The organism is Pseudomonas salmasensis, assembly GCF_014268375.2.
Classification (GTDB): Bacteria; Pseudomonadota; Gammaproteobacteria; order Pseudomonadales; family Pseudomonadaceae; genus Aquipseudomonas; species Aquipseudomonas salmasensis.
Genome location: NZ_CP077083.1, coordinates 6,195,214 through 6,252,884 on the forward strand (window position 1 = coordinate 6,195,214; position 57,671 = coordinate 6,252,884).

A 57,671-nucleotide genomic window follows, 5' to 3' on the forward strand; every position below is an offset into this window, starting at 1 on the left:
CCTGGGCCTGGGGGAGTTGTTTGCCGAGGGCGTGCAGGAGAGTTTCGGCCAACCGGCCTGGATCATTTCCCAGGGCCCCCAAGTGTGGCTCGACGCCCAAGTCACCGAGCTGGACGGCGGCATCCTGGTCAATCTTGATGCCCGTGAAGGGCTGTTCGCCGAGGGCGTCCTGGATGGACTGTTCGACGCCTATACCGGCCTGTTGCAAGGTTTGTGTCATGACGCAGCCGCCTGGGGCCAAGCGACTCCGGCGCTGATCCCCAGCCGCCAGTTGGCCGAGCGCAGCGCCGCCCAGGGCCACGTCGCGACGCTGCCAAGCCAACGCCTGCACGAAGGCTTTTTCACCCAGGCCCGGCTGACGCCTGCCCTTCCAGCCCTGTTGTACGGCGACCACGCCCTCAGCTATGGCGAGTTGGCCGAGCGCGCCCTGCGCGTCGCGGCGTACCTGGAGGGTCAGGGCCTGCAACGCGGTGACGTGGTCGCCCTGCAACTGCCCAAAGGCCCCGAGCAGGTGATCGCCGTACTGGGCATCCTCGCATGCAGCGCCACCTACCTGCCTATCGGCATCGACCAGCCCGCTGCGCGCTGCCGCACGATCTGCGACAGCGCCGGCGCCCGCCTGCTACTTACCCAACTGCCGCAGGCTGGCGACGCACTGGCGGCGCCACGGGCCGGTGCGGTCAGCGACCTGGCCTACGTCCTCTACACCTCCGGTTCCACCGGTGAACCCAAGGGGGTAGAGATCAGCCACCTGGCCGCCGCCAACACCCTGGAGGACCTGCAACGACGCTTGCAGCTTAACCGCGATGACCGAATCCTGGCGCTCTCGGCGCTGGAATTCGACCTGTCGGTATTCGACCTGTTTGCCCCACTGGCCTGCGGCGCGGCGTTGGTGTTGATCGAACCCCACGCGCAGCGCGATGCCCTACGCTGGCGCGAACTGGCCACTCAACACCGCGCCACTGTGCTCAATTGCGTGCCGGCGCTGCTCGACATGCTGCTCGGCTGTGGCGACGCCCCGTTGCCCCTGCGTGCCGTCTTGCTGGGCGGGGACAAGGTCGCGCCGCAGCTGGCGCCCCGCCTGTGGGCCCAAGCCTCCGGTTGCCGCTTTATGGCCCTGGGCGGTGCGACGGAAGCGGCGATTCACTCGACGCTGTTCGAAGTCGTGCCCGGCCAGAAGTTGCACTGGCATTGCCTGCCGTATGGCAAACCCTTGGATAACGTCAGCCTGCGCATCGTCGACCCGCAGGGTCATGACTGCCCGGACTGGGTGGCCGGCGAACTGTGGATTGGCGGGGCCGGAGTAGCAGAGGGTTATCGTGGCGACCCAGTGCGCAGTGCCGAACGCTTTGTGGTTTATAACGGCCTGCGCTGGTACCGCACCGGCGACAGTGCGCGCTACCACCCCGACGGTACGGTCGAGTTCCTGGGGCGCAGCGACTTCCAGCTCAAGCTGCACGGCTACCGTATCGAGGCCGGTGAAGTGGAACACGCGCTACTGGCCTGCCCCGGCGTCGACCAGGCGGTGGCGCTGCTCGCCGGCCAGCAGCTGGCGGCGGTGGTGCGCCTGGCTAAGGGCCCGATGCAACCTACCGCGCTGGCGTTTCCAGGCCTGGCCGAGCGCCTGCCGGCCTACATGATTCCCAGCCTGATCCTCGGCTGCGCGCAATGGCCGTTGACCACCAATGGCAAGGTGGACCGCAAGGTACTCCACGGCTGGCTGGCGGACCATCGCGGCACTCACCAAGCCTTGCTGTCGCCGCCCTGCGGCGCCATTGAACAACAGGTGGCCCGCGCCTGGCAGCAGTTGCTCGGCTGCGGCGAGGTGTGCCGCGAGCATAACTTCTTCGCCCTGGGCGGCGACTCCCTGAGCGCCACGCGCCTGGTGCGCCTGCTGGCCGAACAAGGGCTGGGCGGCGCACGAATCGCCCAGGTATTTACCAAACCAGTGCTGGCGCAGTTTTGCGCCGACCTGCATCAACAGGCCCAGGCCGAACCGCAACGTACCGTTGTCCCAGACCAGGCCCAACGTCACGCGCCCTTCCCCATGACCGAGGTGCAGCAAGCCTACTGGCTGGGTCGTGACCCGAGCCTGGTATTGGGCGGGGTGAGCTGCCACTTCTACCGCGAATACGACGTCGAAGACCTCGACCTGCCGCGCCTGCAAAACGCCCTTGGGCGCCTGATCGAACGCCACGAAATGCTGCGTGCGGTGTTCGATCAAACAGGCCAGGCCCGCATCCTTGCCCAAGTACCCACCTTCGTGATCGGCCAAAGCCACGCTTGCCTCGAAGACCTGCGTGAGCACTGTGCCCACCGCGTGTTCGATCCCGCCCAATGGCCGCTGTTCGATGTGCAGGCGGTGACCCAGGGCCGGCATACCCGCCTGGCCATCAGCCTGGACAACCTGATCCTCGACGCCCTCAGCATCCTGCGGTTCTATACCGAACTCGACGCGTTGTACCGCGAGCCGACGCTGGCCATGCCACCGCTGCAATTGTCCTTTCGCGACTACCAGATTCAGGCCGGCGTGGAACCCGCCGAACTGCACGCCGCGCAGCAGTTCTGGCAAGCACGCCTGCCCACCTTACCGCCGCACCCGCAACTGCCCCTGGCTGCCGACCCCGCCAGCCTGGGCCGACCGCGCTTCGAGCGCCTGCAAGGGCAGGTCAAGGCTCGGGCCTGGCAAGCGATCCTGGCCAAGGCGCAACAGCACAGCCTGACTGCCTCGGCGGTGCTGCTCTGTGCGTTTGCCGAAACCCTCGGGCGCTGGAGTACGCGCCCGGACCTGAGCCTGAACCTCACGCTGTTCGACCGCCGGCCTGTGCATCCGCAGATCGATCAGGTGATGGGCGACTTCACCTCCCTCACCCTGCTCGGCTACGTGCCCGTGGCCGGCGAACGCTGGCTCGACCGCGCCAGGCGCACCCAGCACACGCTCGGCGAGGCCCTGGAACATCGCTGCGTGGGGTCGGTGAGCCTGTTGCGCCAACTGGCGCGCAGCAATGACGAGCACCAGGTGAGCATGCCGGTGGTGTTCACCAGCGCCCTGGGCGTACCGGATGGCACCGCCGCGCCGGTGGACGGGCCCTTCGCCAGGCAGGTCTTCGGCCTTACCCAAACCCCGCAGGTGTGGCTCGACCATCAGGTGGTGGAAGCTGACGGCGGCATCGCCCTGAACTGGGACCGCGTGATCGGGCTGTTCCCCGACGGGCTGGTCGAGGCGATGTTCGACGCCTACCTGCACAGCCTTGAGTGGTTGGCCGAACACCCCTGGGACAGCGCCCCGCCAGACCTGCTGCCCCTGGCACAGGCGCAGGTACGCGCACGGTTGAATGCCCCTGGCACCAGCGTTGCGGGGGACCCGAGCCTGCATCAGGGCTTCTTCCAACAGGCGCACCAATCGCCGCAACGCCCTGCGCTGTTGTGGGGCGAGCATGGGAGCCTGAGCTACGGCGAACTGGCCGACCGCGCCCTGCGCATCGCCCGCAGCCTGATGGACGCAGGCGTGGCGGCCGGTGACCTGGTGGCAGTCTCCCTGGGCAAAGGCCCGCAACAGATCGCCAGTGTGCTGGGCGTGCTGGCAGCGGGCGCGGCCTACCTGCCGGTGGGGGTCGACCAACCGTTGCAACGCTGCCAGCGCATCCTGCAACAGGCCGGCGTTGGCCTGATCCTCGCCGAGCACGACCCACACTTGCCTGGGGTCAAGCACCTCACGCCTTCACAGGCACAATGCGCCGAACCGTTGTTGGCCCCCCTGGCCGTGTGCGCCAACGAACTGGCCTACGTGATCTACACCTCCGGCTCCACCGGCCAGCCCAAGGGCGTGGAAATCACCCACCGCGCCGCGATGAATACCGTGGCCGAGATCAACCGTTGCTACAACATCGACGCCTCGGACCGGGGCCTGGCGCTGTCAGCACTGGACTTCGACCTGTCGGTGTATGACCTGTTCGGCCTGCTCTCGGTGGGCGGCGCCCTGGTGTTGATCGAAGAAGACCAGCGCCGCGATGCCCGCGCCTGGCTCAAGGCCCTGCAACACCATCATGTAAGCCTGTGGAACAGCGTGCCGGCGCTGCTCGATATGTTGCTGGAAGCCAACGCGCTTGAGCGCCACCCTCTGGCGTTGAAAGTGGCCCTGCTGTCGGGCGACTGGATTGGCCTGGACCTGCCGCAACGCCTGCGCCAACAGGCGCCGCACTGCCGCTTTGTCGCCCTCGGCGGCGCCACCGAAGCCGCGATCTGGTCCAACCACTTTGAAGTCCAGCAGCCGTTGCCGGGCTGGCGTTCAATCCCCTACGGCGTGCCACTGGCGAACCAGGCGTACCGGGTAGTGGACGCCCTGGGCCGCGACTGCCCGGACTGGGTCACCGGCGAGTTGTGGATCGGCGGCGCCGGCGTCGCACGCGGCTATCGCCATGCACCGCAGTTGAATGCCGAGCGCTTTATCGACGGTTGGTACCGCACCGGTGACCTGGGCCGCTACCGGCCAGGCGGTTTGCTGGAGTTCCTTGGCCGCGCCGATACCCAGGTCAAGGTCCGTGGTCACCGTATCGAACTGGGGGAAATCGAAGCCGCCCTGGCCCGTCATCCCTGTGTAAACCAGGCCGTGGCGCTGGTCGCGGACACACGCTTGCTGGCTGCAGTTGCCGCCAGCACCCACGCCGACGTACTCGCCCAGCACTTGGAACACTGCCTGCCCGCGTATATGCGCCCGGAACAGATTCTGGTGCTGGAACGTCTGCCCCTGAGTAGCAACGGCAAGGTGGATCGTCGCGCCTTGCTCGCCCCCTTGGCGGCTGCGGCCCAGGCACGCCCCGCGCCGGATGAGGCCCCGTTGAGCGTCGCTGAACAGCAGGTCGCCGAGTTGTGGCAGCAGTTGCTCAACGTGCCCAGCGTGTCACGCCACGACAACTTTTTCCGCCTGGGCGGCGACAGCCTGCTGGCCACGCGGTTTCTCGAAATGCTGCGCAGCCGCCTTGGCCTGGAGCTGCCCATGGGCCAGCTGTTCGGCGCCGCCAGCCTGCTGGAAGTGGCGCACGCCCTTGAGCGCCAGCCCACCCCCGACACCGTTGAAGAAGGCCTCATCTGATGCCTGCGCAAACTCCCCCTTCTCCAGGAGCTGTCCCCATGCCCGCCGCCAAACTGTTAAGCGAACTCAAATCCCTGGGCGTCGAGCTCTGGCCCCAGGATGGCCAACTCAAGTTCCGCGCGCCCCAGGGCCTGCTCAACGCCGAACGCCTGGCGCAACTGCGTGAGCACAAGCAACAGATCCTGCACCTGCTGCAAACCCAGGAGCGGCCCGAGGTGGTGGCCGACCCGGCCCAGCGCCACGCGCCGTTCCCGCTCACTGACGTACAGAACGCCTACCTGCTCGGGCGCCAGTCTTCGTTCGGCTACGGCAATGTCGCCTGCCACGGTTACCTGGAACTGAGCTGGCCGAACCTCGACCCGCAGCAGGTGGAACAGGCATGGAACCGCCTGATTGCCCGGCATGACATGCTGCGCGCGGTGATCGCCAGCGAAGGCTCCCAGCGCGTACTCGCAGAGGTCGACCATTACCCACTGGCGGTTACCGACCTGCGCGGGGCCACCCGCCAACAGCACCAACACGGCGTGCAACAGATTCGCCAGGCCATGGAGCAGAAGCTCTACCCGACCGAGGCCTGGCCGCTGTTCGAGTTGCGCCTGAGTCGCAGCGACAGTGGCGACACCCTGCACTTTTCCATGGACTCGCTGATCGCCGACTGGGCCAGCGCGCAATTGCTGTTCAATGAGCTGGAGCAGTTGCTGCACGATCCAGAAGCCCGCTTGCCCACCCTGGACATCAGCTTTCGCGACTACCTGCTGGCCGAACGCGGCCTGCTCGAAGGCAGCCGCCACCAGCGCGACCGCGACTACTGGCTGGCGCGCATCGACGAACTGCCCGCCGCACCGCAACTACCGGCGCCCCTGAGCGGCGAAGACACCCGCGTGCCGCGCTTTCAACGCCACTCGGCGCAACTCGACGCCTCGCAATGGGCCGCCCTGAAAAGAGCCGCCAGCGCCCTCGGCCTCACCCCCTCCATCGTGGTGCTCAGCGCCTACGCCGGCACCTTGCAGCGCTGGAGCCAACAACCCGCCTTCAGCCTCAACCTGACCCTTCTCAACCGCTTGCCCCTGCATCCGCAAGTGGGCCAGTTGGTGGGGGATTTCACCTCGGTCAGCCTGTTGCAGGTCAACGATCCCCAAGGCCAGGACTTCACCAGCCAGGCGCGCCTACTGGGCAACCAATTGTTTGCCGACCTGGAGCATCGGCTGTTTCCCGGCATTCAAGTGATGCGTGAAATCGGCCGGCGTCGCGGCCGGGAAGCCGCCGCCATGCCGGTGGTGTTCACCAGTGCCATCGGCCTGGGGATCGAACCGCCGGCCAGCAGCCAGCGCCGGGTCGGCCACGGCATCACCCAGACGCCCCAGGTGACCCTCGACTGCCAGGTGATGGACGACGCCCAGGGCCTGCACATTCACTGGGATGTGCGCCAAGGCGTGTTCTCAGACGGCCTCATCGAGGACATGCAACAAGCCTTCGTTTGCGAACTGCGATTGTTAGCCCTCGACCCGGCTGCCTGGGACCACCCCATGCACGTGCCGCTGCCGGCCTGGCAACAGCGTGAGCGCCTCGCCGCCAATGCCAGCGCCGCCCCGCTGCCCACCGGCCGCCTGCATGACGGCCTGCTGGCCATGGCGTGGGAACGCCCACAGGCGCTGGCGGTGGTCGATGCCCACGGCAGCTTGACCTACGCCGCCTTGATGGAGCGCGCCCTGGCGGTGGCCGCGGCCTTGCACGCTGCCGGTTGCCGGGCCCAGGAACCGGTCGCAATCCTCATGCCCAAGGGTCGCGACCAAGTGGTGGCGGCCTACGGTGTGCTACTGGCTGGCGCTGCCTACCTGCCCCTGGACAGCCACGCCCCGGCCGCCCGCCGCGACCGCGTGCTGCACAGCGCCCAGGTGCGGCATGTGCTCGGCTGTTCCCAGGCGCTGCCCCAAGTGCCGTTGCCCGACGGTCTGGCCTGGCATGCCGTCGACCAATTGGCCCCAGCCATGCCGGACTTCCCGGCAGCCGACGGCAGCCCCGACGACCTCTCCTACGTGATCTACACCTCAGGCTCCACCGGCGAGCCCAAAGGTGTGATGATCAGCCACCGCGCCGCCCTCAATACCGTGCAGGACATCAACCGGCGCTTTGAGGTCAGCGCAACTGACCGCGTGCTGGGCCTGGCGCAACTGAGTTTCGACCTGTCGGTGTATGACCTGTTCGGCCCGCTCGCGGTCGGCGGCACCCTGGTGCTGCCCGACCCGGCACGCGGCGCCGACCCGTCGCACTGGGCCGAGCTGGTGCAGCGTCATCAGGTGACGCTGTGGAATTCGGTACCGGCGCAACTGCAGATGCTGGCCCACTACCTGCAGGCCGAGCCACGGCCTTTGGACAGCCTGCGCCTGGCGCTGCTGTCGGGGGACTGGATCCCACTGAACCTGCCGCCCCAACTGCAAGCGTTGTTGCCAAGCCTGGCCCTGGTGGCCTTGGGCGGCGCCACCGAAGCCTCGATCTGGTCGAACCTGCACCCCATCGGCGCGATTGACCCGGCGTGGCGCAGCATTCCCTACGGCCTGCCGCTGGCCAACCAGGGTTTTCGCGTGCTGGACAGCCAATGGCGCGATGCGCCCACCTGGGTGCCGGGTGACCTGTACATCACCGGCGTCGGCCTGGCCCAGGGTTACCTGGGCGATCCAGCATTGACCAACGCGCGGTTTTTCGCCCACCCGCTCGACGGCCAGCGCCTGTATCGCACCGGTGACCGGGGCCGCTACTTGCCGGGGGGTGAACTGGAGTTTCTCGGCCGTGAAGACGGCCAGGTCAAGATCCGTGGCCATCGTGTGGAGCTGGGCGAAATCGACGCCGCGTTGCTCGCCACGCCAGGCGTAGACAGCGCGGTCAGCCTGCTCAACGGCGAGCTGCTGGCCTTCGTCACCGCCGCGCGCGTCGAACCCGAACCGCTGCCGGGCGCGCCGTTGCTCAGCGCAGTGCAGCGTTACGCCGACAGCCAGGTCGGCAGCTTCGATGCGCAGCAGGTACGCGACTATCAGGCCGACCTCAACGCCGCGGCATTGAGTTCCATGCTGGAGGTGATGCGCAAGGCCCAGCTATTTAGTGGTGCGTTGGCCGAGCCGGATGCGGCCGCCATCCTGCAAGCCCTGCAAGCGCAACCCCGCCATCATTGGCTGGTACGCCGCTGGTTAACGGCCTTGTGTGACGCCGGCCTGTTGCAACGCGAACAATCCCGCTATCGCCTGCTGCACAGCGGGCCGAACCCGGCGCTGGCCTGGGGCCGGGTGGAACAGGCGCTCGCGTGTGGGTTATGCAGCCAGGCGCTGCTCGACTACCAGCTCGATCATGTGCGGCAACTGCCGCAACTGCTGCGCGGCGAGGTCAACCCGTTCGACCTGTTGTTCCCCCAGGGCCAGCAAGACCTGGCGTTGCAGCTGTATGGCGGGGATGCCGTATCGCGCTACAACAACCACAGCATCGCCGCGCTGATCAACCGCCTGGCCACCCACCATGAGGGCGACGGCCCGCTGCGCGTCCTGGAGATCGGCGCGGGCACCGGGGCCACCAGCGCCTCGGTGATCAGCCTGCTGGATGGCCTGGAAGTGGATTACCTGTTCACCGACATGACCGCATTTTTCCTGCCGGCGGCCAAGCAACGCTTTGCCGACCACCCCTGGGTACGTTACGGCGTGTTGGACATTGACCAGGCCATTCGCCCCCAGGGTTTGGCCAGCAACAGCGTGGACATCGTGCTGTGTGCGGGCATGCTCAACAGCGTCAAGGACATCGACACCGCCCTCGGCCAGATCAGCGAATTGCTCAGCCCGGGTGGCTGGCTGGTGTTCAGCGAACCGACCGGTGAGTGGCCCGCCATCTTGCTGACCCAGGGCTTCATGATGACCCCGGCGGGCGGTGACCACGAGCAGGGCCGCAGCGGCTTGCGCAGCGCCGAGACCTGGCAGGCGCGGGTGCAGGCACTGGGCGGCGAAATGCTGCCCGCCCTGCCCCACGCCGACCACCCGCTGGCCGCTCTCGGCATGCAGGTGTTCGCCGCACGCTTGAAGGCCGGCTTCCAGCGCTTGAGCGTCGATAACCTGCGCAGCGCGTTGGCGCAGCGCCTGCCGGACTACATGTTGCCGGCACACCTGCAAGTGCTCGACCGCCTGCCCCTGACCGCCAACGGCAAGATCGACCGCCAGGCCCTGGCCCACTGGCGCCCCGCCGTGGATGCCCAGGCCGAAAGCAGTCAGGATGCACCCAGCGACCCGCTCACCGCCGAGCTGTGCCGGGTGTGGGCCGAGGCCCTGGGCTTGGCGCAGATCGGTGCGGACGACAGCTTCTACGAGAAAGGCGCCGATTCGCTGATCCTCGCCCGCGTCGCCGGCCAGTTGCGCGAACAACTGCCCCAGGCCCACAGCCTGAGCTACGACACCTTGCTGCGCCAGATGCTCAACGAGCCAAATGTGCGCGCCCTGGCGCGCCTGCTCAACCACGGCGAAAACGCACCTGCCGCCGCGGCGCCCGACCAAGCGCAGCGCGCCAACCACAGTAACGCCCTGGTGGTGCCGTTCGGCGGTGGCGAGAGCGGCCCGGTGCGGGTGATGTTCCATGCCGCCCTGGGCACGTTGGATTATTTCCAGCACCTGGGCCGTGCACTGGCGGCTCAACAGGCCGGCCCGGTGATTGGCTTCGCGGTGGCCGACACCGCGCAATACCTGGCGCTGGACCCCAAGCGCCTGATCGAAAGCGTGGCCCAGGACTACGCCGACCGCTTGATCGCCGACGGCCATCAACGCTTCCAGTTGATCGGCTACTGCCTGGGCGGCCTGCTCGCCACCGAAGTTGCCCGGCGCCTGCTGGAACGTGGCATGGAGGTGGTAGACCTGAGCCTGATTGACAGCATCCCGATGTTTATCGACACCGACGAAGAGCTGGCCTATGAGGCGATCTTCGTGCCCAACCTCAACCTGGACCCGGTGAAAACCGTGTTCGGCGCGCATATCGAAGACTACGACGTGTACCGCGCCATCGACCTGCTGATGGCCCGCGACAACCGCCGCGTACCCGCTGGTGCCATGGCCGCCCTGAGCGGCGATCCCGGCCTCGACGCCTTGGCGCTGGCGGTGCAGCAACAGTCGGCACGCAGCCAGGAGGAGCGCCTGGCCGAGTACGCACGCCTGGCGTCTGGCCAGGCCGGCGTGCCCATCGGCCCCGAGCTGGTACCGACGCTGTTTCGCGTATGCCGCCACAGCATGCGGGCGGCGCGGTTCGACCCGCCGCCGTTCCTGGGCAACATGACCTACCTGCGCTGCCTGGAGCAGCAATCGTTCGGTATCACCGGCGGCGTCGGGCACCTGGCGGCGCCGTTCTGGGAAAACGCGTGCCTGGGTCAATTCACCCTGATCGACGTGCCCGGCAACCATTTCAGCGTGATCGAACCGCCCCACGTGCACACCGTCACTGCCCACCTGCTTGAGGCCCTTGGAAAACACTCATGACCACCGCCTTGGATACCCTCAAACGCCCGGTCAACCGCCTGATTCGCCTCGGCGTGGTGTTCGCCGCGATCGGCGCGCTGGCCAACCTGGTGCCCTTTATCGGCCTTACCGAACTGGGCCGCTTGCTGCTCGCCGGCAACGCCGACAGCCCCACGCTGTGGCGGTGGGCGGCCCTGGTAGTCATCGCCCTGAGCCTGGGCTGGATGGCCAGCGGCGTGGCGCTGTGGCTGACCCACCTGGCCGACCATCGCCTGCAATCGAGCTTGCGCGAAGCCATGGTGCGCAAGCTCGGCCGCGTGCCATTGGGGTGGTACACCGACACCACCTCGGGCGCGGTGCGCAAGGTGGTGCAGGACGACCTTGAAGACCTGCACCACCTGGTCGCCCATCACGCGGTAGAACTCACCGCCGCCCTTGTCACGCCACTGGCGGGGCTGGTATGGCTGGCCACGTTGAACTGGCGCCTGGCGCTGCTGGCGGTGCTGACCCTGCCGATCTACGCGGTGGCCTACAGCCTGATGATGCGCGGCTTCGGCGCCAAGATGCAGTTGCTCGACAAGAGCATGACCCGGGTCAGCGCAGCGATTGTCGAGTTTGTCCACGGCATTGCCGTGGTCAAGGCGTTCGGCCAGGTGGGCCAGGCCCATCGCAGTTATCAACAGGCGGTCAATCAGTTCAGCACCCAGTACGCCGGTTGGGTCAAGCCGCTGCTGCGCCTGGAGGCGTTTTCGTCGATGGCCCTGAGCGTGCCAGTGATTCTACTGGTCAGCCTGGGGGTGGGCAGCGTGTTGTTGGCCCAGGGCTGGATCACCCCGTTGCAACTGTTCGCCGAAACCCTGGTGGCGGTGGTGATTCCGCAGTCGCTGCTGGTGATCAACCAAAGCCTCACTGCACAACGTACCGCCCTGGCCGCAGCCGACCGCATCGAAGCACTGCTGGAGGTCGACGAACTGCCCACGCCCAAGGTGTGCAGCCCGCCCCAGGGCAGCGACATCCGCTTTGAACAGGTGCAGTTCGGCTATGACCCTGCGCACCTGATCCTCAATGGCGCCGACCTGCACTGCCCGGCCGGCAGCGTGACGGCGCTGGTGGGGGCTTCCGGTGCGGGCAAGTCAACCCTGGCCAAGCTGGTGCCGCGTTTTCACGACGTGAACGCCGGGCGAGTCTGCGTGGGCGGTGTGGACGTGCGTGAGATCGACCCGCGCCAGCTCTATCAGCACGTGGGATTTGTGTTGCAGGACGCGCAACTGGTGCACGGTACCGTCGCCGACAACCTGCGCCTGGGCCGCCCCGAGGCCAGCGATGCCGAGGTCGAGGCGGCGGCACGGTCGGCGCAGATTCATTCGCGCATCCAGGCCCTGCCCCGGGGTTACCAGTCGGTGATCGGCGAGGACGCGATTTTTTCCGGCGGCGAGGCCCAGCGCCTATCCATCGCCCGCACGTTATTGGCCGACACGCCGGTGCTGATCCTCGATGAAGCCACCTCCCACGCCGACCCCGAGTCCGAAGCCTTGATCCAGGATGCCCTGTCCGCCCTGGCTCGGGGCCGCACGGTGCTGGTGATCGCACACCGCCTGGCCAGTATCTGCGGCGTCGACCAGATAGTGGTGCTCGACCAGGGCCGAGTCATCGAAAGCGGGCGCCATGAACAGCTGCTGCAGGCCAACGGTGCCTACGCCCGGCTGTGGCGCGCCAGTGCCGAAACCACCGCCCCTGACCTGGAGATGTCCTTGTGATCCGCAGCCTCGTGACTTTATTGGGCCCGGCCCATGCCGCACGCCTGTACCGCTACCTCGCCTGGCTGGTGACCAGTGCCGTGCTGCAAGGGCTAGCCGTCGCGTTTCTGGTGCCGATTCTGCACGCGCTGTTTGCCGGTGACCTGCGCAGTGCCTGCCTGTGGCTCGCCGGCCTGGCGGCGATGGCAGTGCTGACCTGCATTACCCATTACCAGCAAGCCATGAAAGGCTTTGCCCTGGCCCTGGTGGTGTTGACCACCTTGCATGACCGTCTTGGCCAGCACCTGGTGACCTTGCCCCTGGGCTGGTTCAACTCGGAAAAGGTCGGGCGCCTGTCGCGCAGCGCCACCAGCGGCACGCTGATGGTCACCGGCTTGTTTGCTCACTACCTGGGGCCGGTGGTATCGGGTGTGGTGGTGCCGGCTACGGTGGCGTTGACCCTGTTCGTGTTTGACTGGCGCCTGGGCCTGACCGCAGTGCTGTGCGCGCCGCTGATCTACGTTGCCCATCACTGGTCGGCGGCCGCCATCGGCAGCAACGATGCGCGGGTGGAGGCCGCGGCGACGCTGGCGGGTAACCGTGTGGTGGAGTTTGCTCGCTACCAGCAAGTGCTGCGCGCCTTCGGTCGCACCCAGGACGGCTACGCACCTTTGCAGGCGGCCAACCTGGCGCAGAAACACGCCGGCGGCTCGATGCTGTCCCAGACCTTCCCGAAACTGCTGGCCGGTGGCTTGACGGTGCAACTGGCGTTTGCGCTGCTGGTGGGTGTGGGCATCGCCCTGGCCAGCCACGGCGCAATCGACGCCATCCAGTTGGTCGCCCTGCTCGCGCTGGCCGCGCGGTTTGTCGGGCCATTGGCCGAAGCGGCGGCGCGCAGCGGCTTGTTGCGCATGGCGGGCAACGACCTGGAACAACTGGTGAGTATCCTGCGTGAGCCGCCGTTGCCAGAGCCCGCCGTCAGCCAGCCGTTGACGGCGCCTGGCAGCCTGGCCTTCGACCGGGTCAGCTTTGCTTACCCCAGCGGGCCCAAGGTACTGCACCGTCTGTCGTTCAACGCCCCGGCCCACACGATGACTGCAATCGTCGGTGCCTCGGGCTCCGGCAAGACCACCGTCACGCGTTTGCTGATGCGTTTTTTCGATGCCAGCGAGGGCAGCGTCAAGGTGGGTGGCGTCGACGTGCGTGAGCTGTCCAACGCCGCGCTGATGGCCCAGCTTTCCCTGGTGATGCAAGACGTCTACCTGTTCGACGACAGCCTTGAGGCCAACATCCGCGTCGGCAGCCCCGACGCCAGCGCCGAGCAAGTCGCCGAAGCGGCACGGCTGGCCGGCGTCGATGAAATCGTCGCGCGCTTGCCCCAGGGTTGGAACACCCCTGTAGGGGAAGGCGGTGCGGGGCTATCCGGCGGCGAACGCCAGCGGGTGTCCCTGGCCCGCGCCTTGCTCAAGCGCGCACCCATCGTGCTGCTGGATGAAGCCACGGCGGCCCTCGACCCGCACAACGAAGCCTTCGTGCAAGCGGCCATTGGCAGCCTGATGCAAAGTGCCACGGTGCTGGTGATCGCCCATCGCCTGCCGACCATCATGGCCGCCGACCAGATCCTGGTGCTGGATGAAGGCTGCCTGGTGGAGTCTGGCACCCATGCCCAATTACTGGCCCGGGGCGGTCGCTACGCCGGGTTCTGGCATGACCGCCAGCGTACCGGCGGCTGGCGCTTGAACGCCGAGGCCCAGCCATGCTGATCGGGGTGTTGGGCGCCAGTGGCGACGTGGGCCTGGCCAGTGCCCAGGCATTGTTGACCCTGGGGGTGAGCGACCTGCGCCTGGGCGGGCGCGATGCCGTCAAGGGCGCAGGCTGCATGCAGCTGCTCCAGCAGCAATGGCCACGCGCGCGCCTGCAGTGGGCCTCGGTGGACTTCAACGACGCAAAAGCTATGGCTGCCTTCGCCCGTGGCTGCGACGTGCTGCTCAACTGCGCGGGCCCATCCTGGCAGCTGCAAGGCCGTGCCGCCCACGCAGCGCTGCGGGCCGATGCCCATTACGTCGATGCCGCCGACCCCGTGCAACTCGACCCGGCCCAGTGGCGTGGCCGTTGCGCAGTGCTGGGCGCCGGCTTGCAACCGGGGCTTACCGGCCTGCTGCCGCGCTGGCTGGCCGAGCAAGGGTTTAGCCAAGTACACCGCCTCACCAGCTATTTCGGTTTGCGCGATCACTTCACCCCTGTGGCCGCCGATGACTTTTTGCAAGGCGCAGTGGATGGCAGCAGCGAACCGCTGGCAGCCTGGGAGCACGGCCGGCGTCCTCGCGCCTTGCGCCGGCAACGCGACGTGTCCGTGCCCTGCTTTCCCGGCCGAGTTCACCTGCTGCCCTACCTCAACCTTGAGGGCGAGCGCCTGGCCATGGACCTCAACCTGGACGTCGGCCAGTGGTTCAACGTGATCACCGACGGCCACGTCCTCAAGGCTCTGGACCAGGCCCATGGTTTGCCACGGGCCGACGCCGTGCAGCGCTTGTGCGAAGCCAGCCGGCTCGACCTCAGCGGCCGGGCGCCCTTCGTCACCCTACTGCTGCAACTCGATGGCCTGCACCACGACCAGGCCCTGACCCGCAGCCTGGTGCTCAGCGGCGCGGGCAATGCAGCGCTGACCGCCGCCATGGCAGCGGCCACGGTCATCAGCGTGGTGGAAGGTGAAATCCGCGCCGGCTGCCATGCCGCCGCCCAGGTGCTGCCGCCCGCCGCCAGCCTTGAACGCCTGCTGCGCACCTCGGCGATTCAGGCCCTGAACCTGCTGTACAGCCCGCTCGATCAACTGCATATCGCCGACGAAGGTTGCCTATGAACACGGCTTTGAACGAGCTGGAACAGCTGAGCCTGGGCGTGATGGCCCAGGTGTTGCTGCACACCCAAGCATTGCCGCTACAGGCATGGCGCGACGCCGAACAGGTCAACCAGGCCCTGGGCACAGCGGCGCGGCATGCCTGGGTGGTACGGCGTTGGCTGGTCGCGTTGCGCCGTGCGGGCCTGCTGCGCGAAGCCGGCGAACGGGTGGCCTGGCGCACGCCGCCACCTCACCCGCAGCTCGGTGAGTTGCCACGCCTGTATGACGCGTTGGGCTTTCCCACCAGCATGGCGCGCCTGCACACCCAAGTCATCGAGTGCCTGCCCGACCTGCTGCGCGATCAGTTCACCCTCACCCACTTACTGATGCTCGGCGGCGACCCGGTAAAGGTATTGAGCGCCTACCAGCACAACCACTTCACCGCCACGATCAATCAAGCCCTGGCTGACCGCGCGCGGCAAATCAGCGCCGCTGACGGGCGACTAAGAGTGCTGGAACTGGGCGGCGGCGCCGGCTGCACCACCGCCGCAGTGCTGGCGGCGTTGCAAGCGTGCGAAAAGGACTATCGCTTCACCGACATCAGCTCGCTGTTTACCGGCGCCGCGCACCGCCAGTTTCGCCTCGAACCGGGCATGCAGGTCGGCCTGCTCGACCTCAATCACAGCTTCAGCGGCCAGGGCATAGTGCCCGGCACCCAGGACTTGGTGGTCGCTGGCAACGTGCTGCACAACGCCCGCGACCTGCCCTACAGCCTTGGTCAGATCCGCAGCGGCCTGCGCGACGGCGGTGCCTTGCTCTTCAGCGAATCCATCGCCGACAACCCGGCGATGCTGACCTTCATGCACCTGTTGCTGTCGCCCGCTGCCGATGCGCCGTTGCGCCCACACGATGAAGCCTTCCTGGCCGCCGATGCCTGGGACCTGGCCTTGCAGGCCGCAGGTTTTGAGTTGCTTGAGGTATGGCCCAGCGCGTGCGACCCGCTCGCCGCGGCGGGGCAACGCTTGTTTCATGCCATAGGAGTTTGAGGATGAATGTCGATACCTTGCTGATCGATCTGCCCGCCGGAGCGCATCCGTGGCGTCTGCCAACCTTGACCGACCTGGGCGCGCATCAACAGGCACCGGCACGTTTGCTGGCGGTGCTTGAACGCCAGCGCCCGACGGTGGTGGTGATGAGCGCCGAGCAGTTGGAGCGCCTGCTGGACTTTCCCGCCCTGGCCTTGAGTGATCTGAGCCATCTTGAGCAGTTGGTGTTCGTCAGCGAACGTCCCGGCGACTGGCAACTGGCCGAACGCGCCGCAGCCCAACTGGATTGCCACGTACAGGGTTTCACCGAAGATGGACGCGACCTGGCCGACCTCAAGCGTGAGCAACAGCGCTGGTGTGAGCGGGCCCTGGGGCATCCTCAGGTGAGTGCAGTTGCGCTGCACGGCCAGACCTTGTTCGCCGTGCCCCAGCGTTGTGAAGCGACTGCGGTGGACGATCATCTCGACGCAACCGAGGCAGCTGTCAATCAGCAGTTCAGCATCACTCAATTGAACCAGGCCGTGCAGTTGAACCAACGTTTGAGCCACGCGGCCTTGCTGTCGATGCTTAATGGCCTGGAACAATGCGGCTTGCTGCCGGCACCGCTCAACAATGTGGCCCAAAGCCTGGCCAATGCCGGCATCGCGCCCGGTCACCGGCCCTTGATCGCACGCTGGCTGGACGTGTTGCAAGCCCAGCAACTGCTGCAGCGCAGAGGCGACCACCTCTACCCCAGCCTCGACGCCAACGCCTGGAGCACCGCCACGTTGGAAGACCTTTGGGCACAGTTGAGCCTGGACTGGGCGGGCAACACCGGCGGCAGCGCCACCCTCGACTATGCACGGGACAATGCCCGCCAGTTGCCAGCGCTGATGCGCGGCGAGTGCGCCGCCGTGCACCTGCTGTTTCCCCAAGGTCGCACTGATCGCGCAGCGGCGCTGTACCGCGAAAGCCTGGCGGCGCAATACCAGCATCGCAGCGTGGCGCATTGGGTGGGTGCCTGGGCAGCGCGCCAACCCACCGATGCGCCGTTGCGGGTGCTGGAGGTCGGTGCCGGCACCGGTTCCACCACCCAGGCGGTGTTGCCGGCCCTGGCCAATGTGGCGGTGGACTACCTGTGCACCGACGTGTCGCGCTACTTCAGCGAACAGGCCGCCGAGCGCCTGCACGCTTGGCCATGGGTGCGCCACGACGTGTTCGATATTGACCGCCCTGCCCTGGCCCAGGGTTATCACACCCAGGACTGGGACTTGATTGTTGCGGGCGGCGTACTCAATGCCGCCCGCGACACCGAGCGCTCCCTGGCCATCCTACTGACCTTGCTCAAGCCAGGCGGCTGGCTGGTGTTCAGCGAGCCGACCCAGGAGGAATTCTGGGTGATGGCGTCCCAGGCCTTCATGCTCAACCAGGCCAGCGATGAACGCGCACTCAGCAGCAGCACCTTCCTGGACCTCAACCAGTGGCAAAGCGCCCTGGCCCGTGCCGGCTTCCAGGGCAATCGCAGCCTGCCCGCCGCCCACCACCCATTGGCGCGCCTGGGCCATCGCGTCTTCGTCGCCCAAGTGCCCGAGCAACGCCTGAGCCGTGCCGCGCTGGCGGCCCACCTGGAACACCCTGACCTGCAGCTTGAACTGCTCGACCGTTTGCCCGACCTGCCTACTGCCAAGGACCTGCCATGACCCCGCTGGCCTACCCCTTCAACGCCTTCACCGACCTGGCGCTGGCTGAGCCTTATCGCCATGCCCAGCAAGCGCCCGGCCTGCTGCGTATCCAGATGCCCATTGGCGCGCCCGCCTGGCTCGCCACCCGCTATGACGATGTGCGCCTGGTACTGGGCGACCGGCGTTTCAGCCGTAGCGAGGCGTTTCGCCGTGACGATGCGCCGCGGGCGTTCCCACGTATTGCCGGTGGCATTGTGATGATGGACCCGCCGCAGCTGACCCGCATTCGCTCCCGGGCTGCCCAGGCGTTTACCCGTCGCCGCGTCGAAGCCTTGCGACCCCATGCGCGGGCCTATGCCCACCAGTTGATCGACCGCATGCTCGCCGCCGGCCCGCCCGCCGACCTGGTCAATGACTTTGCCTTGCCGCTGCCCCTGGCGTTGATTTGCCAATTGCTTGGCGTACCGCTGCAGGATCGCGAACGTTTCAAACAGTGGAACGACTCGTTGCTGTCGACCCGCCCCGAAGACGCGGCCCTGACGCAACAGCACTTGAGCGAACTCGCGGCGTATATCAAGGGCCTGGTCGCCGAGCGCCGCCGCCACCCCCAGGACGATTTCATGACCGCCCTGGCCCAGGCCGACGAACAAGGCGAGTGCCTGAGCGAAGAACAACTGCTGCTGTTGTGCATCGCCATCCTGGTCGCCGGCTACGAAGGCAGCGCGTCACAGATTCCCAACTTCATCCTGGTGCTGCTGGACAACCCGCAGCAATGGCAACAACTCAAGGCGCACCCCGAGCACATCCCCCAGGCGGTGGAAGAGCTTTTGCGCTATATCCCGCTGGCCTCGGCGGCGATGTTTGTGCATTACGCCCTGCAAGACATTCAGGTGGGTGAAACCCTGGTGCGCCAAGGCGAGGCGGTATTCGCTTCAATCGGCGCGGCCAACCATGACCCGGCGCGCTTTGCCAACCCACAGGCCCTGGACCTGCAACGCGACGCCCAGGGCCATTTCGGCTTCGGCCACGGCCTGCATCATTGCATCGGCGCGGCGCTGGCGCGGGTGGAGTTGCAGGAGGCGTTGCAGACGCTGGTGCAACGCCTGCCCAGCTTGAAACGCTGCGGGGCGGTACAGTGGAAAACCGCGACCTTTTTTCGCGGTGCCCACTGCCTGCCGGTGACCTGGTCATGAGCCGCCCACGTCAACGCGTGATCGTCGCAGGCACCGCGTTTGGCCGCATCTACCTGCAAGCCCTGGCCCGAGCCCATGAGCGTTATGAGCTGGTGGGGATCCTGTCGCGCGGCAATGCCTACTCCCAGGCCTGCGCCGACCACTACGGCGTGCCACTGTACGAGGCCGTGGAGCAGGTGCCGGACAGCGTCGATATCGCCTGCGTGGTGGTGCGCTCCGGCGCCACCGGTGGCGCCGGCAGCGAACTGGCCCAGCAACTGCTGCGCCGTGGCATTCACGTGTTGCAGGAACACCCGGTGCATCACCGCGAAATCGCCGCGTGCATGCAGGCGGCCCGCCAGGGCCAGGCGGCCTACGCGGTGAATACGCTGTACCCCAATATCCTCGCGATCCGGCGCTTTCTCGCGGTGGCCGACTACCTGCGCGAGCAACACGGGTTGGCCTATATCGACGCGGCCTGTAACAGCCAGGTGGCCTACCCCTTGCTCGACATTCTCGGGCGCCTGGCCGGTGGCCTGAGGCCTTGGGCATTTGCAGCGACCGCCGCCAGCGTCGGCGCACACCCCTTCACGCCGTTGAGCGCCAGTTTCAATGGCGTGCCCATCAGCCTGCGCGTACAGAACCAGGTGCATCCCCAGGACCCGGACAACCATTCGTTTTTGCTGCATCGCCTGGAAGTGGGCTGTGAAGCCGGCGTACTGAGCCTGTGCGATACCCATGGCCCGGTGCTGTGGAACCCGCGCCTGCATGCGCCACGGGACAACACCGACCGCCTGATCATGTCGGGCCCCGGCAGTGAACGACTGGCCGGGCCGACCCTGGTGGTGCTCGACCCGCAGATACCTGCCAGCTATCACCAGGTGTTCAACCAGGTGTGGCCGGATGCGGTCAGCCTCGCCCTGGACGCGTTGTGCGCCGACATCGAAACCCCCGCGCAACGCCTGCGCAGCGGCGTGTGGGCCACCGAAGTGTCGATGGCCTGGCGCGAAATGAACAGCCTGATCGGCATGCCCGAATTGATTGCGCCGCCTGTTCCCCAGGCATTGCCGCTGGCCGAGTTGCACCGCCGCGCCGATGCCGTGCAACCCCCTGACGCTGACCCCAGCGCTCAACTCTTGGGAGCCCTGCCCTTTTGAATACTGCCCAATCCCGTTCCTCCTGCAGCCATGTATTGCTGTGGGTGCGCGACCTGCACCAGGCCGTGGCGAGTTTTCGCGCCGCCGGGTTCGAGGTCACCTACGCCACCGCCGAGGCCCGCGCTCAGCACGCGCATATTTGGTTCAGCCACGGGCCGATCATCGAGTTGCTCACCACGCCGCGCCACGCCTGGCTGTTCAAGTGGCCCATCGACTGCCTGGCCGGGGGTGGTGCCGGGCGGCGCATGTTGCGCTGGGCCGCCCACGGCGAGGGCTTCTGCGACCTGGCATTGCTGTGCGATGACGCCGCCCTGGCGCCGCGGCTGAAGGGCCTGGCGGCCAGCGGCGTGGCCATGGGCCGCGTGGTGAACTGGCAACGCACCTGTGCAGACGGCAGCCAGACGCGCTTTCGTTTTGTCTACCCGCGCCATGAGCGCCTGCCTTTTCTGGTGACGCCGTACACGCCCACGCAGCATCCGGCGCGGCTGATCCATCCCAACGGCGCCACTGGCCTGGCGGCCATTCACCTTGGCGTGAGCCCCGCCGACCACACCGCCCTCCACCTGCTCGCGGGCGACGACCCGATGTTGCATCTGCAACCGGCCACCCACACCGGCGTCCAGGCGGTGCAAATCGCCGGCCTGGCGCAACCGCTGACCCTGCACGGCGCCCAATTGCTCGGCTGCCCGACTGCCCAAGGAGATTGCCATGCTTGATGGATGCACTGACTGGCCCGAAGACTTTATCCGCCGCTACCGCGAGCAAGGCTACTGGCAAGGCGTGCCCCTGGGCCAACTGCTGCGCGAGCAAGCCCAACGCACACCACAACGTGAAGCTTTGGTCGACGGCAACCGACGCTGGAGTTACGCCGAACTGGACCAACACGCCGACCGCCTGGCCGCCGGCCTCGCCGAACGCGGGCTGGTGGCCGGCCAGCGGGTGCTGGTGCAACTGCCCAATATCGCTGAGTTCTTCAGCCTGACCTTCGCCCTGCTGCGCCTGGGAGTGATCCCGGTGTTTGCGCTGCCGGCCCATCGCGAGTACGAATTGGCCCACCTGGCCCATCTGAGCCAGGCGGTGGCCTATGTGATTGTCGATCAGCACCTGGGCTTCGATTACCGGCCACTGGCGCGCACCCTGGTTGAACAGGTGCCGAGCCTGCAACAGGTGTGGGTGGTGGGCGCGGCCGAGGAGTTCGTGGCCCTGGCCGATTGCGTCGCCACCCCCCGCGAGTTTCCCGCGCCAGACGCTCGGGACGTCGCGGTATTGCTCTTGTCGGGCGGCACCACCGGCCTGCCCAAGCTGATCCCGCGTACCCATGACGACTACGCCTGCAACGCCCGGCTGGCGGCTCGCGCCTGTGGTTTCGACGACCACACCCGTTACCTGGCGGCGCTGCCGGTGGCGCATAACTTTCCCTTGGCCTCCCCCGGCGCACTCGGCGTATTCAGTGTCGGGGCCACCTTGGTGCTGGCGCCGGAGCCGAGCCCGGACACCGCTTTTGAACTGATTGAACGCGAACGCATCACCCACACGGCGTTGATCCCGCCCCTGGTGTTGCTGTGGCTGGAGGTGGCGCAATGGTCCGACAACGACCTCAGCAGCCTGCAATGGCTGCAAGTCGGCGGCGCGCGCCTCAAGGCCGAGATCGCCGCACGCATCGGCCCCGCCCTGGGCTGTGGCCTGCAACAGGTGTACGGCATGGCGGAGGGCTTGCTGTGTTTTACCCGGTTGGATGACCCGCAGGCGCTGGTCTTCGAAACCCAGGGCCTGCCACTGACCGCCGCCGATGAGATCCGTATCGTCGATGCCGATGATGTAGCGGTCGCGCCTGGCGCCGTGGGGGAACTGCTGGTGCGTGGCCCCTACACCATTCGGGGCTACTACAACGCCGCCGAGCACAACCAGCGGGCGTTTACTGCCGATGGCTTTTATCGCAGCGGCGACTTGGTAAGGCGTCTGCCCGAAGGGCATTTGGTCGTCGAAGGGCGCAGCAAGGATGTGATCAACCGCGGCGGCGAGAAGATCCCCGTGGAAGAGATCGAGAACCTGCTGCTGGGCCACCCGCTGATCCGCGATGTGGCGCTGGTGGCCCTGGCCGATGAGTTGCTGGGGGAGCGCAGTTGCGCCTGCGTGCTGGCCCACGACGAACCCATTGACCTGGCTTCGATCAACGCCTGGCTGCGCGAACGTGGGTTGGCCGCCTACAAGTTGCCGGACCGCTTGCAGGTGCTGCGCGAGTTTCCGCTGACACGCCTGGGCAAGGTCAACCGCAAGGCCCTGGCGGAACAGGTGATGGCGTCATGAGCCGCTGGCTGCGCGTTTTGCGCGAGGGCCCGCAGCCCCGCGCACGCTGGGTGTGCCTGCCCCACGCCGGTGGCAGTGCGAGCTTTTACCGGCCGTGGCTGGCGCACTTGCCGGGGGATATCGACCTGCTGGCGGTGCAATATCCCGGCCGTGAAGAGCGCTTCAACGAGGCGCATGTGCCGTGCCTGGCGACCCTCGCCGAGCACATCAGCCAGGCGTTGCTGGCCTTGCCTGCGCAGCCCCTGGTGCTGTTTGGCCACAGCATGGGCGCGGCGCTGGCCTATGCCGCGGGCGTACGCCTGGAAGCGGCCGCTGCCGGCGCGGCCCATGTGTTTGTCTCGGCCCATGCGCCGCCCCACCGGCAACCGCCCAGCGACCTGCACCGCCAGGACGACAGCACACTGATCGCCGACATCCTGCGCCAGGATGCCCAGGCCGCCGGCCTGTGGGCCAACCCGCAGTTGCGTGCCGTGTTCTTGCCCGCGCTGCGCAGCGATTACCAGGCCATCGAAACCTGGCGCCCTGCACACCTGCCGCCCCTGGCGGCGCCGCTGGATGTGCTGCTGGCCCGCGATGACGCCGAAGTCAGCCTGGAACAGGCCCGCGCCTGGGCCGACCTGAGCGGCCATCTCCCGGATATCCGCCTGTTCGACGGCGACCATTTTTACCTCAAGCATCAGCCGCGACCGGTGATCGACCACCTGTTGCAACGCACCGCCTACCTTCAGGGAGACACATGATGAAAACCCCGGAACACTGCACCGGCCTTGCTGATATCCGTCACGCCATCGACAGCCTCGACCAACAGATCATCGACGCCCTTGGCCTGCGCATGCAGTACGTCAAGGCCGCCTCCGCATTCAAACCCGACCAGGCCAGCATCGCCGCCCCGGAGCGCGTCGCGGCGATGCTGCCGCTGCGTCGGCAATGGGCGCAGGACGTCGGGCTGGATGGGGAATTTATCGAAAGCCTGTTCAACCAGATCATCCACTGGTACATCGCCGAGCAAACCGCCTTCTGGCTGCAGAAAAAGAGCAAGGCCGTATGAACGCGCACGATTTGCTCAAGGTGTTCCAGGCCGCGCATCAACGGGCGGTGGCGTACCAACGGCCGGTGATTGCCGTCAGCGCATGCGCCGCGCCGACGCTTGCGCCCTTGGCGCTGTATCAAGCCCATCGGCAAGGTTTCTTCTGGTGCGCGCATTCGCCGGACCTGAGCCTGTTCGGCCTGGGCTGCACCTGGCAGATCGAAGCCACCGGGCCCCAACGCATGGCCGAGGTGGATCGCCAATGGTTCGCACTGTGCGCCGATGCGCTGGTGCAAGGGCAGCATGCACCCTTGCTGCTGGGCGGCATGCGCTTCGATGACCAGCAACCCAGCGCCCCCCATTGGGCGCCCTTTGCCGACGCCAGTTTTCACCTCGCTCACTGGTTGCTCAGCGAAGACGCCAGCGGGCGCTGGCTGCGTTGCCAGCGCGTGATCGAGCCGGGCAGCGACCCCGCCGCACTGGCCCAGGAAAGCCTGGCCGCCTATGAACACCTGCTCACCCCCACCCTCAACCTGGCCGCCACACCCACGGTGTTGGGCCGTAGCGCCTTGCCCCAACATCAATGGCAGGCCAAGGTCGAGACCGCACTGGGCGCCATCGCCCAAGGTGATTTGAACAAGGTGGTGCTGGCGCGGCATATCGACCACCGCCTGGACGCTGCCCTCGACACCGGGGCGGTGATGGGCCGCCTGTACGCACGCCGTAACGCCTCGCACCTTTTCGCGATCCACCGTGGCGACCATTGCTTCATGGGCGCCACCCCCGAGCGTTTGCTCAGTTGCGCGTCGGGCCACCTGACCACCCACGCCCTGGCAGGCAGCACCCGCCGTGGGCTCAAGCCGAATGAGGACCAAGCGCTGGGTGAGCGCCTATTGGCCGATCCGAAGGAGCAGCATGAGCATCAATTGGTGGTGCAGACCATCACCCAGGCGCTGCATGACAAGGTCAGCGACCTGCACGCCGCTTCCAGCCCCAGCCTGCTCAAACTGGCCACCGTGCAGCACTTGAGCACGCCGATCAGCGCCCGACTCAACGCGGGCAAGCGCCTGCTGGACGGTATCCAGGCCCTGCACCCTACGCCCGCCGTTGGCGGCCTGCCCCGGGCATCGGCCCTGGCGTTCATCCGCGAACATGAGGGTTTTGATCGTGGCTGGTACGCGGCGCCGGTGGGCTGGCTGGACGCCCAGGGCAATGGCGACTTCCTTGTGGCCCTGCGGTCAGCGCTGATCACCCCAAGGCATTGCCACGCGTTCGCCGGCTGCGGCATTGTCGAGGGCTCGCTGCCGGCCAATGAATACGAGGAAACCCAGATCAAGCTGGCGAGTATGCAGCAGGCCTTGCAGCTGGCCTGCCCTGCTGATACTGACGCGGCGTACAGCCAAATTCGCGGCGAAACACCGTATGCAGGTACTGCGCAGAGGTAAAGCCGCAGCGTGCGGCAATGTCGGCGATAGCAAGGCTGTGGTTTTCCAGGCCCTTGGCGGCGGCAGCGAGTTTGAAGCGCAAAATCTCATCATGCACGCTGCAGCCGCGGGCCTTGCGAAAATGCGCTTCCAGGGACGAGCGTGAAACGCCGACATAAGCGGCGACCTGATCGGTCTTGATGCCCTGGCAGGCGTACTGGCGGATAAACAACAAGGCCTGCATCACGTAAGGGTTGCCCAGGGGTTGATGCAGGCTGGAGGCCTGCACGTTGATGGCGTCCGGCGGCACCAGCACCTGCGTGCCCGTGCACGGTTTGCCGTGCAGCATCTGATGCAACAGCGCCGCAGCGGTGCGGCCCATGGTCTCCGTGCCCTGGATCACCGAACTGAGCGGCACCCGCGTGAGGGTACGGGTCAGCGGGTCGTTGTCGATGCCGATCAACGCCACCTCCTCCGGCACCGCAATGCCCGCCGTCAGGCAGGCTTGCAGCAATTGCCGGGCGCGGGCATCGGTCACCGCGATAATGCCGATAGGCTTGGGTAGGCTGTGGAGCCAGGCAATCTGCTGCTCCACCGCGCTGTCCCACAACGGCGCACTGGTGCCCAGCCCGCGATACACCTCTACCTGCAAGCCATCGCGCTGCATCAAGCGGCGAAAAGCTTTCTCACGCTCCTGGGCCCACCGATTGGCCTGGGCTTCGGGCAGGCTGAAACAGGCAAACCGCGTCAACCCCGCCTCCACCAGATGCTCGTAGGCCAGCTTCATCAGGGCATGGTTATCGGTGGCCACATAGGGAATGCCCTTGGGGTACTTGCCCACATCCTCATAAGAGCCACCCACCGCCACCACCGGAAGCCGACTGCCGGCCAGCGCCTCGCCGATCAGCGGGTCATCGAAGTCAGCAATGATCCCATCGCCCTGCCAACGCTCGATACCGCGCAGGCGGCAGAGGAAGTCTTCTTCCAGGAACAGATCCCAGGATGCACGGGTGCTACTCAGGTAATTGCCAATGCCGGCGATGATGCCGCGGTCGTAGATTTTGCTGCCGTTGAACAGCAAGGCGATGCGGTGAACGGGCGGTAGGGTTTTCATTGTTTTTGTCCTGGGGCCGGTCGGTGCAGATGAGTACGCAGAGGTTTGACTGATCAGGATAGCGGGCCTCGGAGGAGGCCCGCTTAACTTACCTAAATTCCACCAACATGGCTGCAACTGCTGCCCAAAAAACGGAACCGATCAACATCATCATATTGATGGTCAACAGACGTTTTAGATGAGGGGGGAAATTTTCAAGATCGCCTGGGTCCAGTTCTCCGATGCGAATAGAGGCCTTCGGCAACGTCACCATTCCGGCAATTTTTGATATTTCCAGAAGCGACCAAATGACCCCTCGCCTTCCAAGGCTCGTCCCCCATATATAGATAAAACGGCTGTTTTTTAAAGCATCCTTTATAGAATCCAAATGCCGACGACTTAGATAAAGGCTAAAAGTAATGCCTGCAGCGGCAAGCAAAATTGGCCCTCCTGTAACAATAATTGCGATCCAAGGAGGCCAAGCATCGATACTGGTCATGGTTGTCTGGCCTCATAAATTTTTTCACCGATGTACTCACCAGTTTTACCACCGTACGTCGTACCCACCCATGCGCCAGTCCCTACAACAGCAGCAACACAAATAACACCACCAATTCCTGTTGTGACGCCAAGCGCAACGCAGACGGCAGTGCTGGCGTAGCTCGAAACTAATCCGCTTGCAGCACCGATAGCAGTAGATCCAGCGAATTTTCCTCCTTCGGTAAATTTAATCCTTTCGCAAGCCGCCCCAGAATCCCCGTTACACACCTGCTCAATAGCCAACAACGAAGACACCCCACCAAGGCCTATCCCGATATAACCACCTGCCTTCATATACTTCGTGGCACGGCTGACCGCTTCCACATGCGCGGCATACCCCGGAATCTGCCCCGGCCCACCCGCCTTGTCCCAGTGATGCACCAAGCTGCGACTGGAAATTCCAAGGGCCGTTTTCAACTTGGGATGATCGCCCAGGGTGGTCTGGCCGCGCAGGCGGGTGGAGTTGAGCAGATGAGCATCCAACTGGTTCATCAACCGTTGGCGATCAGCGAAGAACTGCGGTGACCGAAGGTGCCCGTGCTGCCGATAGCTGTCCTGATGCAGGCGCTCCATAGCCTGCAGCGTTTCGCGCAGATTGCTCAGGTGCTTTTCCATCACCACCGCACTGACGCCGAGCCAGGTTGAGGTGTGGCCGATAAAGCCAGCGATCTCGGCACCGTGGCGATACAGAAAGTCGGCCTCGTCCGGCGTCAGCTCATCCAGTGATGCGCTGACATGTTGTGCAGCCTGCATCAACTGAGCTTCTTCATACGTGCAGGAGGTGTTTTTCGGATCGCTGAGCACGATCATCGAACCAGCTTTGACGTGGCCTGTGTTGGGATTCAGCGATTGAAACTTGCGCATTACAGCCGGGTCGAGCGTCGGAAAAAGTGTGGCTTCCAGCGCCTCGCGGCTCATGCTTTTGGGCACGATGTAAAAACCTGGTTCTTCGCCTATTAGCGCTTTAAATGCGGCAAATGCGGATTGGGGCGACTCACTTGGCGAGGTGGAGGTGCGTTGAGAGGACGCTGCCCAGTGGGCTACTGGCTGGACCGGCTCAGCGGCCAGTCTGTTGGCGCTTACGACCGAGCCACCTCTGCCGTGGTACTCGCCGAATAACGCCAAAGGAATCAGCTCGGCTTTACAGGGACAGCCGCTGTAACTATCCACCGTACCGGCAACAAGCCGGCCATTGCTCTCCATGAAGGAAATGCCGCCGATGATCTTGTACGTTCGCCCATCCTTGCCGCAGGTAACTGGGTCACCTTCGCAGGCACGAAGACGGCCATTCATGTGGGTTGTTTGATCTACGCCCAGCACTTCGCCGCCGCAACTGGTTTTGTCACCTTGACAGATGAAATGACCCACGCTCATTTTTTCGCCTCTTATCCATGTTTTTTTAGCCGTGCTTTCCTGCTCGTCTCGATAAGAAAACTGACGCGTGGCGCCTTCCGAGGTAAACGAGCAAGAGCAAGTCAGTGGCAGTCAAAACCTTGAAGAGGCATTTCCCCACCGTAAAGTCAGACGTTTCCCTAAATCCTGTACTCCCTCAGCCGTTCTCAGCCCTTCACTCAAAATCGCACTCCCCTTTAACGCTCAATACCGCGCGGACGGCAGAAAAGTCTTCCTCCAGGAACAGGTGCCAGGATGCCCGGGTGCCGCTCAGGTAATTACCAATGCCGGCGATGATGCCGCGGTCGTAGATTTTTCTGCCGTTGAATAGCAAGGCAATGCGGTGAACGGACGGTAGGGTGTTCATTGTTTTGTCTTGGGGCCGGTCGGTGCAGATTTGGCCCGTGGACTGCGGACGCCTAGCTACATTCAAATCGATGTCACATCCTGGGAGCTGTATGGGCATATCGGGCCTCAGGGAGGCCCGTTCGTTACCTAAGTTTCCAAAGAATGATTCCAACTGCCATCCAGATAAGGGCAGTGAAAGCCATCGTGATATTGATGATAAGACGACGTTTCAGGTAGGGCGGAAACTTTTCAAGATCGGCGGGGCTTACATCTCCCAAAATGATATAAGCCTTCGGCCAAACCACCATTCCAGCAATTTTCGACATTTCCAATAGGGACCAAATCAAGCCTCGTTTCCCAAGACTAGGCCCCCAAAGATAAATGTAGCGGCTATTTTTCAACGCATCCTTAATGGCATCCAAGTGGCGGCGGCTCAGGTACAAGCTGTATGCAAGACTCGACGCCGCAAGCAGCATCGGACCACCTGAAATAATCCAGAAGGCCAGCCAGGACTTCCAAAACTCTTCTGCTGTCATGGCAAAGTTTGCTCGTACAAAATTTCTCCACCTATTTCTCCCCCCAAACCGCCGTAAGTTGTACCGACCCATGCGCCAGCGCCCACTATGGCTGCGACACAGATAACACCACCTACCCCCCCTGTAGCAACACCAATCCCCAGACAAATCGGACCACTGGCAGTACCCGCCGCCCACCCACCCAAACCACCAAAGAACGTGGAACCAGCGAACTTCCCCGCTTCCGTAAACTTGATCCTCCTGCAAGCCTCCCCGGACTCGCCATTACACACCTGCTCAATAGCCAGCAATGAAGACACCCCACCAAGGCCTATCCCGATATAACCACCTGCCTTCATATACTTCGTGGCACGGCTGACCGCTTCCACATGCGCGGCATACCCCGGAATCTGCCCCGGCCCACCCGCCTTGTCCCAGTGATGCACCAAGCTGCGGCTGGAGATACCCAGGGCCGTTTTCAACTTGGGATGATCGCCCAGGGTGGTCTGCCCGCGCAGGCGGGTGGAGTTGAGCAGATGAGCATCCAACTGATTCATCAACCGTTGGCGATCAGCGAAGAACTGCGGTGACCGAAGGTGCCCGTGCTGCCGATAGCTGTCCTGATGCAGGCGCTCCATAGCCTGCAGCGTTTCGCGCAGATTGCTCAGGTGCTTTTCCATCACCACTGCGCTGACGCCGAGCCAGGTTGAGGTTTGGCCGATGAAACCGGCGATCTCTGCACCATGGCGATACAGAAAGTCGGCCTCGTCCGGCGTCAGCTCATCCAGTGATGCGCTGACATGTTGTGCAGCCTGCATCAACTGAGCTTCTTCATACGTGCAGGAGGTGTTTTTCGGATCGCTGAGCACGATCATCGAACCAGCTTTGACGTGGCCTGTGTTGGGATTCAGCGATTGAAACTTGCGCATTACAGCCGGGTCGAGCGTCGGAAAAAGTGTGGCTTCCAGCGCCTCGCGGCTCATGCTTTTGGGCACGATGTAAAAACCTGGTTCTTCGCCTATTAGCGCTCTAAATGCGGCAAATGCGGATTGGGGCGACTCACTTGGCGAGGTGGAGGTGCGTTGAGAGGACGCTGCCCAGTGGGCTACTGGCTGGACCGGCTCAGCGGCCAGTCTGTTGGCGCTTACGACCGAGCCACCTCTGCCGTGGTACTCGCCGAATAACGCCAAAGGAATCAGCTCGGCTTTACAGGGACAGCCGCTGTAACTATCCACCGTACCGGCAACAAGCCGGCCATTGCTCTCCATGAAGGAAATGCCGCCGATGATCTTGTACGTTCGCCCATCCTTGCCGCAGGTAACTGGGTCACCTTCGCAGGCACGAAGACGGCCATTCATGTGGGTTGTTTGATCTACGCCCAGCACTTCCCCGCCGCAACTGGTTTTGTCACCTTGACAAATGAAATGACCTACGCTCATTTTTTCGCCTCTTATCCATGTTTTTTTAGCCGTGCTTTCCTGCTCGTCTCGATAAGAAAACTGACGCGTAACGCCTTCCGAGGTAAACGAGCAAGAGCAAGTCAGTGGCAGTCAAAACCTTGAAGAGGCATATCCCCACCGTAAAGTCAGACGTTTCCCTAAATCCTGTACTCCCTCGGCCGTTCTCAGCCCTTCACTCAAAATCGCACTCCCCTTTGGTGATTTTCATAATCAGCCGCCCAGGTGCCATTGCTAGTATCCAGACACCGCCCAGAACAATAAGGAAAACCCCATGCCGTACTTCCCCGGTGTCGAGAAGGTGCGCTTCGAAGGCCCTGCCAGCACCTCTGCCCTCGCGTTTCGTCACTACGACGCCAACAAGCTGATCCTCGGCAAGCCCATGCGTGAGCACCTGCGCATGGCGGCCTGTTACTGGCATACCTTTGTGTGGCCGGGGGCGGATATGTTTGGGATGGGGACGTTCAAACGTCCGTGGCAGCGCAGTGGCGATCCGATGGAGGTGGCCATCGGCAAGGCCGAGGCGGCGTTTGAGTTTTTTTCCAAGCTGGGCATCGACTACTACAGTTTTCACGACACCGATGTGGCACCCGAAGGCAGCTCGCTAAAAGAGTACCGCAACCACTTTGCGCAGATGGTCGACCACCTTGAGCGCCATCAGGAACAGACCGGCATCAAGCTGTTGTGGGGCACCGCCAATTGCTTCAGCAACCCGCGTTTTGCCGCCGGGGCTGCGAGCAACCCTGACCCAGAGGTGTTCGCCTTCGCCGCCGCCCAGGTGTTCAGCGCGATGAATGCCACGCTGCGGCTCAAGGGCGCCAACTATGTGCTGTGGGGTGGCCGTGAAGGGTATGAGACCTTGCTCAACACCGACCTCAAGCGCGAGCGCGAACAGCTCGGGCGCTTTATGCGCATGGTGGTGGAGCACAAGCACAAGATCGGCTTTACAGGTGACCTGTTGATCGAGCCCAAGCCCCAGGAACCGACCAAACACCAATACGATTACGACAGCGCCACCGTGTTCGGCTTCCTGCATGAGTACGGCCTGGAACACGAGATCAAAGTGAACATCGAGGCCAACCACGCGACGCTGGCCGGGCACAGTTTTCATCATGAGATCGCCACCGCCGTGTCGCTGGGGATCTTCGGCAGCATCGACGCCAACCGCGGCGACCCGCAGAACGGTTGGGACACCGACCAGTTCCCCAACAGCGTCGAGGAAATGACCCTGGCCACCTATGAAATCCTCAAGGCCGGCGGGTTCAAGAACGGCGGCTATAACTTCGATTCCAAGGTGCGCCGCCAGAGCCTGGACGAGGTGGACCTGTTCCACGGCCACGTCGCCGCCATGGATGTGCTGGCCCTGGCGTTGGAGCGTGCGGCGGCGATGGTGCAGGACGACCGCTTGCAGCAATTCAAGGACCAGCGTTATGCCGGGTGGAGCCAGCCATTGGGCCAGGCGGTGCTGGCCGGTGAGTTCAGCCTCGAGTCATTGGCTGAACATGCCTTTGCCAACGCGCTGGACCCCCAGGCGGTGAGTGGCCGCCAGGAGATGCTTGAGGGCGTTGTGAATCGGTTTATCTATCGGTGACATTTGCACGACAAATCTCTGCACAGAGCGTCGAGTGACGCTCTACAGTTCAACCCGCACCACCCTGTGTCTTTCCAACAACAATAAAAGGACGCACCACCATGAAGTCATTCAAACCTGCCCTGCTCGCCGCAGCCCTGGCGCTGCTCGCCCTGCCGGTGATGGCCGATCCTGCACACCCGAAAATCGGTTTTTCCATCGACGACCTGCGCCTGGAGCGCTGGTCCCGCGACCGTGATTACTTTGTTGCCGCCGCAGAAAAGCTCGACGCCAAGGTGTTTGTGCAGTCTGCCGATGCCAACGAACAGAAGCAGATTGCCCAGATCGAAAACCTCATCTCCCGTGGCGTCGATGTAATCGTGATCGTGCCGTTCAACGCCACGGTGCTGACCAACGCGGTGGCCGAAGCCAAGAAGGCCGGGATCAAGGTAGTGTCCTATGATCGCCTGATCCTCAATGCCGACATCGACGCCTACATTTCCTTCGATAATGAAAAAGTCGGCGAGATGCAGGCCAGCGGCGTGTTGCAAGCGGCGCCCAAGGGCAATTACTTCCTGCTGGGCGGTGCGCCAACCGACAACAATGCCAAGGTGCTGCGCGAAGGTCAGATGAAGGTGCTGCAACCGGCCATCGACAAGGGCGATATCAAGATCGTCGGCCAGCAATGGGTCAAGGAATGGAACCCCACCGAAGCCTTGAGCATTGTCGAAAACGCCCTGACCCGTAACGACAACAAGATTGATGCCATCGTTGCCTCCAACGACGCCACCGCCGGCGGTGCGATCCAGGCCCTGGCCGCGCAGAAGCTGGCGGGCAAGGTGCCAATCTCCGGCCAGGACGCTGACCTGGCGGCGATCAAGCGCGTGATCGATGGCACCCAGACCATGACCGTGTACAAGCCGCTCAAGCTGATCGCCACCGAAGCGGCCAAGCTTTCGGTACAGCTGGCACGCAGTGAAAAGCCTACCTATAGCTCGCAATACGACAATGGCAGCAAGAAGGTCGACACCATCCTGCTTACGCCGACGCCGTTGACCAAGGCCAACATCGATGTGTTGGAGAAAGACGGCTTCTATACCAAAGAGCAGATCGGCCTGTAGGTGCTGGCAGGCAGCCCGTGTCGCCTGGGTTTTTTTCGCGAGCGAGCTCGCTCCTACACTGACGGTGTTTCGTCGGCCTTTTGTGTGAGCCATTGCCATGTCGCATTACCTGCTGCAAATGAACGGCATCGTCAAAAGTTTTGGCGGTGTCAACGCGCTCAACGGTATCGATATCAAGGTCAAACCTGGGGAGTGTGTGGGCCTGTGCGGTGAGAACGGTGCGGGTAAATCCACCTTGATGAAGGTGCTCTCGGCGGTGTACCCGCACGGCACCTGGGAGGGGGAAATCCTCTGGGATGGGCAGCCGCTCAAGGCCCAGTCCATCCGCGAAACCGAGGCCGCCGGCATTGTCATCATTCATCAGGAACTGACCCTGGTGCCCGACCTGTCGGTGGCCGAGAACATTTTCATGGGCCACGAACTGACCCTGCCCGGTGGGCGCATGAACTACCCGGCGATGCTGCACCGCGCCGAAGCCTTGATGCGTGAACTCAAGGTGCCAGACATGAACGTGGCGCTGCCGGTGTCGCAGTATGGCGGCGGCTACCAGCAACTGGTGGAGATCGCCAAGGCCCTGAACAAACAGGCGCGCCTGTTGATTCTTGACGAGCCCTCCTCGGCCCTCACCCGTGGTGAAATCGAGGTGCTGCTGGACATCATCAAGGGCCTCAAGGCCAAGGGCGTGGCCTGCGTGTACATCTCGCACAAGCTCGATGAAGTGGCGGCGGTGTGCGACACCATCGCCGTGATTCGCGACGGCAAGCACATCGCGACCACTGCCATGGCAGACATGGACATCCCGCAGATCATCACGCAGATGGTCGGCCGCGAAATGAGCAACCTCTACCCCACCGAGCCCCGTGACGTGGGCGAGGTGATCTTCGAGGCGCGTCACGTCACCTGCTACGACGTCGATAACCCCAAGCGCAAGCGCGTCGACGATATCTCCTTCGTGCTCAGGCGCGGCGAAATCCTCGGCATCGCCGGCTTGGTGGGCGCCGGGCGCACGGAGTTGGTGTCGGCTTTGTTCGGCGCGTACCCCGGGCGCTACAGCGCCGAGGTGTGGCTGCACGGCCAGGTGATCGACACGCGCACGCCGCTCAAGTCGATCCGCGCGGGGCTGTGCATGGTGCCCGAAGACCGCAAGCGCCAAGGCATTATCCCCGACCTGGGCGTGGGCCAGAACATCACCTTGGCGGTGCTCGACACCTACGCGCACCTGACCCGCATCAACGCCGAAGCCGAACTGGGCAGCATCGACCAGCAGATCAGCCGCATGCACCTCAAGACCGCCAGCCCATCGCTGCCGATCACCAGCCTCTCAGGCGGCAACCAGCAAAAGGCCGTGCTGGCGAAAATGCTGATGGCCAAGCCCAAGGTGCTGATCCTCGACGAACCCACACGCGGCGTGGACGTGGGCGCCAAGTACGAAATCTACAAACTGATGGGCGCACTGGCGGCCGAAGGCGTGTCGATCATCATGGTCTCCTCGGAACTGGCCGAAGTGCTCGGCGTGTCCAACCGCGTGCTGGTGATTGGCGACGGCCAGTTGCGCGGGGATTTCATCAATGACGGGCTCACTCAGGAACAGGTGCTCGCCGCCGCGCTCAGCCAAAACAATAACAATCGGAAGACCGCGTAGATGAACCAGGTTAAACACCTTTTTACCCGCTACAAGATGCTCGCGCTGGTGATCGCCGTGGCGTTCATCTGGCTGTTTTTCAGTTGGCAGACCGAGGGTGGTTTTCTCACCCCGCGCAACCTCTCCAACCTGCTGCGGCAGATGTCGATCACCGGGATATTGGCGTGCGGCATGGTGCTGGTGATCATCAGCGGCGAGATCGACTTGTCGGTGGGCTCGCTGCTCGGATTACTGGGCGGGCTGGCGGCGATTCTGGATGTGGTCTATCACGTGCCGCTATTGGCCAACCTGAGCCTGGTGGCGCTGTGCGGCTTGATGATCGGCCTGGCCAACGGCTACATGACCGCTTACCTGCGCATCCCCTCGTTTATTGTAGGCCTGGGCGGAATGTTGGCGTTTCGCGGGATTCTGCTGGGGATCACCGGCGGCACCACCATCGCGCCGGTGTCGCCGTCGCTGGTGTATGTGGGCCAGGGGTATTTGCCCCACTGCGTCGGTATCGGGCTTGGGGTGTTGCTGTTTGCCCTGACGCTGTTCCTCACCTGGAAACAACGGCGTAACCGTGCGTTGCATGGCCTGGCTGCGCACTCACTGCTGCGCGATGCGCTGCGGGTGGTGCTGATTGGCGCGGTGCTCGCAGGCTTTGTCACCACCCTCAACCGCTACGACGGCATCCCGGTGCCGGTGCTGCTGTTGCTGGCGCTGCTGGGGGTGTTCAGCTATGTCACGCACCAGACCGTGTTCGGCCGCCGGGTGTATGCGGTGGGCAGCAATATGGAGGCCACGCGGCTGTCGGGCATCAATGTGCAAGCGGTGAAACTGTGGATCTTCGGCATCATGGGGGTGATGTGTGCGCTGGCTGGCCTGGTCAACACCGCGAGGCTGGCGGCGGGTTCGCCGTCGGCGGGCAACATGGGCGAACTTGACGCCATCGCCGCGTGCTTTATTGGCGGCACTTCGATGCGCGGTGGGTCGGGCACGGTGTATGGCGCGTTGTTGGGGGCGTTGGTAATTACCAGTTTGGATAACGGCATGTCGATGCTGGATGTGGACAGCTACTGGCAGATGATCGTCAAGGGCAGCATTTTGGTGCTGGCGGTGTGGGTGGATGTGAGCACGCGCTCGGGCAGGCGATAAGTTATCCGCCAGAGCACCACTGATCACCCTGTGGGAGCGGGCTTGCCTGCGATGGCGGTGGGTCAGTTACCTCTTTACTGCTGACAGACCGCCATCGCAGGCAAGCCAGCTCCCACGTTGATCGTATTGCACGCTTGGGTTAGTGGCATTTGGTCATGGTTTGTAAAGGGCCAGCAAGGCGTGTCCCTTTAAATTGCAGGACGTTTCCTAGACAATCCTTGCCGCCTTGTGCCTGCTGGAATCGGTGGCTAGTCTGCGGTCCGTCACTGCCAAATCAGTGATCGGGTTTAGTCGCCCGGTTTGAGAACAGGCGCATGCTCCCATGAAGCTTTATGGTGGCTGTGCGCAGGGCGCCTTCGGGCGCGCCGGGTTCCTGTTCTGTCCGGTCGACTAACCTGCGTACAGCCGCCACCTTCGTTTAGTCGCGAAAAGTGTCAGCTCCTTGATATCAGACAGGAACTACACCATGAATAAAGTACTACCCGACCCACCCATCGATCCCGCAAAAGACCGCGCCGCTTTCAACCGCGCTATCGACCACTACCTGCCTACCCAAGGCTTCCATTGCGTCAACGAAGACCTGAGTTTCGAAGACGCCCTGCTCTACACCGCCAGCCTGCTCGACAGTGCTTCTGCCACGGCACTCGATTGCGGTGAGCTGCTGCAAAGCCCTGAACGGGCGAAGATCCTGGCGGTGTGGCATCTGCTGGAAATTGCAAAAACCACGGTAGATCGCTCCATCGAGTGCCTGACCGGCACCAAAGCCACCGCCTGACTGTAGGAGCGAGCTTGCTCGCGAAAAACTCACAGGCGCTGCGTTTATTCAGGAAGCACGCGTTATCGTTGAGGTTTTTCGCGACCAAGCTCGCTCCTACAATGGGTGGGGGAACAGCCCCCGTAAGCCTCATTTTTCCCTCGGGTTATTGCGGATAAAAACTAAAAGTCCATAATGGACAAATTAGTTTATCCGGAGAACCCCATGCCCACGACGCCCCTCGTTATCGACCAAGCCCAGGCCCGCATCCTGCTGGCTCAAGTCGACGTGCCCTTGATCCTGCGCAAGCTGTTTCGCGACCTCGCCGCCGGGCAAGCGGTGCAGCCGGCGCAACAGCTGGTGGCGTTTCCCCAAGGCGCCGGGGATTTCATCAACTACCTGGGCGTACTGGCCGAAGACGGGGTGTACGGGGTCAAGACTTCGCCCTACATCGTGCGCGAGCAAGGCCCGTTGGTGACGGCCTGGACCCTGTTGATGTCGATGCGCAGCGGCCAGCCGTTGCTGTTGTGCGATGCCGCTGAATTGACCACCGCTCGCACCGCCGCCACCACGGCGTTGGCGGTGGATGCGCTGGCCCCGGCGGCGGCGCAACGTTTGGCGATCATCGGCAGCGGCAAGGTCGCCCAGGCGCACCTGCGTTATGTGCAGAACCTGCGCGACTGGCAGCAGATCCGCCTGTATTCCCCCAGCCTGGGCAGCGCCAGCGTCGAAACGCGTACGCAGTGGGCCTGCCTGGACCCGCGCCTGACCCTCGCCGCCACCTGCGAGGCCGCCCTGGAAGACGCGGATGTGATCCTGCTGTGCACCTCGTCCGCCGGCCCGGTCATCGACCCGTCACGCTTGAGCAAACCCGCGCTGATCACCTCCATCAGCACCAACGCACCGCGTGCCCATGAAGTGCCGCCGCAATCCCTTAACCAAATGCACGTGTTCTGCGACTATCGCCAGACCACTCCAGATTCGGCCGGTGAGATGCTGATCGCCAGCGAACAGTACGGCTGGGATAAACGCACAATCATTGGCGACCTGCCCGAGTTGTTCAGCGACATGGCCCAACGCCCGGCCTACGATCGCCACGTCTTTTTCCGCTCCATCGGCCTGGGCCTGGAAGACATCGCCCTGGCCAATGCCCTCTACAAACTGTAGGAGCGAGCTTGCTCGCGAAGACCTCACAGGCACTGCGTTTACACAGGATGGGCGCGTTATCGTTAACGTTTTTCGCGAGCAAGCTCGCTCCTACAATGCTTATTTCAGGAGTTCTTCATGAGCCACGCAGACTTCATCATTATCGGCGGCGGCATTGCCGGTGCGTCCACCGGGTTCTGGTTGTCGCAGCACGGCAAGGTGTTGGTGCTGGAACGTGAAAACCACCCGGCCTATCACTCCACCGGGCGTTCGGCGGCGCTCTACACCGCCGCATACGGCACCCCGCAAGTGCGCGCGCTGACCTTGGCCAGCCGGGCCTTCTTCGACCAGCCACCCGCAGGTTTCTGCGAACACCCACTGCTGACGCCCCGAGGCGAAATGACCGTGGATTTCAACGGTGACCCGGCCGAACTCGACAGCCAGTACCTCAGCGCCAAGGCCACCGTAGAGCAGGTGCAGCGACTGACGGCCGACGAAGCCTGTGCACGCTTGCCGATCCTGCGCCGTGAAAAAGTCCACGGGGCTATCTACGACCCCACCGCTTGCGACATCGACACCGACGCCCTGCATCAGGGCTACCTGCGCGGTATCCGCCGCAACCAGGGCGACGTGCGCACCGACAGCCATGTGCTGGGCTTGAGCCGCGACGCCGACGGCCTGTGGCAGGTGCGCACCCAGGATGCGAGCTTCACTGCGCCGGTCATCATCAACGCCGCCGGCGCCTGGGCCGACCATATCGGCGGGCTGGCGGGCGCGGCGTCCATCGGCTTGCAGCCCAAGCGCCGCTCGGCCTTTATCTTCGCCGGCCCCGAGGGCATGGACAGCCACGACTGGCCAATGCTGGTGGCCCTCGACGAAGCGTTCTACATGAAACCCGATGCTGGCATGTTCCTCGGCTCACCGGCCAACGCCGACCCGGTAGAACCCCAGGACGTGCAACCCGAAGAGCTGGACATCGCCATGGGCATCTACCAGATCGAGGAAGCCACCACCCTGACCATCCGCCGCCCGACGCGCACCTGGGCGGGCTTGCGCAGTTTTGTGCAGGACGGTGATTTGCTGTCGGGCTTTGACCCGCAAGTACCGGGGCTGTTCTGGGTGGCGGCGCAAGGTGGCTACGGCATCCAGACCTCACCCGCCATGGGCCAGGCAAGCGCGGCCCTGGTGCGCGGCGAACCGCTGCCCGAGGCACTGACGCGGTTCGGCCTGGACGCTGGTATGCTCTCCCCGGTCCGCCTGGAGCCCCATTGATGAACACTGCTGAACAAGACAAGGTCATGCAGAACTTCCGCGCGATTGCCGATGCAATCGCCACGCTGTTCTTTCCCCATGCAGAAGTGGTGCTGCACGACCTGCGCACGCAAACCGTGGATTACATCGCCAATAACCTGTCCAAGCGCAGCCTGGGTGACGACTCGTCCCTGGAGGACATGCTCGACGGTGACGTCAGCGAGGTGAATATCGGCCCTTACGAAAAGCTCAACTGGGATGGCCAGAAAATCCGCAGCCTGAGCACCGTGCTGCACGACCACAACGGCCGCCGGCTGGCTGTGTTGTGCATCAACCTGAATATTTCAATCTTCGAAACGGCCAAGGCGGCGCTGGATTTATTCCTGTCGCCAAGCAAGCTGATTGCACAGCCGGACGCGCTGTTCCGTGATGACTGGCAGGAGCGTATCAACACCTTTCTGCATGCCTGGCTGCGCGAGCGGCAGTTGAGCCTGAACCTGTTGACCCGCGACCACAAACGCGAATTGGTGCTGGCGCTGCATGCCGAAGGCGCCTTCAAGGGCAAGAGCGCCTCCAACTATGTGGCCAATGTGCTGGGCATGGGGCGAGCGACGGTCTACAAGCATTTGAAGGAATTGAAGGCATGATCCGTTGTAGGAGCGAGCTTGCTCGCGAAGAACTTTAACGATAACGCGTGCATTCTGGGTAAACGCGGTGCCTGAGAGTTCTTCGCGAGCAAGCTCGCTCCTACAAAAGTTCGATCCGATGGGATCAGTCGCCGTAGATATCGGCCTTGAAGTACTGCTGTGAAATCTTCTGGTATTCACCGCTGGCGCGAATGCCGTCGATGGCCGCGTTCAGTTCGCTGACCAACTCGCCATTGCCCTTGCGCACTGCAATACCGGCGCCCTCGCCCACGTATTTCGGGTCCTTGAGCTCTGGGCCGACAAAGGCATAACCCTGCCCGCGCGGCATCGACAGGAAATCGCTCAGCGGGATGGTGTCAGCAAAGATCGCATCCAGGCGCCCCGCTGCCAGGTCCATGTAGATTTCTTCGTTATTGCTGTAACGCTTGACGTTGATGCCCTTGGGCTCAAACACCTCGGTGGCATACCGGTCGGTAGTGGTGGCGCGCTGTACGCCGACGTTCTTGCCCTTGAGGCTGGCGTACTGATCATCCACCACGGCGCCGTCCTTCATCACCAGCCGCGAAGAAGTGAAATAGTACTTGTGGGTGAAATCCACCGACTTCTTGCGGTCTTCGTTGATGGTCATGGACGACAAGGCCATGTCGATCTTCTTGACCTTGAGGGACGGAATCAGCCCGTCGAACTCACCTTCAATCCATACACACTTGACCTTCATTTGCGCGCACAGGGCGTTGCCGATGTCGTAGTCGAAACCGACGATCTTGCCGTCGCCGGTCTTGGAGGCGAACGGTGGGTAAGCCGCCTCGATACCAATACGCAAGGTTTTCTCGGCGGCCAGCAGATGGCTGGAGGCGAAGAGGCTCAGGGCCAAGGCGGGAAGGAGGTGGCGTTTCTTCATGAGCGGGTTCTCGCAAGTTGTTGTTGGTTTGGCAAGAGTGAAGAAAAACGTGCAGCGGCTTTTTTGTACTTATAATTCCATACTGGACTTTTATGTGTTTAGCCGTCAACAGGCAAAAAAAATGTGGGAGGGCTTGAGCCCTTCCCACATCAGATCCTGCAGCACAGCTTAAACCTTACTTGGACACCGGCATCGCAAACTCCGCGCCCTGCTCGATACTCTCCGACCAGCGCTGCATGATCGACTTCTGCTTGGTGTAGAAGCGCACACCCTCGGTGCCGTAGGCATGCATGTCACCGAACAGGCTCTTCTTCCAGCCACCAAAACCGTGCCAGGCCATCGGCACCGGGATCGGCACGTTGATACCGACCATGCCCACTTCGATGCGCCGCGCAAACTCACGGGCAATGTTGCCATCGCGGGTGAAGCAACTGACGCCGTTGCCGAACTCGTGGTCGTTGACCAGCTTCACCGCCTCGGCAAAATCGTTCACCCGTACACAGGCCAGCACCGGGCCGAAGATTTCTTCGCGGTAGATGCTCATGTCCTGGGTCACGTGGTCGAACAAGGTCGCGCCCAACCAGAAGCCATTTTCTAAGCCCGGCTCGGTAGGCACGTAGTCACGGCCATCGAGCAGCAACTGCGCGCCGGCGTGTACACCCTGTTCGATATAGCCACTGATGCGTTCCAGCGCGGCCCGCGACACGATCGGGCCCATCTCGGCTTTCAAATCGCGACCATCGGTGATGCGCAACGTCTTGGCCCGCTCGGTCAAGGCGGCGATGACTTTGTCACCCACATCACCCACCAGCACCGCCACGGAGATCGCCATGCAGCGCTCGCCGGCACTGCCGTAGGCGGCGCCCATCAGCGCGTCAACGGTGCGCTCGATATCGGCGTCGGGCATCACCACCATATGGTTTTTCGCCCCGCCCAGGCCCTGCACGCGCTTGCCGTTGCGGGCGCCGCTCTCGTAGATGTATTGGGCAATTGGCGTGGAACCCACGAAGCTCACGGCCTTGACGTCCGGGTGTTCGATCAGCGCGTCCACCGACTCTTTATCACCCTGCACCACGTTGAACACGCCTTTGGGCAGGCCGGCTTCACGCAGCAACTCGGCCATGAACAGCGAAGCGCTCGGGTCGGTAGGGCTGGGCTTGAGAATAAAAGTGTTACCCGCCGCAATGGCGATGGGGTACATCCACATCGGTACCATCACCGGGAAGTTGAACGGCGTCACGCCGGCGACCACACCCAGCGGCTGGCGCATCGTCCAGTTATCCATGCCACGGGAGACCTGGTCGGAGTGTTCGCCCTTGAGCAGGTTGGGAATGCCGCAGGCAAATTCGAGGATGTCGATGCCACGGTCGACTTCGCCCTGGGCATCGGTGAACACCTTGCCGTGCTCGGCAACGATGATGCGCGCCAGGTCGTCCTTGCGTTCGCGCAGCAGGTGCAGGTATTGGAACAACACGCGGGCGCGACGGATCGGCGGGGTGTCGGCCCAGCCGGCAAACGCGGCCTGGGCAGCGGCGACGGCTTCGGCCACGGTCTGGCGGCTGGCCAGGGCCACGCGCGCGGTGACTTCACCAGTGGCCGGGTTGTAGACGTCCTGATAACGGTCATCGCGGCTGACGCGCTGGTCGTTGATGTAGTGCTCGATGGTTGCAGTCATGGCAGTCGATCCAGGTGGGTAGCGTTGGTTCACACGATAGGCTTTCGCTTTGTTCCGAACCAGAGCAGAATCCTGAACTTATTGTCCTTATAGGCGAACAATGCACCCATGGAAAAGGCTGAGATCGAAGGGCTGTGGACCCACATTCACTGGCTGTCAGTGCTGGAGGAACAAGGCACCTACACCGCCGCCGCCGCGCGCCTGGGGGTGAGTAAATCGGCGGTGAGCCAGCGCATTTCCGACCTGGAAAAGGCCACCGGCACGCGCCTGGTGACGCGCACCACGCGCAGCGTGCGGCTGACCGATGCGGGGCTGTCATTGACTCGCGAAGTGCGCAGCGCCTACGCGCAGATCGCCCGCAGTTTTTCCTCAGTGCGCGACTCGGCCGGGGAAATACGCGGGCTGGTGCGCCTGACCGCTCCCGTGGCCTTCGCCCGGCAACAACTGGTGCCGCACCTGTCCGGCTTTTTGCAGCAGTACCCCCAGGTGCGTATCCAACTGGACGTCTCCGATGCCTTGAGCTCACTGGCCGCCGAGGGTTACGACCTGGCGGTGCGCCACGGCTTCCAGGTGCCCGAAACCCACGTGGCGTGGAAGCTGTGCGACACCACCTCAGTGCTGGTCGCCACCCATGATTACCTGCAACGCCACGGCAAACCCCGCGAGCCGGGCGAGCTGTCGGCGCACAACTGCCTGTTTTACCCACGCGGCACCGACCAGCCCGCCTGGACCTTCGAACGCGGCAGCCACCCCGTCGAGCGCCTCACCGTGCCCATCGCCGGCAGCTTCGCCACCAACAACAGCGAAGCCTTGCGCGACGCCGCACTCAACCACCTGGGCATCGCCCTGCTCCCAGACTTCAGCGCCCAGGCGGCGCTGAACGCGGGCAAAGTGGTGCAGGTCTTGAAGGACTGGACACTCAAAGGCGCGTTTGCCGATGAGATCTATCTGATACGGCCCTACTCGCCCCATGTGCCCAAGTCGGTGAGTGCGTTGGTCAACTACCTGAAAGACAAGCTCTCGGGTGGGTTCCGCTAGGCGCCAGGGTTAAAAATCCACCGTCGCCGACAGTTGCAAGGTGCGCGGATAGCCCGGCGAGAAGGCGCCGTAAGACGCCACGCCCGACCAGTACTCGCGGTCAAACAGGTTCTGCACGGTGGCGCGCAACGTGGTGGGCCGCTCTTCTATCTTGGTCGCGTAGCGTACGCCGGCATCAATGCGCGTCCAGGCATCCAGCTCCTGGGTGTTGGCCTGGTTGATGTATTGGCTGTCGGTGTAGATCGCCCCACCGGTGAGGGTAAAACCTTCCAGCCACGGGGTGTCGTACTCGGCCCACAGGTTGGCCTGGATATCGGGCACGCCGACCGGCTTGTTACCTCGGTTGGCGGCGGTCGCCGACTGGGTCAGCTCGCCATCGAGCAAGGTCACGCCGCCCATCAAGCGCGTGCCAGGAGCCACTTCGCCGTATACGCTCAGCTCGACGCCACGGTTGCGCTGCTCGGCCTGCACGGAGTACACACCGTTGGCGCCCAATTCGCCGCTGGGCTTCTCGATCTGGAACAACGCCAGGGTGGTCATGAGGGTGCCGTGTTCATACTTCACGCCCAGTTCGTGCTGCTTGGATTCATAAGGCGCGAAGGTTTCACCGGCATTGCTGGCCGTGCCCGGCGCGATATCGCCTTTGCTCAACCCCTCGACATAGTTGTAGTAGAGCGACACGTCATCCCAGGGCTTGACCACCACGCCCACCAAAGGCGTGGTTGCAGCATCCTTGTAGCGCGAACTCACCAAACCCGCGGCGTTGTAGTTACGCGATTCGATGTCCTGGCGCCGCACGCCCAGGGTCAACTGGATGCGCTCATCGAGAAAGCCCAGAGTGTCGGTGAGCGCCACGCCGGACAGCTCCGATTCGGAGATGCGCAGCACTTTCGGCGCCCGCAGGTTTTGCTTGGGCGTGTCCACCGGGTGGTAAATGTTGGAGCGGATTTCGGTGCCGTTGTTGATGCCGCGAGACAGCTCATCCTGGTAACGGGTCGCCATCAGCGTGGTGGTGTGGGTGATCGGGCCGGTGGCGAACTGCGCACGCAGGCCCACATCGGCGGTGGACCGGTCGACGTTGAACTTGTAGTAACCCGGAATATTACTGGTGTCGCCAGCATCATTGAGGATGCGCGGCACCTGGTCCGACAGGCGCTTGACATCCGACCGCCCACCGCCGGCATGGGCGAACACGGTGAGCGAATCGCTGAGGTCATATTCACCGCCGAGCAAGGCCGACTGCTCCTTGGTGTCCGACCAGCCCCACTTCTGCGGCAGGCTGGTGCGGCCATTGGGGGCCGAAGGCACCTGCACGCCCGGCGCCAGGGTGAACGGGCGCGAGGCGCCTTCAAAACTTTCTTTCTGGCTGATGTAGTCCAGGTTCAGGCGCAGGCGCTCGCCGCGATAATCCAGGGCAATGGCGCCCACCCCCACGTCGCGATGCTGATCGTCCACGGCGGTGTCGCCCCCTTGCAGGCTGCCGTTGAAGCGCACACCAAACTGGTTTTCCTCACCGAAACGGCGGCTGATATCCAGGTGGCCGCCAACTTGAGTATCGGAGGCGTAACTGCCGGTAAAGCGGGTGAGGTCCTGGTCCAGCGGGCGCTTGGGCACGATATTGATCACCCCGCCCACGCCGCTGTTGGGCGAGATGCCGTACATCAACGCCCCCGGCCCCTTGAGCACTTCGACGCGCTCGGCGTACTCGGTGAATGCGCGGTAGTTGGGGGCCACGCCATACACGCCGTCATAGGCCAACTCGCCCAGGTTGCCCTCGCCAATCGCAAAACCACGCACGAAAAACGAGTCGACAATACCGCCAGTCTGCCCGGTAGAACGCACCGAGGGGTCGCGCTCCAGGGCATCGGCCACGGTCACCGTCTGCAGGTCGGCGAGGGTCTTGGCGGTGTAGCTGGTCACGCTGAACGGCGTGTCCATCACGTCCTTGTTGCCCAGCATGCCCAGGCGCGCGCCACGGGCCACCTGGCCGCCAGCGAGCACCTCGGGCAGGTCGGTGGGGCCCAGATAGCGGGCGTTGACGTTCGTCGCGTCAAGGGTCAGGCTTTGCGCGCTGTCGTCGGCTGACTCGGCGGTGGCGGCCCAGGCGTTGCCACTGGCAGCAGCCAGTAACAGGGCGGTACGAATAGCGAGGGTTAACCGGCTGGCAACAGGCATGACGTCAGGGCCCTTTGATCAAGTGAAGTGAGAGTTACGCTTGATGCCAGTCGACGCGTGAAAAAGTATCACCCCTGCCGCGACTTTTTTTGTATAGCGAGACTGCTCCATGCCACCCACCCGCGTCCTGATTGCTCTGCTGTTCACGATCCAGCTTGTGTCCATGGGCGCCATGGAAATGAGCGGGCCGTTCTGGCCGGTGCATTTACGCCAACTGACCGACTCCGACACGCTGTTCAGTTTCGCCAGCATCGCCGTGTACGTGGGGCCGATGCTCGGCATTCTGTTGACCAGCGCGTTCTGGGGCCGTATCGGCGATCGCTACGGCCACAAGCTGATGATGATTCGCGCACTGGCGGGCCTGACCCTGACGCAACTGGGGCTGGCGCTGTTCAGCGACCTCTGGGCGATCCTGGTGCTGCGTTTTCTGCAAGGTGCCTGTGCCGGCTACATCGCCCCGGCCCAGGCGTATGGCGTGAGTATCGAGGTGCCGTCACGGCGCGCGCGGCTGTTTGCGCTGCTGCAGATTTCCACCAATGTCGGCTCGCTGCTCGGCGCCGTGGTCGGCGGCTTGATCCTCGACCATGCGACGTTCTTCTGGATCAACCTCAGCGCCGCGGCGCTCTGTGCGGTGTGCACGGTGATTGCAGCGCTGACCTTGCCGGATGTGCCACCGGTGAAGAAAACCACAACCCCGTCAACGGGCGGCGCCTGGCAGGCCTCGGCCCTGTTGCCGCTGCTGATGGTGATGGGCATTCTGCTGCTGGCGCGGATGCTGCCGCAGACCTCGTTCGCGCTGTATGTGAGTACGACGTTCACCGTCAGCAACGCCCTGGTCGGCCTGTGCTACGGCTTGCTGGCCCTGGGTTTTATCCTGTCGGCCACTGCCTGGGCGCGCCACTTCGAAGGGCGCAGCCAGGCGGACAGCTTGCGCCGCCTCACCTGGGTAGTGGCCGGCTGCATCGCGCTCACCGCCCTCGCCGGCCTCACCCGCAACCCGCTGGTGTTTGTGGTCGCTTATTTTGTCTGGGGCGTCTTGCTGGGCGCGACCACACCGGTACTGATGGCGCTGGTTTCAAAAACCGCCGACAGCGCGCAGCAAGGCCATGTACTGGGGATCGCCCAAGGCACCGCGCAATTTGCCTCGATTGTGGGCATCTGCGCCGGCGGCCTGCTCAGCCAGGTCTATGGCTTGGCGTACACCTACCTGTTTGTGTGTGTGGCCTATGCCATGGCGCTGATTGCGATTCTCGCGTTGCGCAACCGACGGGTTTGCACTTAGCATTGGGAATACTTCTCAATTGCACGGTTGCGCGCCATGAGCGAAAGCCTTCCCGCCGATAACACCCCTCACCTGCGCGCAATCGAGGCGCTGTACAGCGGCCATCACAGCTGGCTGTACGCCACACTCAAACGCAAACTCGGCAATGCCATGGATGCGGCAGACCTGGCCCAGGACACCTTCACCCGTATCCTGGCCTCACAAGTCACCGTGATCGACCAGCCACGCGCCTACCTGAGCTGCGTGGCCAAGGGCATTCTGGTCAACTGGTACCAGCGCAAGGCCCTGGAACGTGCCTACCTCGAAGCACTCGCCAGCGTGCCAGCCCACGAGGTGCCGTCGCCGGAAGCGCACTTTATGGTGCTGGAGACCCTGCACGAAATCGACGCGATGCTCGACGCCCTGCCGCCGCTGGTCAAGCGTGCGTTCCTGCTGTCGCAGCTCAACGGCCTCAAATACCAGGACATCGCCGAGCAGTTGGGCGTGTCACTGATTACCGTCAAGCGCTACATGAAACAGGCACTCGTCCAGTGCCTGATGCGGGTGGAATAAGTGCTCAGCCTGGGCAAGGAACCACCGCTGCCCACCGACGCCCTGGAAGAAGCCGCCGAGTGGCTGATGCGCCTGAGCGAGAACGAACTGAGCGCCAGCGAACGCGCCGAGTGGGAGCGCTGGAAGGTCAGCAGCCCCGAGCGTCGCCGGGCCTGGGCGCGCGCGCAATTGCTGCAAAGCAAGCTCGGTGGCCTGCCGCCGTCCCTGGCGATGTCGGCGCTGGACCGCCCGAGCAACCCGCAACGCCGCGAAGCCCTTGGCAAACTGGCCTTGTTGCTGGCGGTAATGCCGGTGGGCTGGGGCAGTTGGAAGCTGGCGCAGTCCCAGCAATGGAGCGCCGATTACCGCACCCGCATCGGCGAGCGCCGCGAACTGACCCTGGCCGACGGCTCGCGCCTGACCCTCAACACCGAGACCGCCATCGACGTGCAGTTCGACAACCAGCAGCGCCTGGTGAGCCTGCGCGAAGGCGAACTGCTGGTGCAGACCGCACAGGATGCATCCCGCCCGTTTCTGGTCAGCACCCGCCAGGGCCATATGCAGGCCTTGGGCACACGTTTTACCGTACGCGAACGGGGCGCGCGCACGCATCTGGCGGTGCTTGAGGGCGCGGTCAACGTGATGCTGGCCGACAATAGCCAGAGCGCACCCTTGATCGTCAACGCCGGGCAACGCACGGATTTTTCTGCGCAACAGTTCGGCACGCTCACCCTCGCCGACCGCCATGTGAGTGCCTGGACCCAAGGCATGCTGATGGCCGACAACATGCGCCTGGCAGACTTTGTCGCGGAACTGACCCGCTATCGGCGTGGCTTCGTGCGCTATGACCCGGCCCTTGCCAACCTGCGTATTTCCGGGGCCTTCCCCATCGCCGATACCCAGCGCACCTTGAACATGCTGGTGCAGACCTACCCGGTGCGCGCCAGCGGCCATTTGAATGGCTATTGGGTCAGCCTGTCGCCGGCTTGAGGCGGCGCAAAAAAAAAACGCGGCGCGGCTGATACTTTTTTCGCGCTCGGCTGGCAAACACTCAAACCCCTTTTCCCTTTCGTCCATAGGGCTGCCCTCCATGCTTGTGATTCGCAGCGCGCTGCTCAGCCTGGCCCTGGCCGGTGCCGCCCTGGCGGACGTGCCGGCGCAATGGGACAGAGTGACGGTGCGCGCCTACCACATCGACCCCGGCCCGCTCGGCGCCACGCTGTCGAGCTTTGCCGTGGACGCCGGTATTGCGCTGTCATTTCTCCCGGCACTCACCGAGGGCCTGACCAGCCCGGGATTATCCGGCCGTTACTCGCCCCAGGAAGCCGTCACGCGGCTGTTGGCCGGCAGTGGCCTGGACATGGTGCAGCGCAGCGACGGCAGTTACACCCTGGTGCCGGGCCAAGTCACGCTCTCGGACATCACCGTCAGCGCCACCGCGCCACGCGCCAGCGACCTGCCACCGCTGTATGCCGGCGGCCAGGTAGCTACCGGCGCACGCCTGGGCATGCTGGGCAATACCGACGTGATGGATGCGCCGTTCAGTGTCAGCGCCTACACCGCCGCGCTGATCCAGGACCAGCAGGCAACCACCGTGGGCAATGTGCTGGAGCGTGATTCCTCGGTGCGCTCCACCGGGCAGACGGGCGGGATTGTCGACTCGTTCTTCATCCGCGGCTTTCCGGTGGGTGAAGGCAACCTGGGAGAACTGGCGTTCGACGGCGTGTACGGCGTGGCCTCCAACTACCGGGTATTTACCGACTACGCCGAGCGTATCGAAGTGGTCAAAGGCCCCGGTGCGCTGCTGTACGGCATGTCGCCCAACAGCGCGGTAGGCGGTGTGATCAACGTGGTGCCCAAGCGCTCCCTGGATGAAGACCTGACCCGCTACACCGCCAGCTACACCCAGGACGCGCAGGTCGGCAACCACCTCGATATCAGCCGACGCTTTGGCGACGAGCGCCGCTTCGGCGTACGCCTCAACGGTAGCCTGCAGAACGGTGACACGGTGATCGACCAGCAGTCGCGCGATGTCGGCATTGGCGCACTGTCCCTGGACTACCAGGGCGAACGCCTGCGCACCAGCCTCGACCTGATCTCCCAGCAGGAGCAACTCGACGCGGCCTCGCGCCCCTTCCTGATTGCTTCCGGCGTCGACGTCCCTTCCGCCGCCAACGGCCGCACCAACGTCAGCCAGGACTGGGGCTGGTCGCGCACGCGAGATAAATCCGCCCTGCTCAGCGGCGAATACGACCTCACCGACGCCGTCACGCTGTTCGCCCATGCCGGGGGCGGCAGCTCGGCAGTGGCGCGTATGTCCGACCAGACGCCGACCGTCATCAACGCTGCCGGCGACACGTCGTCAGTCCCCGGTTATTACCGTTTCAACGTGCAGCGCTACACGGTCGACGCCGGTGCGCGGCTGCGCTTTGAGACCGGGCCCATCAGCCACAGCAGCACCGTGCAGGTCAGCCGTTATCGCGACGAGCTGTCGCGGGGGATTATTTCCGGGGCCCCGGTGCTGTCCAATCTCTACCATCCGGTGGACCGGCCAAAGCCTGCGATCGCCAAACCCGCCACGCCGAAAGTCTCAGCCAGCGAACTGTCCGGCGTGGCCATCGCCGATACGTTGTCGGTGCTCGACCAGCGCGTGCAAGTTACCGTCGGCCTGCGCCAACAGCGTATCCAGTCCAGCAACTACAACAGCGCCGGCGTGGCTACCAGCACCTACGACGACGCCAAGGTCACGCCGCTGTTCGGCGCGGTGCTCAAGCCCTGGGAGCATGTGGCGTTCTACTACAACTACCTCGAAGGCCTGAGCAAGGGTGACGTGGCGCCTTCCAACGCGGCGAACGCCGGTGAGGTATTTGCACCTTACGTGTCTAAACAGCATGAGGTCGGGGTCAAAGTCGACTACGGTACCTTTATGTCCACCCTGGCGCTGTTCCAGATCCACAAGCCTAGCGGCGAGTTGGCCGCCGGGCGCTTCTCGGTACAGGGCGAACAGCGCAACCGTGGCCTGGAGTTCAATGTGTTGGGCGAAGTCGCCCACGGCACGCGCCTGCTCGGTGGCGTGACCCTGCTGGATGCCCAACTGACCAAAACAGCCATTGCCACCAACAGCGGCAACACACCGGTGGGCGTGCCCGACGTGCAAGCCAACCTGTGGGCCGAATGGGACATCTCGTGGGTCGAGGGCCTGACGCTCACCACAGGGGCGATCTATACCGCCAGCCAGTACGTCAACCAGGCCAACACCCAACAGCTCGATGCGTGGACCCGCTTCGACATCGGCGCACGCTACAGCACGCGTATCGCCGACCGCCCGACCATTTTGCGCGCCACGGTGCAAAACCTGTTCGACCGTGAGTACTGGTCGGGCGTCGCCTCCTACGGCGCGTTTTCCCAAGGCTCGCCGCGCACCCTCCTCCTCTCGGCCACGGTCGATTTCTGACACCTGCAAGGGCTTGATTCATGATCTGCATTGTTCGACGTTGCCACGTTTTAGCGGCGCTGCTGTTCACCGGGTTGTTGGGGGCTAGCCTGCCGAGCATGGCGGCGCTGACCACCGTCACCGATCTGCTTGGACGCCAGGTCAAGGTCAAGCTGCCGGTGCAGCGGGTGATTCTTGGTGAAGGCCGCCAGCTGTACCTGGTGGCGGCGCTGGACACGCAAAACCCGATTGAACGGATCGTTGGCTGGCGCAAGGACCTGATCCAGTCCGACCCGGACACCTATAACGCTTACCTGCGCAAATTTCCCGCCATCGCCAAGATCCCCACCTTCGGCGGCTTTGAAGACGGCACCTTCGATATCGAGCAGGCCATCTCGCAACGCCCCGACGTAATCATCCTCAATATCGAGGCGCAGCATGCCACCGAGGATGCGCGCTATATCGAGAAGCTCGACGCCTTGGGCATCCCAGTGGTGTACGTGGACTTTCGCAACCAGCCGATGACCAACACCGAGCCGACCATGCGCCTGTTCGGCCAGTTGTTCGGCAAAGAACAGCGGGCCGAGGATTTCATTGCGTTTCGCAACCAGCAGATCCGCCGCGTGACCGACGTGATTGCGGCGCAGCAACCGGCGCGCCCGTCCGTGTTTATCGAGCGTATCGGTGGCTACACCGATGACTGCTGCCTGAGTTTTGGCAATGAAAATTTCGGCCTGTTCGTGCAGATGGCCGGCGGCAACAACATCGCCAAAGCCATTATTCCCACCACCTTTGGCCAGTTGAACCCCGAACAGGTGATCGTGGCCAACCCCGACCAGGTCGTTGTCACCAGCGCCAATTGGGAGGCGTTTGCCCCCGGCGGGCATTGGGTTGGCGTGGGGCCGGGTGCCGACATGGCCCAGGCCCGGGCCAAACTCGCGTGGTACACCCGGCGCCCCGCCTATGCCGGCATCAAGGCCCAGGGCCCGCAAGCCTTCCACGCCATCTGGCATCAGTTCTACAACAGCCCGTATCAGTTCGTGGCGATCCAGCAACTGGCCAAGTGGTTTCACCCCGACCTGTTTGCCGACCTGGACCCGGACGCCGCGTTTCGAGAACTGCACGAACGCTTCCTGCCCGTGCCTTACGAGCCGGGTTATTTCGTGAGCCTCAAGCCATGAGCGCCCCGACCTACCGCAGCCTGGTGGTACGCAAACGCCTGATTCTGGTTGCCCTGGCGTTGCTGTTGCTGTGCAGCGTGCTGCTCGACCTGGCGCTGGGCCCGGCCAGCTACAGCCTGGGCGAAGTGCTCGGCGCCCTGTTCTCGCCCGACAGTGCCGCGCCGCAAGTGCGTGTGGTGATGTGGGACATCCGCCTGCCCGTCGCACTGATGGCGGTCGCCGTTGGCGCGGCGCTCTCACTGGCCGGGGCGCAGATGCAGACCATCCTCAACAACCCGCTGGCCAGCCCCTTCACCCTAGGCATTTCTGCCGCTGCCAGTTTCGGCGCGGCCATGGGCCTGGCGTTCGGTGTGGCGCTGTTTCCGTTGGCGGCGCAGTACATGGTGCCGGTCAACGCGTTCATCATGGCGATGCTTTCGGCGCTGCTGATCCACTTCCTGAGCCTGCGCCGTGGGGTGACGGCCGAAACCATTGTGCTGCTGGGCATTGCCCTGGTCTTCACCTTCAACGCGCTGCTGGCGCTGGTGCAGTTTTTCGCCACCGAACAAGCCGTGGCGGCCGTGGTGTTCTGGACCATGGGCAGTTTGACCAAAGCCACCTGGCCCAAGCTTGGGGTGATCTGCCTGATCATCCTGATCACCCTGCCGATTTTCGCCAAGCGCGCCTGGGCCCTGACCGCCCTGCGCCTGGGTGACGACAAGGCCGCCAGCTTCGGCATCAACGTGCGCAGCCTGCGCTTTCAAACGCTGATCATGGTCAGCCTGCTCGCCTCGTTCCCGGTCGCCTTTGTCGGCACCATCGGCTTTATCGGCCTGGTTGGTCCGCACATCGCGCGCATGTTGATTGGCGAGGACCAGCGCTTCTTCCTGCCCGCCGCGCTGCTCACCGGCGCGTTGATCCTGTCGGCCAGTTCGGTGGTCAGCAAAACCCTGATTCCGGGGGCGATTTTCCCGATAGGCGTGGTCACCTCGCTGATCGGCGTGCCGTTCTTTATATCCCTGATCCTGGGTGGGAAGAAAAACTCATGGTAAGCCTGCAACTCAAAGACCTCGGCGCCCGCTACGGCCAGCGCACCATCATCCGTGGCGTGAGCACCGCAGCCTTTGTCGGCGGCCAGGTGGTGGCGGTGGTCGGGCCCAACGCTGCGGGCAAATCCACCCTGTTCAAGCGCATGGCCGGGCTGCTCGACGGGCCGGGCGAGGTGCTGCTGCACGGCTCGCAAAAAGGCGCACAGGCCATCAGCTACATGCCCCAGGGGCTGAACGCCAGCGCCCGGTTGACGGTGTACGAATCAGTACTGCTGGCGCGTAAACAACTGACGCCGGGGTGGGTGGTACAAGACAACGAGTTGAACTTGGTCGACGAAATGCTCAGTGCCCTGGGCATCACCGGCCTGGCCTTTCGCAACCTGGGCGAACTCAGCGGCGGACAACAACAGCTGGTGTCCATCGCCCAGACGTTGGTGCGTGAACCCGACGTACTGCTGATGGACGAACCCACCAGCGCCCTCGATATGCATCGTCAGGTACAAGTACTGGATTTCATGCGCGCTCTGGCGCGCAAGCGCGAGGTGATAGTGTTTATCGCACTGCATGACCTGAACCAGGCACTGCGCTTTGCCGACCAGGTGCTGGTCATCGCCGACGGCACAGCCCAGGGCAGCGGGCCGAGCCATGCGGTGATCAACGAAGCGATGCTGCGCGAGGTTTACCAGGTGCAGGCACGCATCGAGCGCTGCAGCCGCGGGCAGGCGCATATTTTGATTGATGGGGTTGTGTGAATAGGCCATGCGAAAGCATGGGTATCCACGATGCGAAGCGAGCCGCTCTTGATCTGCTTGTGATCTGCTTTTGATCTTGATCTCAGGCGCCCCGTTAAACCACGCTGGCCGAACGCAGGCTTGAATTCGTGGCCCACGGATTCAAGCCTGCGTTCGGGCACACCGAGCCCAAGCGAGGTGCCGAGTGGTGGGGCAAGAGCGTTTTGCTTACTTTTGCGCTGTTCAAAAGTGAGCCGCCGTCAGGGCGGAACCCTAAGTGGCCGTTACCTAAATAACGGATATGTACACAATCCAACTGTGTCGCCTGTCAGGCCGCCTTCGCGAGCAAGCCCGCTCCCACAGTTGGATCGTTGAGGTGTCAGGTAGATAGGCGTCGGCTGTCAGGCCGTCATCGCAGGCAAGCCAGCTCCCACAGAAGATCACCGCACTTCAGTCAAAATCTCGGATCAGCCACTGCTTCTATCGCTCAATCCTCGCGAATACTTGCCTGATCCTCCGACTTATCGCCTGCCGGGATAGATACCCCTTGCGCCGTGGTCTAGAGTCCAACCATGCGCGCGTGGCCAAGATGAAACCAGTTCTCAACCCCGCCGCCATAACCCGTCGCCCATGAGCGACACCAGGGCATGCCACCGCGCACGTCCCTGATAAGAAAAAGCACCACCAACCGATGATCAGCAGGTGAGCCCGCATGGAATTACGTATCAACCAAAAGGCCTATCAGGTCGATGCCGAAGCCGACACCCCGTTGTTGTGGGTGATCCGCGATAACCTGGGCATGACCGGCACCAAATACGGCTGCGGCCTGGCCCAGTGTGGCGCCTGTTCGGTGCTGGTGGACGGTAACGTGGTGCGCGCCTGCGTGACGCCCGTGGCTGGGGTGGTCGGTCGTGAGATCACCACCATCGAGGCCGTGGAGGCCGATGACGTGGGCAAGCGTGTGGTGGCGGCCTGGGTCGAACACCAAGTGGCGCAATGCGGTTACTGCCAGTCCGGGCAGGTGATGGCGGCCACCGCGCTGCTCAAGCACACCCCCGCGCCGACCAAGGATCAGATCAACGCGGCGATGGTCAACCTCTGCCGTTGCGGCACCTACAACGCCATCCATGCCGCCATGGACGCCTTGGCCGCCGGGAAGGAAACCGCCTGATGAATACTAACGAGATCATTCCCGGTGTTGCCCTGGGCGAACCGATCAACCTGTCCCGTCGCCGCTTCCTGGCCAGCACCGCCGTGGGCGCGCTGGTGATCGGCTTCGGCTTGCCGCTGGGCACCTCCCGCGTGCAAGCCGCGACGGCTGCCGCCGCTGAACGCGGCACCCAAGTGCCCGCCTTCCTGGAAATTCGCCCCGACGGCAGCGTGCGCTTGCTCAGCCCCTTCATGGAAGGCGGCCAAGGCACCCACACCGCCATGGCGCAGATCGTCGGTGAAGAGTTGGATGCCGACCCGGCCACGTTCATCGTCGAAGCGGCCCCACCCGGCGAAGCCTACGTGGTGATGGAAAATGGCATGCGCATCACCGGCGGCAGTATGTCGGTGCGCATGAGCTACCCGACCATGCGCCGCCTCGGCGCCCTCGCCCGTGCGATGCTGATGCAAGCTGCCGCCGAGCAACTGCGTGTACCGCTCAGCGAGTTGACCACCCAACCCGGTCGCGTGGTGCACGCTGCTTCCGGCCGCTCCCTGGGCTACGGCGAACTGGCCGGGCGCGCCCTGGATATGCCGGTGCCCGACCCGGCCAGCATTACCCTGCGCGACCCGAGCCAGTTCCGCTGGATCGGCAAACCGGTCAAGCGCCTGGATGCCTATGACAAATCCACCGGCAAGGCGCAGTACACCATCGACCTGAAAATCGACGGCATGCTCCACGCGGCGGTCCAACACGCGCCGCGTTTGGGCATGACCGTGGGCAGCCTGCGCAACCAGGCGCAGGTGCAAGCCATGCAAGGCGTGCACTCGGTTCACACCCTGCCCGGCGCCGTGGCCGTGGTAGCTGAACGTTGGTGGCATGCCAAGCGGGCCGTCGAAGCCATCCAGGTAGAATGGCTTGAAGCCGCCGCCGACTCCACCGTGCGGGCGATGCCGGCGGATTTTTCCAGCGACAAGTACCGCGACTTCCTCGCCGCCCAGCAAGGCCCGGCCCGCGATGACGAAAACGAAGGCGATGTGCCCGGCGCACTGGCCAACGCCAAGACCCGCGTCGAAGCCACCTACCACAACCAGTACCTCAACCATGCCCAGCTGGAACCGCCTTCAGCCCTGGCACGCTTTAACCCCGACGGCACGCTGGAGGTGTGGCTGCCTAACCAGGCGCCGGATATGTTCCGTGCCGACATTGCCAAGCGCACCGGCCTGAGCATCGAGCAAATCACCCTGCACTCACCGCTGCTGGGCGGCTTTTTCGGCCGGCATTTCCTGTATGACTCGGCAAATCCTTACCCGCAAGCCATCGCGCTGGCCAAGGCGGTGGGCCGGCCGATCAAGCTGATCTGGAGCCGTGAAGAAGAGTTTGTGCGCGATGTATTGCGCCCGGTCGCCGTGGTCAAGTTCCGCGCCGCGCTGGATGACAAAGGCCTGCCTGTGGCCATCGAAGCGGTAAGCGCCACCGAAGGCCCCACCGAAGCCATCGCTGGCAAACAGGGCGACGCCATCGACCCTACCGCCCTGGAAGGCTTGTCGGGCAAGAGCTACGCGATCCCCAACAAACGCATTGCGCAGATCTACGTCAAAGGCCCGGCCATGCTCGGTTACTGGCGTTCGGTGGGCAACTCGCTCAATGACTTTTTCTACGAAGCGTTCCTGGACGAACTGGCCGACAAAGGCGGCCATGACCCCTATGAACTGCGCCTGCACCTGCTGCGCGACAACCCGCGCCTGACCACCCTGCTGCAAGCGGCCGCCGAGCTGTCTGGCGGCTGGAAGCGTGGGCCTTACACCGCCGAAGACGGCACCCGCCGTGCACGCGGCGTAGCCATGGCTTCGCCGTTTGGCTCCCATGCGGCGGTGGTGGCCGAGGTGTCGATCGAGAACGGCCAGGTCAAGGTTCATCACATCTGGCAGGCGATTGACCCGGGCAGCATCGTCAACCCGGCGATTGTGGAGGCGCAGGTCAACGGTGCCGTGGCTTTGGGCCTGTCGCAAACCCTGTTGGAGGAAGCGGTGTACGTGGATGGCAAGCCACGGGCGCGCAACTACGACCTTTATCCGGTGCTGCCGCCTTCGCGTATGGCGCAGGTCCACGTGAAGATCGTAGAGAGCGGCGAAAAGATGGGTGGCATCGGCGAACCGCCGTTGCCAGCTGTGGCCCCCGCCGTGGCGAATGCCGTGGCGCAATTGACCGGCCAACGCATCCGCAGTCTGCCTTTGAGCCGCTACACCTTCAGCTAACCGACAGGGAATGCCCATGAATAACCGCCGATTCGCAAGAACCGCAGGGTGGCTGGTGCTGCCCTGCGTGGTCGCCGCCGGCCTGCTGGCCTGGTATGTCACCCGCGAGCCTGCCTCGCCTTTTGAACAGCAACAGGCCACCCGTTTCGACCCCGCCTTGGTCAGCCGCGGCGAATACGTCGCCCGCGTGAGTGACTGCGTGGCCTGCCACAGCCTGCCAGGCAAGACGCCCTTCGCCGGCGGCCTGGAAATGGCCACGCCGCTGGGAGCGATCCACGCCACCAACATCACCCCCGACCGCGAGCATGGCATCGGCACCTATAGCCTGGCCGATTTTGACCGCGCGGTACGCCACGGCGTGGCACCGGGTGGGCGACGGCTCTACCCGGCCATGCCCTACCCGTCTTACGTCAAACTCAGCGATGACGACATCCAGGCGTTGTACGCGTTTTTCATGAAAGGCGTGCAACCGGCCAATGAGCCCAACCTGCCCAGCAGCATTCCCTGGCCGCTCAACCTGCGTTGGCCCATCGCCCTGTGGAACGGCGTGTTTGCGCCTACCGCGACCTATGCCGCCAAGCCCGGCCAGGATGCGCTGTGGAACCGCGGCGCGTATATCGTGCAAGGCCCCGGCCACTGCGGCAGTTGCCACACGCCACGCGGTTTGGCGTTCAACGAGAAAGCCCTGGACGAATCCGGCGCGCCATTCCTGGCCGGTGCCCTGCTCGACGGCTGGTACGCCC

At 63.9% G+C, this 57,671-nt stretch carries 41 protein-coding genes and 1 pseudogene (2 of these 42 only partly in view); 33 read left to right on the forward strand and 9 right to left on the reverse strand.

Features of this window, described 5'->3' with window-relative positions:
- The 14 genes in view from HU731_RS27790 to HU731_RS27855 are tightly spaced (at most 38 nt apart) and all read left to right on the forward strand, a layout consistent with a single transcriptional unit that may run on beyond the window.
- On the forward strand, positions 1-5,092 hold the 3' portion of the coding sequence (locus HU731_RS27790; protein WP_186609126.1) for a non-ribosomal peptide synthetase. 1,319 nt of this gene lie to the left of the window's left edge; the window shows 5,092 of its 6,411 coding nt (coding positions 1,320-6,411); its start codon lies off the left edge, out of view; its stop codon occupies positions 5,090-5,092.
- Positions 5,093-5,130: 38 nt separating this feature from the next.
- On the forward strand, positions 5,131-10,584 hold the full coding sequence (locus HU731_RS27795) for a non-ribosomal peptide synthetase (protein ID WP_186609128.1): 5,454 nt from the start codon (positions 5,131-5,133) through the stop codon (positions 10,582-10,584).
- The gene (locus HU731_RS27800; protein WP_186609129.1) at positions 10,581-12,320 is read left to right on the forward strand and encodes an ABC transporter ATP-binding protein; all 1,740 of its coding nucleotides are present in this window, start codon (positions 10,581-10,583) and stop codon (positions 12,318-12,320) included. Before HU731_RS27795 ends, HU731_RS27800 begins: the two co-directional genes overlap by 4 nt.
- Complete coding sequence (locus HU731_RS27805) at positions 12,317-14,062, forward strand: ABC transporter ATP-binding protein (protein WP_186609130.1); 1,746 nt, start codon at positions 12,317-12,319, stop codon at positions 14,060-14,062. Before HU731_RS27800 ends, HU731_RS27805 begins: the two co-directional genes overlap by 4 nt.
- A complete protein-coding gene (locus HU731_RS27810) occupies positions 14,056-15,159 on the forward strand; it encodes a saccharopine dehydrogenase NADP-binding domain-containing protein (protein ID WP_186609131.1) in 1,104 nt (367 codons plus the stop codon). Before HU731_RS27805 ends, HU731_RS27810 begins: the two co-directional genes overlap by 7 nt.
- Positions 15,156-16,184: a class I SAM-dependent methyltransferase gene (locus HU731_RS27815; RefSeq protein ID WP_186609132.1), complete on the forward strand. Its 1,029-nt coding sequence runs from the start codon at positions 15,156-15,158 to the stop codon at positions 16,182-16,184. The genes HU731_RS27810 and HU731_RS27815 overlap by 4 nt, the downstream gene beginning before the upstream one ends.
- A gap of 2 nt (positions 16,185-16,186) precedes the next feature.
- A complete protein-coding gene (locus HU731_RS27820; RefSeq protein WP_186609133.1) occupies positions 16,187-17,863 on the forward strand; it encodes a class I SAM-dependent DNA methyltransferase in 1,677 nt (558 codons plus the stop codon).
- Positions 17,860-19,038 (forward strand): cytochrome P450, encoded by a 1,179-nt coding sequence (locus tag HU731_RS27825; RefSeq protein WP_186609134.1) that lies wholly within the window; start codon positions 17,860-17,862, stop codon positions 19,036-19,038. The genes HU731_RS27820 and HU731_RS27825 overlap by 4 nt, the downstream gene beginning before the upstream one ends.
- Positions 19,035-20,174, forward strand: coding sequence for a Gfo/Idh/MocA family oxidoreductase (locus HU731_RS27830; protein WP_186609136.1), 1,140 nt, complete (start codon positions 19,035-19,037; stop codon positions 20,172-20,174). The genes HU731_RS27825 and HU731_RS27830 overlap by 4 nt, the downstream gene beginning before the upstream one ends.
- Positions 20,171-20,890 carry a VOC family protein gene (locus HU731_RS27835; RefSeq protein ID WP_186609138.1) on the forward strand — a complete coding sequence of 240 codons (720 nt, stop codon included), beginning with the start codon at positions 20,171-20,173 and terminating at the stop codon, positions 20,888-20,890. Before HU731_RS27830 ends, HU731_RS27835 begins: the two co-directional genes overlap by 4 nt.
- Complete coding sequence (locus HU731_RS27840; protein WP_186609140.1) at positions 20,883-22,481, forward strand: (2,3-dihydroxybenzoyl)adenylate synthase; 1,599 nt, start codon at positions 20,883-20,885, stop codon at positions 22,479-22,481. Before HU731_RS27835 ends, HU731_RS27840 begins: the two co-directional genes overlap by 8 nt.
- On the forward strand, positions 22,478-23,221 hold the full coding sequence (locus HU731_RS27845; protein WP_186609142.1) for a thioesterase II family protein: 744 nt from the start codon (positions 22,478-22,480) through the stop codon (positions 23,219-23,221). Before HU731_RS27840 ends, HU731_RS27845 begins: the two co-directional genes overlap by 4 nt.
- On the forward strand, positions 23,221-23,529 hold the full coding sequence (locus tag HU731_RS27850; RefSeq protein WP_073525513.1) for an isochorismate lyase: 309 nt from the start codon (positions 23,221-23,223) through the stop codon (positions 23,527-23,529). Before HU731_RS27845 ends, HU731_RS27850 begins: the two co-directional genes overlap by 1 nt.
- Entirely contained in the window at positions 23,526-24,953 is a 1,428-nt protein-coding gene (locus HU731_RS27855) for an isochorismate synthase (protein ID WP_186609144.1), read from the forward strand. Before HU731_RS27850 ends, HU731_RS27855 begins: the two co-directional genes overlap by 4 nt.
- Here the strand turns inward: HU731_RS27855 and HU731_RS27860 are convergent.
- The 6 genes and pseudogenes from HU731_RS27860 to HU731_RS27885 form a co-directional block, all read right to left on the reverse strand.
- Positions 24,841-26,046 carry a XylR family transcriptional regulator gene (locus tag HU731_RS27860; protein WP_186609146.1) on the reverse strand — a complete coding sequence of 402 codons (1,206 nt, stop codon included), beginning with the start codon at positions 26,044-26,046 and terminating at the stop codon, positions 24,841-24,843. The genes HU731_RS27855 and HU731_RS27860 overlap by 113 nt on opposite strands.
- 88 nt (positions 26,047-26,134) lie before the next feature.
- Positions 26,135-26,524 (reverse strand): hypothetical protein, encoded by a 390-nt coding sequence (locus tag HU731_RS27865; RefSeq protein WP_186609148.1) that lies wholly within the window; start codon positions 26,522-26,524, stop codon positions 26,135-26,137.
- Positions 26,521-27,939 carry a PAAR domain-containing protein gene (locus HU731_RS27870; protein ID WP_217894827.1) on the reverse strand — a complete coding sequence of 473 codons (1,419 nt, stop codon included), beginning with the start codon at positions 27,937-27,939 and terminating at the stop codon, positions 26,521-26,523. The genes HU731_RS27865 and HU731_RS27870 overlap by 4 nt, the downstream gene beginning before the upstream one ends.
- 218 nt (positions 27,940-28,157) lie before the next feature.
- Positions 28,158-28,324: pseudogene (locus tag HU731_RS27875) on the reverse strand (xylose operon transcription regulator XylR); the annotation flags it as partial.
- Between the two features lie 124 nt (positions 28,325-28,448).
- Positions 28,449-28,841, reverse strand: coding sequence for a hypothetical protein (locus HU731_RS27880; protein WP_186609622.1), 393 nt, complete (start codon positions 28,839-28,841; stop codon positions 28,449-28,451).
- Positions 28,838-30,259: a PAAR domain-containing protein gene (locus HU731_RS27885; protein ID WP_217894828.1), complete on the reverse strand. Its 1,422-nt coding sequence runs from the start codon at positions 30,257-30,259 to the stop codon at positions 28,838-28,840. Before HU731_RS27885 ends, HU731_RS27880 begins: the two co-directional genes overlap by 4 nt.
- 292 nt (positions 30,260-30,551) lie before the next feature.
- On the opposite strand from HU731_RS27885, the gene xylA reads away from it, so the two are divergent.
- From xylA to HU731_RS27925, 8 genes are all read left to right on the forward strand, one after another.
- Positions 30,552-31,868, forward strand: a complete 1,317-nt coding sequence (xylA, locus tag HU731_RS27890; protein ID WP_014718060.1) for a xylose isomerase — start codon at positions 30,552-30,554, stop codon at positions 31,866-31,868.
- A gap of 101 nt (positions 31,869-31,969) precedes the next feature.
- Positions 31,970-32,968 (forward strand): D-xylose ABC transporter substrate-binding protein, encoded by a 999-nt coding sequence (gene xylF, locus HU731_RS27895; protein WP_125969846.1) that lies wholly within the window; start codon positions 31,970-31,972, stop codon positions 32,966-32,968.
- A 97-nt stretch (positions 32,969-33,065) separates the two neighbouring features.
- A complete protein-coding gene (gene xylG, locus HU731_RS27900; protein WP_186606347.1) occupies positions 33,066-34,610 on the forward strand; it encodes a D-xylose ABC transporter ATP-binding protein in 1,545 nt (514 codons plus the stop codon).
- Positions 34,611-35,747: a sugar ABC transporter permease gene (locus HU731_RS27905; RefSeq protein ID WP_186606346.1), complete on the forward strand. Its 1,137-nt coding sequence runs from the start codon at positions 34,611-34,613 to the stop codon at positions 35,745-35,747.
- 466 nt (positions 35,748-36,213) lie between these two features.
- Entirely contained in the window at positions 36,214-36,522 is a 309-nt protein-coding gene (locus HU731_RS27910; protein WP_003190524.1) for a DUF6124 family protein, read from the forward strand.
- A gap of 204 nt (positions 36,523-36,726) precedes the next feature.
- Positions 36,727-37,668, forward strand: coding sequence for an ornithine cyclodeaminase family protein (locus HU731_RS27915; protein WP_186606345.1), 942 nt, complete (start codon positions 36,727-36,729; stop codon positions 37,666-37,668).
- A 117-nt stretch (positions 37,669-37,785) separates the two neighbouring features.
- Positions 37,786-38,919, forward strand: coding sequence for an NAD(P)/FAD-dependent oxidoreductase (locus tag HU731_RS27920; protein WP_186606344.1), 1,134 nt, complete (start codon positions 37,786-37,788; stop codon positions 38,917-38,919).
- Positions 38,919-39,545, forward strand: a complete 627-nt coding sequence (locus HU731_RS27925; RefSeq protein ID WP_186606343.1) for a helix-turn-helix transcriptional regulator — start codon at positions 38,919-38,921, stop codon at positions 39,543-39,545. The genes HU731_RS27920 and HU731_RS27925 overlap by 1 nt, the downstream gene beginning before the upstream one ends.
- Before the next feature lie 124 nt (positions 39,546-39,669).
- Here HU731_RS27925 and HU731_RS27930 read toward each other — a convergent pair whose 3' ends face one another.
- The gene (locus tag HU731_RS27930) at positions 39,670-40,446 is read right to left on the reverse strand and encodes an L-arginine-binding protein AotJ (protein WP_014718054.1); all 777 of its coding nucleotides are present in this window, start codon (positions 40,444-40,446) and stop codon (positions 39,670-39,672) included.
- A 175-nt stretch (positions 40,447-40,621) separates the two neighbouring features.
- Complete coding sequence (locus HU731_RS27935) at positions 40,622-42,121, reverse strand: CoA-acylating methylmalonate-semialdehyde dehydrogenase (protein WP_186606342.1); 1,500 nt, start codon at positions 42,119-42,121, stop codon at positions 40,622-40,624.
- Positions 42,122-42,229: 108 nt separating this feature from the next.
- Here HU731_RS27935 and HU731_RS27940 point away from each other — a divergent pair, with 108 nt between their 5' ends.
- Positions 42,230-43,159, forward strand: coding sequence for a LysR family transcriptional regulator (locus tag HU731_RS27940; RefSeq protein ID WP_186606341.1), 930 nt, complete (start codon positions 42,230-42,232; stop codon positions 43,157-43,159).
- A 9-nt stretch (positions 43,160-43,168) separates the two neighbouring features.
- Here the strand turns inward: HU731_RS27940 and HU731_RS27945 are convergent, their stop codons facing one another.
- Positions 43,169-45,334: a TonB-dependent receptor gene (locus HU731_RS27945; RefSeq protein WP_186606340.1), complete on the reverse strand. Its 2,166-nt coding sequence runs from the start codon at positions 45,332-45,334 to the stop codon at positions 43,169-43,171.
- Between the two features lie 109 nt (positions 45,335-45,443).
- Between HU731_RS27945 and HU731_RS27950 the strand changes: the two genes are divergently transcribed.
- From HU731_RS27950 to HU731_RS27995, 10 genes are all read left to right on the forward strand, one after another.
- Complete coding sequence (locus tag HU731_RS27950) at positions 45,444-46,616, forward strand: MFS transporter (RefSeq protein ID WP_186606339.1); 1,173 nt, start codon at positions 45,444-45,446, stop codon at positions 46,614-46,616.
- A gap of 36 nt (positions 46,617-46,652) precedes the next feature.
- Positions 46,653-47,168: a sigma-70 family RNA polymerase sigma factor gene (locus HU731_RS27955; RefSeq protein WP_186606338.1), complete on the forward strand. Its 516-nt coding sequence runs from the start codon at positions 46,653-46,655 to the stop codon at positions 47,166-47,168.
- Entirely contained in the window at positions 47,169-48,137 is a 969-nt protein-coding gene (locus HU731_RS27960) for a FecR domain-containing protein (protein WP_186606337.1), read from the forward strand.
- Positions 48,138-48,237: 100 nt separating this feature from the next.
- A complete protein-coding gene (locus HU731_RS27965; protein ID WP_186606336.1) occupies positions 48,238-50,601 on the forward strand; it encodes a TonB-dependent receptor in 2,364 nt (787 codons plus the stop codon).
- A 20-nt stretch (positions 50,602-50,621) separates the two neighbouring features.
- The gene (locus tag HU731_RS27970) at positions 50,622-51,761 is read left to right on the forward strand and encodes an ABC transporter substrate-binding protein (protein WP_186606335.1); all 1,140 of its coding nucleotides are present in this window, start codon (positions 50,622-50,624) and stop codon (positions 51,759-51,761) included.
- The gene (locus HU731_RS27975; protein WP_186606334.1) at positions 51,758-52,792 is read left to right on the forward strand and encodes a FecCD family ABC transporter permease; all 1,035 of its coding nucleotides are present in this window, start codon (positions 51,758-51,760) and stop codon (positions 52,790-52,792) included. The genes HU731_RS27970 and HU731_RS27975 overlap by 4 nt, the downstream gene beginning before the upstream one ends.
- Positions 52,786-53,541: an ABC transporter ATP-binding protein gene (locus tag HU731_RS27980; protein WP_186606333.1), complete on the forward strand. Its 756-nt coding sequence runs from the start codon at positions 52,786-52,788 to the stop codon at positions 53,539-53,541. The genes HU731_RS27975 and HU731_RS27980 overlap by 7 nt, the downstream gene beginning before the upstream one ends.
- Positions 53,542-54,232: 691 nt before the next feature.
- A complete protein-coding gene (locus HU731_RS27985) occupies positions 54,233-54,691 on the forward strand; it encodes a (2Fe-2S)-binding protein (protein WP_186606332.1) in 459 nt (152 codons plus the stop codon).
- Positions 54,691-56,928, forward strand: a complete 2,238-nt coding sequence (locus HU731_RS27990; protein ID WP_186606331.1) for a xanthine dehydrogenase family protein molybdopterin-binding subunit — start codon at positions 54,691-54,693, stop codon at positions 56,926-56,928. Before HU731_RS27985 ends, HU731_RS27990 begins: the two co-directional genes overlap by 1 nt.
- A gap of 16 nt (positions 56,929-56,944) precedes the next feature.
- On the forward strand, positions 56,945-57,671 hold the 5' portion of the coding sequence (locus HU731_RS27995) for a c-type cytochrome (protein WP_186606330.1). It continues 614 nt past the right edge of the window; the window shows 727 of its 1,341 coding nt (coding positions 1-727); its start codon is at positions 56,945-56,947; its stop codon lies beyond the right edge, outside the window.

Coding starts and splice junctions, on each gene's coding strand:
- HU731_RS27795 (WP_186609128.1), top strand. CDS start 5,131: ATGCCCGCCGCCAAACTGTTAAGCGAACTCAAATCCCTGGGCGTCGAG.
- HU731_RS27800 (WP_186609129.1), top strand. CDS start 10,581: ATGACCACCGCCTTGGATACCCTCAAACGCCCGGTCAACCGCCTGATT.
- HU731_RS27810 (WP_186609131.1), top strand. CDS start 14,056: ATGCTGATCGGGGTGTTGGGCGCCAGTGGCGACGTGGGCCTGGCCAGT.
- HU731_RS27815 (WP_186609132.1), top strand. CDS start 15,156: ATGAACACGGCTTTGAACGAGCTGGAACAGCTGAGCCTGGGCGTGATG.
- HU731_RS27820 (WP_186609133.1), top strand. CDS start 16,187: ATGAATGTCGATACCTTGCTGATCGATCTGCCCGCCGGAGCGCATCCG.
- HU731_RS27825 (WP_186609134.1), top strand. CDS start 17,860: ATGACCCCGCTGGCCTACCCCTTCAACGCCTTCACCGACCTGGCGCTG.
- HU731_RS27830 (WP_186609136.1), top strand. CDS start 19,035: ATGAGCCGCCCACGTCAACGCGTGATCGTCGCAGGCACCGCGTTTGGC.
- HU731_RS27840 (WP_186609140.1), top strand. CDS start 20,883: ATGCTTGATGGATGCACTGACTGGCCCGAAGACTTTATCCGCCGCTAC.
- HU731_RS27845 (WP_186609142.1), top strand. CDS start 22,478: ATGAGCCGCTGGCTGCGCGTTTTGCGCGAGGGCCCGCAGCCCCGCGCA.
- HU731_RS27850 (WP_073525513.1), top strand. CDS start 23,221: ATGAAAACCCCGGAACACTGCACCGGCCTTGCTGATATCCGTCACGCC.
- HU731_RS27855 (WP_186609144.1), top strand. CDS start 23,526: ATGAACGCGCACGATTTGCTCAAGGTGTTCCAGGCCGCGCATCAACGG.
- HU731_RS27860 (WP_186609146.1), bottom strand. CDS start 26,046: ATGAAAACCCTACCGCCCGTTCACCGCATCGCCTTGCTGTTCAACGGC.
- HU731_RS27865 (WP_186609148.1), bottom strand. CDS start 26,524: ATGACCAGTATCGATGCTTGGCCTCCTTGGATCGCAATTATTGTTACA.
- HU731_RS27870 (WP_217894827.1), bottom strand. CDS start 27,939: ATGAGCGTGGGTCATTTCATCTGTCAAGGTGACAAAACCAGTTGCGGC.
- HU731_RS27880 (WP_186609622.1), bottom strand. CDS start 28,841: ATGACAGCAGAAGAGTTTTGGAAGTCCTGGCTGGCCTTCTGGATTATT.
- HU731_RS27885 (WP_217894828.1), bottom strand. CDS start 30,259: ATGAGCGTAGGTCATTTCATTTGTCAAGGTGACAAAACCAGTTGCGGC.
- xylA (WP_014718060.1), top strand. CDS start 30,552: ATGCCGTACTTCCCCGGTGTCGAGAAGGTGCGCTTCGAAGGCCCTGCC.
- xylF (WP_125969846.1), top strand. CDS start 31,970: ATGAAGTCATTCAAACCTGCCCTGCTCGCCGCAGCCCTGGCGCTGCTC.
- xylG (WP_186606347.1), top strand. CDS start 33,066: ATGTCGCATTACCTGCTGCAAATGAACGGCATCGTCAAAAGTTTTGGC.
- HU731_RS27905 (WP_186606346.1), top strand. CDS start 34,611: ATGAACCAGGTTAAACACCTTTTTACCCGCTACAAGATGCTCGCGCTG.
- HU731_RS27910 (WP_003190524.1), top strand. CDS start 36,214: ATGAATAAAGTACTACCCGACCCACCCATCGATCCCGCAAAAGACCGC.
- HU731_RS27915 (WP_186606345.1), top strand. CDS start 36,727: ATGCCCACGACGCCCCTCGTTATCGACCAAGCCCAGGCCCGCATCCTG.
- HU731_RS27920 (WP_186606344.1), top strand. CDS start 37,786: ATGAGCCACGCAGACTTCATCATTATCGGCGGCGGCATTGCCGGTGCG.
- HU731_RS27925 (WP_186606343.1), top strand. CDS start 38,919: ATGAACACTGCTGAACAAGACAAGGTCATGCAGAACTTCCGCGCGATT.
- HU731_RS27930 (WP_014718054.1), bottom strand. CDS start 40,446: ATGAAGAAACGCCACCTCCTTCCCGCCTTGGCCCTGAGCCTCTTCGCC.
- HU731_RS27935 (WP_186606342.1), bottom strand. CDS start 42,121: ATGACTGCAACCATCGAGCACTACATCAACGACCAGCGCGTCAGCCGC.
- HU731_RS27940 (WP_186606341.1), top strand. CDS start 42,230: ATGGAAAAGGCTGAGATCGAAGGGCTGTGGACCCACATTCACTGGCTG.
- HU731_RS27945 (WP_186606340.1), bottom strand. CDS start 45,334: ATGCCTGTTGCCAGCCGGTTAACCCTCGCTATTCGTACCGCCCTGTTA.
- HU731_RS27950 (WP_186606339.1), top strand. CDS start 45,444: ATGCCACCCACCCGCGTCCTGATTGCTCTGCTGTTCACGATCCAGCTT.
- HU731_RS27955 (WP_186606338.1), top strand. CDS start 46,653: ATGAGCGAAAGCCTTCCCGCCGATAACACCCCTCACCTGCGCGCAATC.
- HU731_RS27965 (WP_186606336.1), top strand. CDS start 48,238: ATGCTTGTGATTCGCAGCGCGCTGCTCAGCCTGGCCCTGGCCGGTGCC.
- HU731_RS27970 (WP_186606335.1), top strand. CDS start 50,622: ATGATCTGCATTGTTCGACGTTGCCACGTTTTAGCGGCGCTGCTGTTC.
- HU731_RS27975 (WP_186606334.1), top strand. CDS start 51,758: ATGAGCGCCCCGACCTACCGCAGCCTGGTGGTACGCAAACGCCTGATT.
- HU731_RS27980 (WP_186606333.1), top strand. CDS start 52,786: ATGGTAAGCCTGCAACTCAAAGACCTCGGCGCCCGCTACGGCCAGCGC.
- HU731_RS27985 (WP_186606332.1), top strand. CDS start 54,233: ATGGAATTACGTATCAACCAAAAGGCCTATCAGGTCGATGCCGAAGCC.
- HU731_RS27990 (WP_186606331.1), top strand. CDS start 54,691: ATGAATACTAACGAGATCATTCCCGGTGTTGCCCTGGGCGAACCGATC.